Raw genomic sequence first — 55,599 nt, 5'->3', positions numbered from 1 at the left:
CGTCTCCAAGGAGATCGACGCCGCGAGCTACTACGAGCAGATCGGCAAGCTCGACAACCCGTTCGACATCTACATCACCGGCTGGGGCCAGGACTGGCCGTCCGCCGCGACGGTCGTGACGCCGATCTACGACGGTGACCAGGTCGCCGACGGTGCGCCGAACTACTCCCACATCGACGACCCGAAGGTCCAGGAGCTGATCAAGAAGGCCCTGACCGAGCAGCCGGAGAAGGCCGCCAAGACCTGGGAAGACGCTCACAAGTACATCCTCGAGGAGGTCAACCCGGCCGCCCCGCTCTGGTACACCAAGCAGTTCCAGCTCTACGGCTCGAACGTCGGCGGTGCCCGCTACAGCACTGAGTCCAGCTACCTGGACGTGACCCGAGTGTTCCTGAAGTCGTAGCTCTCTACGGCTGTTCGCGGGGGCGCGCACCAGGCGGAGCGCGTCCCCGCGGTTCCGTGAACCCGTCCACCGTCTCCGCAGAGAGCAGCCCCCCGCCATGCTTCAGTTCATCCTCCGGCGCTCGGTCGGTGCCGTCGTCACCTTGTTCCTGATCGGCGCCGCAACCTTCTTCCTCTTCGTCGCCGCGCCGTCCGACTACGCCTCCCTGGCCTGTGGCAAGGACTGCTCGCCCGAGCGACTGGAGGACATCCGGCAGGCCCTCGGCCTCAACCAGCCGCTTGCCACGCAGTTCTGGGAGTTCATGTCCGGCATCGTGGCCGGCCGTGACTTCCCGCAGGGTGACTGCCCCGCCCCGTGCCTGGGCCGGTCGTTCTTCTACAACGACAACGTCACCGCCATCATCATGGACCGCCTCCCGCTGACCCTGTCCCTGACGGCCGGCGCCCTGGTCGTCTTCCTCGTCGTCGGAATCGGCGCGGGCATGGTGGCCGCCTACCGGCGCGGCACGATGATCGACAAGGCCGCCACCGGCGCGTCCATGGTGCTCAGCTCGTTCCAGATCTACTTCCTCGGCCCGATCGTGCTGCTGATCTTCGTGTACAGCACCGGCTGGGTGGAGAACCCGAAGTACGTCCCGTTCACCGACGACCCGTTCGGCTGGCTCGCCGGTCTGTGGATCCCCATGGCCGTCATGGCGACGATCTTCACCGGCCAGTACACCCGTATGGCGCGCTCCTCGATGATCGAGCAGCTCCAGGAGGAGCACGTGCGCACCGCCCGGGCCAAGGGCATGGGCAAGAAGTACGTGTTCTTCCGCTACGCCTGGCGCGGTTCGCTCATCCCGATCGTGACCATCCTCGGCATCGACCTCAGCTCGCTGCTCGGCGGCGGTGTCGTCACGGAACTCACCTTTGACCTTCAGGGGATCGGCCGCCTCGCCGTGGATGGAGCGGTCACGAAGGACCTCCCGCTGACGATGGGCGTCATGCTGGTAGGAGCCTTCTTCATCCTGCTCCTCAACATCCTCGTCGACATCGCGTACGCCTGGATCGACCCGCGCGTCCGACTCTCCTAAGGAAGAACGAACCACCGTGACCACACTGACCAAAACCGAGGACGTCCCGGCCCCGACCGGGCCCGAGAGCTTCCTCTCGGTCCGTGACCTGCGGGTGCAGTTCTCCACCGAGGACGGCATCGTCAAGGCGGTCGACGGCCTTTCCTTCGATGTCGAACGCGGCAAGACCCTGGGCATCGTCGGCGAGTCGGGCTCCGGCAAGTCCGTCACCAACCTGACCGTCCTGGGCCTGCACAACCCCCGGACCACCACCATCGACGGCGAGATCGTCCTGGACGGCCAGGAGCTCGTCACCGCCAAGGAGAAGGAGCTGGAGAAGCTCCGCGGCAACAAGATGGCGATGATCTTCCAGGACCCGCTGACGGCGCTGTCGCCGTACTACACGGTGGGACGGCAGCTCTCCGAGCCGTACATGAAGCACATGGGGGCCTCCAGGAAGGAGGCCAAGGACCGGGCGATCCAGATGCTGGAGAAGGTCGGCATTCCGCAGCCCAAGGTGCGCTTCGACGACTACCCGCACCAGTTCTCCGGCGGTATGCGTCAGCGCGCGATGATCGCCATGGCCCTGATGTGCGACCCCGAACTGCTGATCGCCGACGAGCCGACCACCGCGCTCGACGTGACCGTGCAGGCGCAGATCCTCGATCTGCTGAAGGACCTGCAGCAGGAGTTCGGCTCCGCGATCGTCTTCATCACCCACGACCTCGGCGTCATCGCCAACATGGCCGACGACCTGCTGGTGATGTACGCGGGCCGGGCCGTCGAGCGCGGCTCCGTCAAGGAAGTGCTGCGCACCCCGAGGCACCCCTACACCTGGGGCCTGCTCAGCTCCATGCCGCGCCTGGACGGCGACATCGAGCAGGAACTGAATCCGATCCCGGGCAGCCCGCCGTCGCTGCTGAACCCGCCGACCGGATGCCCCTTCCACCCGCGCTGCGCCTTCCGTGACAAGGTGCCCGGCAATCTGTGCAGCGAATCCCGGCCGCCCCTGGGCGAGGGCCGCGCCTCCGCCTGCCACCTCTCGGTGGAGCAGAAGCAGACCATCTTCATCGACGAGATCCAGCCCCGGCTGCGCTAGGGAGAACCGAGATCATGAGCGAGAACCTCACCCTCCCCGCACAGCAGGGCTCCACCACCTCCTCGGAGCCGCTCCTGGAGGTCAAGGGCCTGACCAAGCACTTCCCCATCTACGGAGGCTTCCCGATCAAACGCAGGGTCGGCGCCGTTCAGGCCGTCGACGGCGTCGATCTGAGCGTCGGCGTGGGCGAGAGCCTGGGCCTGGTCGGCGAGTCGGGCTGTGGCAAGTCCACCACCGGGCGCCTGATCACCCGGCTCCTGGAGCCGACCGCGGGCCGGATCACGTACGCCGGTCAGGACATCACGCGTGCCAAGCGCAAGCAGCTGGCGCCGGTGCGGTCCGAGATCCAGATGATCTTCCAGGACCCGTACTCGTCGCTGAACCCGCGGCAGACCGTCGGCTCCATCATCAAGTCCCCGATGGAGGTCAACGGGATCAAACCCGAGGGCGGCCGGGAGAAGCGCGTCCAGGAGCTGCTGGAGCTGGTCGGCCTCAACCCCGAGCACTACAACCGCTTCCCGCACGAGTTCTCCGGCGGTCAGCGTCAGCGCATCGGTGTCGCCCGGGCGCTCGCGCTGAACCCCAAGCTGATCGTGGCCGACGAGCCGGTCTCGGCGCTGGACGTGTCCATCCAGGCGCAGGTGGTGAACCTGCTCCAGAAGGTCCAGGACGAGCTGGGTATCGCCTTCGTCTTCATCGCCCACGACCTCGCGATCGTGCGGCACTTCTCGCAGCGCGTGGCCGTCATGTATCTCGGCAAGGTGGTCGAGGTCGGCGACCGGGACTCCATCTACAACCGGCCCCGGCACCCCTACACCCACGCTCTGCTCTCCGCGGTGCCCGAGGTGCAGGTGGACGACGAGGTCGAGCAGCGGGAGCGGATCCGGCTCTACGGTGACGTCCCCTCGCCGATCTTCCCGCCGTCCGGCTGCCGGTTCCGCACCCGCTGCTGGAAGGCGCAGGACAAGTGCGCCACGGAGGAGCCCCCGCTCGTCCAGATCTCCGGCAACCGCGGCGGTCACCTGACGGCGTGCCACTTCCCGGAGGAGCCGACCACCGTGGCCCGCGACGAGGACGTCGTCATGGACCCGGCGCTCATCGCTCTCGAGGCCGACCAGAACTGACTCCGCTCCCCCTCTTCCGGGCCTGTCCCCCGGAGCAGGTCGCACCCCGGCCGGGTGCGACCTGCTCCGGGGGCAGGCCCGTCGCGTTTGTAGCCCATAGGGCTGCAAGAGTGTGCGTTGTGTGGCATATCGGCAGATATTTGCCGGTAGTAGCCCAGCGTCCAGGCGCTGCAAACACAGGCAAGCACAGCGCAGTCATGAGGAGGACTCCATGCGTGGAGCCACGCACGCCACATGGGCCGCATGCGCGGCGGCGGTAGCCCTCGCGGCGACGGCCTGCGGAGGCGGGGGCGGCGACAGCGGTGGGGACACCGGCGCGGTGCTGAGCTCCTCCTGGGGCGACCCGCAGAACCCGCTGGAGCCCGCCAACACCAATGAGGTGCAGGGCGGCAAGGTCCTCGACATGATCTTCCGCGGCCTCAAGCGGTACGACCCGGAGACCGGCGAGGCGACGGACATGCTCGCCGAGAAGATCGAGACGACCGACTCGCAGAACTTCACCGTCACCATCAAGGACTGGAGCTTCAGCAACGGCGAGAAGGTCACCGCCAAGTCCTTCGTGGACGCCTGGAACTACGGCGCCAGCCTGAAGAACAACCAGAAGAACGCCTACTTCTTCAGCTACATCGAGGGCTACGACAAGACCCACCCCGAGGACGGCGGCAAGCAGAGCGCCGACACCCTCTCCGGGCTGAAGGTCGTCGACGACAAGACCTTCACCGTCAAGCTCAGCCAGAAGTTCTCCACGTTCCCCGAGACCCTCGGCTACCCGGCCTTCGCCCCGCTGCCGCAGGCGTTCTTCGACGACCGCGACGCCTGGCTGAGCAAGCCCGTCGGCAACGGCCCGTACACCGTCGACTCCTACGCCAAGGGCTCCCAGATGTCCCTGCGCACCTGGGACGCCTACCCCGGCGAGGACAAGGCGCAGAACGGCGGCGTCGACCTGAAGGTCTACACCGACAACAACACCGCCTACACCGACCTGATGGCCGGCAACCTCGACCTGGTCGACGACGTCCCCGCCGCCCAGCTCAAGAACGTCCAGGCCGACCTCGGCGACCGCTACCTCAACACCCCCGCCGGCATCATCCAGACGCTCGCCTTCCCCTACTACGACGACAAGTGGAACAAGGCCGGCATGGAGAAGGTCCGCACGGGCCTGTCCCGGGCCATCGACCGCGACCAGATCACCGAGACCATCTTCCAGAAGACCCGCACCCCGGCCACCGACTGGACCTCCCCGGTGCTCGGCGAGGACGGCGGCTTCAAGGAAGGGCTCTGCGGGGACGCCTGCGAGTACGACCCCGACGCGGCCAAGCAGCTCATCGAGGAGGGCGGCGGGCTCCCCGGCGGCCAGGTCAAGATCACGTACAACGCGGACACCGGCTCGCACAAGGACTGGGTGGACGCCGTCTGCAACTCCATCAACAACGCGCTCGACAACGAACGCGCCTGCGTCGGCAACCCGGTCGGCACCTTCGCCGACTTCCGCAGCCAGATCACCGACCTGAAGATGAGCGGCCCGTTCCGCGCGGGCTGGCAGATGGACTACCCGCTCATCCAGAACTTCCTCCAGCCGCTCTACTACACGAACGCCTCCTCCAACGACGGCAAGTGGTCCAACAAGGAGTTCGACGACCTCGTCGACCGGGCCAACGCCGAGACCGACACCGCCAAGGCGGTCGGCCTCTTCCAGGACGCCGAGGAGGTCGTACGGGACAACATGGCCGCCATCCCGCTCTGGTACCAGAACGGCAGCGCGGGCTACTCGGAGCGGCTGTCCGACGTGAAGCTCAACCCGTTCAGCGTCCCCGTCTACGACGAGATCAAGGTCGGCTGAGCGCCCATGGGACGGTACGTCGTCCGGCGTCTGCTCCAGATGATCCCCGTCTTCGTCGGGGCGACCCTGCTGATCTTCCTCATGGTGAACGTGATGGGCGACCCCATCGCGGGACTCTGCGGCGACCGGCAGTGCGATCCGGCGACGGCCGCCCAGCTGAAGAAGGAGTTCGGCCTCGACAAGCCGGTCTGGCAGCAATACCTGACGTACATGGGGAACGTCTTCACCGGCGACTTCGGCACCGCGTTCAACGGGCAGGAGGTCACCGAGCTGATGGCGACGGCGTTCCCGGTGACCATCCGGCTGACGATCGTCGCGATCCTCTTCGAGATCGTCATCGGCATCACGCTCGGCGTCATCACCGGGCTGCGCCGCGGCCGGCCCGTCGACACCGGGGTCCTGCTGGTCACGCTCGTGGTGATCTCCGTGCCGACCTTCGTCACCGGTCTGCTGCTGCAGCTGCTGCTCGGCGTGGAGTGGGGCTGGATCAGGCCCTCCGTGTCCACCGACGCCACCTTCGGCGAGCTGATCGTGCCGGGCCTGGTCCTCGCCTCGGTCTCCCTCGCCTATGTCACCCGGCTGACCCGGACCTCCATCGCGGAGAACAAACGCTCCGACTACGTCCGTACGGCCGTCGCCAAGGGCCTGCCCCGGCGCCGGGTGATCACCAGGCATCTGCTGCGCAACTCGCTGATCCCGGTGGTCACCTTCATCGGCACCGACATCGGCGCGCTGATGGGCGGCGCGATCGTCACCGAGCGGATCTTCAACATCCACGGCGTGGGCTACCAGCTCTACCAGGGCATCCTGCGGCAGAACACCCAGACGGTGGTCGGCTTCGTGACCGTCCTCGTCCTGGTCTTCCTGGTCGCCAATCTGCTCGTCGACCTGCTCTACGCCGTACTCGATCCGAGGATCCGCTATGCCTGAACCCCGCGAACCCGAGGGTGCCATCGCCTCGACCGGCATGGGCGGCGCCATGGATCTGGCGACGTCGGAGGGGGAGAGCCTGGAGAAGACGCCGGGCGGCCCGGCCGGCGCGGGCCCGCAGGACAGGCCCCGTTCGCTGTGGTCCGACGCCTGGCGCGACCTGCGGCGCAACCCGGTCTTCCTCATCGCCGGGCTGGTCATCCTCTTCCTGGTCTTCGTCTCCCTGTGGCCGGGTGCCATCACCTGGACGAGCCCCCTCAAGTGCGACCTCGCCAAGGCCCAGCAGGGGTCCCAGTCCGGACATCCCTTCGGCTTCAACGGCCAGGGCTGCGACGTGTACACCCGTACGGTCTACGGCGCCCGTACGTCCGTCACGGTCGGCGTCTGCGCCACGCTCGGGGTGGCGATCCTCGGCAGCGTGCTCGGCGGGCTCGCGGGGTTCTTCGGCGGGACGTGGGACTCGGTGCTCTCCCGGATCACGGACGTCTTCTTCGCGATCCCCGTCGTGCTCGGCGGGCTCGTGCTGCTGTCGGTGGTCACCAGCAACAGCATCTGGCCGGTCATCGGGTTCATGGTGCTGCTGGGGTGGCCGCAGATCTCCCGTATCGCCCGCGGCTCGGTCATCACCGTCAAACAGAACGACTACGTGCAGGCCGCCCGTGCGCTCGGCGCCACCAACTCCCGCATGCTGCTGCGGCACATCACGCCCAACGCGGTCGCCCCGGTGATCGTCGTGGCGACCATCGCGCTCGGCACGTACATCGCCCTGGAGGCGACCCTGTCCTACCTCGGCGTCGGCCTGAAACCGCCGAGCGTCTCCTGGGGCATCGACATCTCGGCCGCCTCCCCCTACATCCGCAACGCCCCGCACGCCCTGCTCTGGCCCTCGGGCGCCCTGGCGATCACCGTCCTGGCCTTCATCATGCTCGGCGACGCAGTCCGCGACGCCCTCGACCCCAAGCTGAGGTGACGCCGCCCATGCGCCCCGCTCCGACAGACGCACTGCGCGCCCCCGTCGGCCGAGAGCCGAGACCGGGCGGCACGCCCCGCGCACCAGCCGCCCCCGGCATCCGGCCAGGCCCCCAACCGGCAGGCACGCTGCGCGAGGCCGTCACCCGGAGGCCGAGTCCCGGTCTCACGCCCGGCCGCGGCGTCCACCCCTGCCCCGCTGTGCGGCCCCGGTGCCCGGCCACTGCGCGCCCCTGTCGAGCGAGAGCCGAGTCCTGGCCTCACGCCCGGCCGCGGCGTCCACCCCTGCCCCGCTGTGCGGCCCCGGTGCCCGGCCACTGCGCGCCCCTGTCGAGCGAGAGCCGAGTTCCGGCCTCACGCCCGGCCGCGGCGTCCACCCCTGCCCCGCTGTGCGGCCCCGGTGCCCGGCCACTGCGCGCCCCCGTCGACCGAGAGCCGAGTCCCGGCCTCACGCCCCGCGCAACCCCCGCCCCTGGCCCGCCGTTCGGCCCCTGCCCCCGGCCAGGTCCCGTACCGGCAGGTGCGTTTCATGACGCCCTTTACCGGAGGCCGTGGCCCGGGATCGCGCCTCGGAACATGCACGACGCACCCCACGCGTCGGCCGCCCCCGGCCCCCGGCCAGGTGCCGTGGCGGTCCGTGTCGTCCCCGATGCCCTGCAACGCGAAGCCGAGGTGAGACGTGCTGCTCGAAGTGCGTGATCTGCACGTGGAGTTCCGGACCCGGGACGGGGTCGCCAAGGCGGTCAACGGCGTCACCTACGGAGTGGACGCGGGCGAGACCCTCGCCGTGCTCGGGGAGTCGGGTTCCGGCAAGTCGGTCACCGCGCAGACCGTCATGGGCATCCTCGACACGCCGCCGGGGCGGATCACCGCGGGCGAGGTCCTCTTCCAGGGCAGGGACCTGCTGAAGCTGAAGGAGGAGGAGCGCCGGAAGATCCGGGGCGCCGAGATGGCGATGATCTTCCAGGACGCGCTGTCGTCCCTGAACCCCGTGCTCAGCGTCGGCGACCAGCTCGGCGAGATGTTCGTCGTGCACCGGGGCATGTCGAAGAAGGACGCGCGGGCCAAGGCCGTGGAGCTGATGGACCGGGTCCGCATCCCCGCCGCCCGGGAACGGGTCAAGCAGTACCCCCACCAGTTCTCCGGCGGTATGCGCCAGCGCATCATGATCGCCATGGCGCTGGCCCTGGAGCCCGCCCTGATCATCGCCGACGAGCCGACCACCGCCCTGGACGTCACGGTCCAGGCCCAGGTCATGGAACTGCTCGCGGAGCTGCAGCGCGAGTACAACATGGGCCTGATCCTCATCACCCACGACCTCGGCGTGGTCGCGGACGTCGCCGACCGGATCGCCGTGATGTACGCGGGCCGCATCGTGGAGTCGGCCCCCGTCCACGACATCTACAAGGCACCGGCCCACCCCTACACCCGGGGCCTGCTCGACTCCATCCCGCGCCTGGACCAGAAGGGCCAGGAGCTCTACGCCATCAAGGGACTGCCGCCGAACCTCATGCACATCCCGCCCGGCTGCGCCTTCCACCCGCGCTGCCCCATGGCCCAGGACGTGTGCCGCACCGACGAACCGCCGCTGTACGAGGTGACCACCTCGGACGAGGACCGGGGCAGCGCCTGCCACTTCTGGCGGGAGTGCCTCCATGGCTGAACCGCTCCTCCAGGTCCGCGGCCTGGTCAAGCACTACCCGCTGACCACGGGCATCCTCTTCAGGAAGCAGGTCGGCGCGGTGAAGGCCGTGGACGGCGTGGACTTCGAGCTGGACCAGGGCGAAACCCTCGGCATCGTCGGGGAGTCCGGCTGCGGCAAGTCGACGGTCGCCAAGCTGCTGGTCAACCTGGAACGGCCGACGGCGGGTTCGATCCGGTACAAGGGCGAGGACATCACCAAGCTCTCCGGCAGGGCCCTCAGAACCGTCCGCCGCAACATCCAGATGGTCTTCCAGGACCCCTACACCTCCCTCAACCCCCGGATGACGGTCGGCGACATCATCGGCGAGCCCTACGACATCCACCCCGAGGTGGCCCCGAAGGGCGACCGGCGCCGCAAGGTGCAGGACCTGCTGGACGTCGTCGGCCTCAACCCCGAGTACATCAACCGCTATCCGCACCAGTTCTCCGGCGGCCAGCGCCAGCGCATCGGCATCGCCCGCGGTCTCGCGCTGCGCCCCGAGGTCATCGTCGCCGACGAACCGGTCTCCGCCCTGGACGTCTCGGTCCAGGCCCAGGTCATCAACCTGATGGACCGCCTGCAGAACGAGTTCGACCTCTCCTACGTCTTCATCGCCCACGACCTGTCGATCGTCCGGCACATCTCCGACCGGGTCGGCGTCATGTACCTCGGCCGCATCGTGGAGACCGGCAAGGACACCGAGATCTACGACCATCCGACGCACCCCTACACCCAGGCACTCCTGTCCGCCGTCCCCGTCCCCGACCCCGAGGCCCGGGAACACCGCGACCGGATCATCCTGACCGGCGACGTCCCGTCCCCGACGAACATCCCCTCCGGCTGCCGCTTCCGCACCCGCTGCTGGAAGGCCCAGGAACGCTGCGCCCAGGAGGTCCCCCTCCTCGCGGTCCCCTCCCACCTCAGTCTCCTGGAGGGCCCCGCCGCACACGACTCGGCCTGCCACTTCGCGGAGGAGAAGCACGTCGTACCGTCGCAGGAGGCGGGGTAACACAGCGGCAACTCCCCTGACCCGGTTCCGATATACGGACGCGTCAGGCTGGACAGCGTACGGCCGTGCGGGTGCCGTAAACGGACCGGGGCACGCCATGTCGCCCCGGTCCGTTGCCGTTCCTACAGCCCCAGCGAGCGCTTCAGGAAGTCCACCTGGAGCAGCAGCAGATTCTCCGCGACCTGTTCCTGGGGCGTCATGTGCGTCACGCCCGACAGGGGCAGGACCTCGTGCGGGCGGCCCGCCGAGAGCAGGGCCGAGGACAGCCTCAGGGCGTGCGCGAACACCACGTTGTCGTCGGCCGTGCCGTGCACGATCATCAGCGGGCGGTGGCCATCGGCCGGGGCGGACAGGCCCTCGTCCGTCACCAGGGAACTCTTCGCGTACGACTCCGGATGCGCGGCCGGGCCGCCCAGGTACCGCTCGGTGTAGTGGGTGTCGTACAGCCGCCAGTCCGTGACCGGCGCGCCCGCGATGCCGGCGTGGAAGACGTCCGGGCGGCGCAGCACCGCGAGCCCCGCCAGCCAGCCGCCGAAGGACCAGCCGCGGATCGCCACCCGGGACAGATCGAGCGGGTGCGTTGTCGCGAGGTCCTGGAGGGCATCGATCTGGTCGTCGAGGGCAACCGTCAGATCGTGGTGGATCGCCTTCTCCCACGCGGGCGAGCGACCCGGCGTGCCCCGGCCGTCGGCCACGACCACGGCGAACCCCTGGTCGGCGAACCACTGCGAGGTGAGCAGCGCGTTGTGCGCGGCGACCACCCGTGGGCCGTGCGGACCGCCGTAGGGGTCCAGCAGCACCGGCAGGGAGGCGTCACCGCGGTAGTCCGTTGGCATAAGCAGGGCGCACGGGACACGGCGTGCGCCCCCTTGGATGAACGTCACGCGCGGGGACAGACCGGGATCTTCCGCGTGCGAGGGGATGACCGCCACCGGCTTCCCGTCCCGGCAGACCCGCACCCGCGACCCCGGCCGGTCCGGCGACGCGGACACCCATACGGTCACGCCCCCGGCGCGCACCGCCGAGTGCACCCCGGGCTCCTGCGACAGGCGCTCCACCCCGAGTTCGTTCACCCGATAGACATGTACCTCACCGATCTCCGGATCCGCCGCGGCCTCCCCGGCGGACGCCGAGACCAGCACGTCGTCGTCCGAGACGTCCAGCACCGCGCGGATGTGCAACTGCGCTCCCGTCAACGGGCGTTCACCCACCGCGAGGACCCGCGCGCCACCCTCGTCGATGATCCGCACCAGCTGCCCGGAAGGGGTCCAGCACGGCACCCCGGGGAAAAGTTCCAGCCAAGTTGGATCTTCGTCCGCGTGCACCATCCGGGTCACCCCCGACTCCGGGTCCACGGCCAGGAACAGCTGGCTGCGCTGGTCGCGCGCCTGGACGAGCAGCAGCGGAGCACCCGCCGCTGACCAGTGCACATGCGCCAGATACGGATAGCGGGCCCGGTCCCACAACACCTCCGTGCGCCCCCCGTCGAGGCCGATCACGAACAGCCGTACGTCCGCGTTGGCGGTCCCCGCCGCCGGGTACGCCACCTTCTGCGGCGCACGTTCCGGATGGGCCGGATCGGCGATCCACCACCGGCTCACCGGCGTGTCGTCCACCCGTGCCACCAGCAGCCGGTCGGAGTCCGGACCCCACCAGAAGCCCCGCGAACGCCCCATCTCCTCGGCCGCGATGAACTCCGCCAGACCGTAGGAGACCTGCTCCGGCTCCTCCTCGGCCAGCGTCCGGTCCCCCTCGCCCTCGGCGCCGACCACGTGCAGGGCGCCCCGGGCGACGTAGGCGACATGGCGGCCGTCGGGGGAGGGGCGCGGGTCGATCACCGGTCCGCGGACGGGGAGTTCGCGTGCCGTCCCGGCCCGCAGCTCGGCCACGAAAAGGCGGCCTGACAAGGCGAAAGACGCCAGCTCCAGGGCCGCGTCGGTGGCGTACCCGACGATGCCGGCGCCCCCCTCGCGGCTGCGTTCGCGCCGGGCGCGCTCCTGCGGGGAGAGGCGTTCCGCCGTACCGCCGAGGAGGGCGCGCGGGTCCGCCGCCACGCGCTCCCCGCCGTCCCGGCAGTCGAGCACCCACAGCGCGTTCGCCCGGTCCGTACCGGAGGAGGAGCGCAGGAAGGCGACCCGGGAGCCGTCGGGCGCCACGGTGAACGCGCGCGGCGCGCCGAGCGTGAACCGCTGGGTGCGGGCGTGCCGTCGGGGAAAGGAGTCGGACCTCGTCGTCATGGACCGACCATATTGGCCATGCGCCCCCTTGTGCGGCCGTGCGCCATCCGATGCGCGCGTACGGATAGTTATGATCACTAGCGCATAGTGGGTATGAACCCGCTGGCTGCTAGATGGATTTATCTGCCCCCCAAGTCCGACCCCCCGCGCTCCTGGGAACTTTGGAGGTGAGCCGCCGTGGCACTCTCGATTTCGGCGGTGGTGCTGCTGGCGATCATCGTCTTCTTGCTCATCAAGAAGTCGGGACTGAAGGGCGGGCATGCGGTCGTCTGCATCCTGCTCGGCTTCTATCTCGCCTCCTCGACCATGGCGCCCACGATCAGCGACCTGACCACGAGCGTGGCCAGCATGATCGGCAGCATCAAGTTCTGATCACCCCGGGGCCGCCCCCTTAGGGTGGGGACCATGACGGAACTGCCCTCCCGGCGTCTGCTGCTGGTGCACGCGCACCCGGACGACGAGTCGATCAACAACGGCGCGACGATGGCCGCGTACGCCGCCGAGGGTGCCCATGTGACCCTGGTCACCTGCACACTCGGCGAGCGCGGCGAGGTCATCCCGCCCGGCCTCGCCCAGCTGTCCGGCACCGCCCTCGGTGAGCACCGCCTGGGCGAGCTGGCCGCCGCCATGCGCGCGCTCGGCGTCGACGACTTCCGTCAGCTCGGCGGCACCGGCCGCTACCGCGACTCCGGGATGATGGGCCTGCCCGACAACGACGACCCCGACTGCTTCTGGCAGGCCGATGTCGACGAGGCCGCCGGCCACCTCCTGGAGGTGATCCGCGAGGTACGTCCCCAGGTCCTCGTCACCTACGACGAGAACGGCGGCTACGGCCACCCGGACCACATCCAGGCCCACCGCGTCGCCATGCGCGCCGCGGAGCTCGCGGCCGAGGCGGGCTGCCCGGTCGCCAAGGTCTACTGGAACCGGGTCCCGCGCACCGTCGGCGAACAGGCGTTCGCCCGTCTGGCGGCCGCCCTGCCGAAGCTGCCGTTCACCAAGGCTGCCACCCTCGACGACGTTCCCGGAGTGGTCGAAGACGAGCGGATCACCACCGTCGTCGACGGCACCGCCCACACTGCGGCCAAGACCGCCGCGATGGCCGCGCACGCCACCCAGATCGAGGTGGCGGGGGAGTACTTCGTCCTCTCCAACGACCTCGCCCAGCCCGTCTTCACCACCGAGTACTACGAGTTGGCGCGCGGCGAGCGGCCCGCGACGCCGGAGACCGACCTGTTCGCGGGGATCGAGGACGCCTGATGAAGAACGACCGGACGCCCATGCTCGCCCAGCCCCTGGGGCCGCCCTCCTTCACCCGGTTCGCCCTGCTCCTCGGCCTGTTCGTGCTCGGCGCGCTCGTCGCGGCCGCCGGCGCGCTGATCCAGGGGGCCTGGTTCCCGGTCGGGCTGCTGCTCGCGCTCGCCGGTGAGATCGGGCTCTGCCTCGGCGGGGCGCTGATCACCCGCGGCCGGGCCGGGGCCGTCGCGCCGGCCGGCGGCTGGATGCTCGCGGTCATCCTGCTCACCGCCAGCCGCCCCGAGGGCGACTTCGTCTTCGCCTCGGACGGCGGCTCCTACCTCTTCCTGCTCGGCGGCATGGCCACGGCTGTGATGTGTGCCACGCTCGCCCCCACGCGGCAACCGGACGACGACGGCGTCCGACTTGGGAAGTGACGTACCACTTCTCCGCGCCGCGCACGTGCGAGTCCCGTGGGGGTTTCCCCGGCGGTCGTGGGATACGGGCCAGAAGCGGCCAGTATGGTGGTGGCGCCGCCGAGCCGCCCGGAGCAGTGAGGACGAGTCGGGCGGCGGAGCCAACCGGGAGAACCTGCCTTGAGTCGTGAAACTGACAGTCCGTCCTCCGGGCCCAACGGGCGCGGCGGAGCCGCTTACCCTTCGGGCACGCCGCCTTACGGGACGCCTGCGGTTCCCGACGGCGGTCCGGATGCGGGCCGTTCGGCCGCGCGGCCGGAGGAACGCAAGACCGAGACCACGCTGACCACCCGGATCCGGATCAACATCCCCGGATCGCGGCCCATTCCGCCGGTCGTCGTGCGCAAACCCGTCGGGGACGGCGAGAACTCCGACGCGGGCGCCGGGACCGAGCCGCCCGCGCCGGGAGCCGCCGCGTCCGCGCGCCCGCCCGAGCCTCCCGCCGAGCCCGCGGCTGCGGCCGAGGACAAGGCGAGCGAGTGGTTCGTACCGCGCAAGTCCGGGGCCCCGAAGGGCGGTACCGGCGGCGGCCAGAGCAACGGCGCCGGTGCGCCCGGCGGTTCGGCGCCCTCGGCTCCGCGCCCCGGCGCGGGTGCGCCGGGTACGGCCGGTGGCGCGGGCGCGCCGCGGCCCGGTGGGGTCGTCGGCTCCATGAACACGCAGGGCGGGGCCCGTCCCGGCGCCCCCCACGGCGCGACCGGCGGACCGGTGGCGCCCGGACACGGCGGCGGCACCGGCTCCTTCGACGTCACCGAGGCGCTGGCGGCCGGCCCGCGGGGCCCCGGCGCCCGCCCCGGCGACGAGGCGCACCGCGACGACCTGCCGTACGTCTCCGGCAACGGCGGCCAGAACGGCAACGGCGGCTACGGCGGCCAGAACGGCTACGGCGCCCAGGGCATGCCCGGCGGCCCGGGCGGCGGCCCCGCCGGTCCCGGCGGCCCCAGCGGCTTCAACGGACCCGGTGGTCCCGGCGGCCGGGGTGGACCGCAGGGCCCCGCGGGCCCGACGACCGGCCCCGTGACCGGCGACGGCCCGCTGGTGCCCCCCATGGGCGGCGGCCCCGGCACCATGGGCGGCGCCCCCGGCATGCACACCCCCGGCGGCGGCCTGAGCGACGACACCGCGATCCTCACCCCGCAGAAGCCGGCCCCCGAGCCCGGCACCCCGGGCTACGGCAACCCCGCCGACAACGTCTCCGGGCACACCGTCACCAGCGGTATCCCGGTGGTCCCGCCCGCCGTCCAGCACCCGTTCGGGCCGGGCGGGCCCACCGACGGACCGCTGCCGCACACGCCCCCGAAGCTGCCCGAGCCGGTCTCCCCGAACGTGCCCTCGGCGCCCACGCCGAAGAAGAGGAAGGGCCGCGGCAAGCTGGGCCTGCTCACCGGCGGCGTGATCGTCCTGGCCGGCGGCCTCTACGGCGCCGGGCTGCTGATGAACCACTCCGACGTGCCCAAGGGCACCACCGTGCTCGGTGTCGACATCGGCGGCGGCACCCGTGACGACGCGGTCAAGAAGCTCGACGACGCCTTCGAGGGCCGGGTGAACAAGGAGCTGAAGCTGACGGTCGGGGGCAAGACCGTCGCCCTGGAGCCGGACCAGGCGGGGCTCCAGTTCGATGCCGTGGCCACCGTCAGCGAGGCCGCGCACAGCGACTACAACCCGGTCTCCGTGGTCGGCTCGCTCTTCGGCCAGGAGCGCGTGGTCGAGCCGGTCATGCCGGTCGACGAGGAGAAGCTCCAGGCCGCGCTGGAGAACGCCGCCGGCGGTTCGGGATCGGTGGCCGACGGCACCATCACATTCGAGTCGGGCAAGGCCGTCGCCGTGTACGGCAAGGCGGGCCAGGGCATCGACGTCGCGAAGTCGACCGACGCGGTCGAGGAGGCGTACCGCACCCAGGTGGAGACCGGCACGGCTCCCGCGGTGCCGGTCGCGACGACCGCCAAGGAGCCGACGGTCGACAAGGCCGAGGTCGACCGGATGATGAAGGAGTTCGCCGAGCCCGCGATGTCGGCCAACGTCATCGTGCGCACGGACGCCACCCGCTTCATCGAGTTCAGCCCGGAGAACTCCCTGTGGAAGTTCCTCCGCGTCAAGGCCGTCGACGGCAAGCTCGTCGACAGCCCCGACCTGAAGGCGCTCGAGGAGCTCTACGGCCAGACCTTCGACGGGGTGCAGATCACCCGGGGCACCGGCAAGAAGACGGCCGTCACCCCGCAGGACGTGTACGCCGCCCTGCGCCAGGCCCTGCTGAGCACGTCCGACCGGGACGTCACCATCGAGACGAACCCGAGCTGACCGGGCCCGGAGTGCCGCACGACCCGCGTCGTGCGGCACTCCGGGACACCCGTGGCGGCCGTCAGTTGAGCATGGCCCGCGCGGCGTGCGCCTGCTGCTTGACGCGGGCCGAGGCACCCGGATCCACCGCCGCCACCACGTCCGCGTACGCCTCCAGCTCCACCGCCCCCTCGACGAAGTCCCCCCGCTGCACCAGCAACTGGGCCCGCTCGTACCGCAGCCTGGCCGGATGCGAGGGCAGCAGCAGCGCCAACTCCACGGCCCACAGCGCCACGTCCGACCGCTCGGGCCGGGCCGCGGCCCACGCCCGGACGTTGTTCAGGATCCGCGCGACGACCTCGAGCGGCGCCGCGGGCACCAGCATCGACGGATGCAGGGACGCCCCCGTGGCCCCGGCCACCAGCAGCTCCGCATCCGCCCCCGTCATGGCCCGGCCCCCGTCGAACGGATCGGCCAGCACCTGCTCGTCCGGCTCCCCGAACCCCACGACGAAGTGCCCCGGCAGGGCGAGGCCGTACACCGGCGCCCCGGCCCTGCGCGCCACCTCCAGCCACACCACCGACAGCAGGATCGGCAGCCCGCGCCTGCGGCGCAGCACCTCGTGCAGCAGCGAGGACTCCAGCCGCTGGTAGTCCCCGGGGGCGCCCCGGAAGCCGAGCCGGTCGCCGAGCAGCTCGCGCAGGGACACGGCCCAGGAGCGCGGGCCGCCCGGCCGGAACGGCAGCTGCCCGGCCAGCCGGTCCAGTTCCATCTGGGCCGCGTCCAGGCCGTCCTCGTCCAGCGTGCCGTCCGCCTCGGCGCCCACCAGCAGACACAGCGTCGACAGATCGGGCCGCTCGCAGCGGGCCTCCTCGGCGAACCGCCGGCGCAGCTCGATCGAGCGTTCGGGAGGCGGGGGGTTGGGGGGAGGGGGATTGGGGGGAGGCATAGCAGGCTCGTGCCCTCTCGCGGCGATCGGTTACCGGCCGGAGCCGGAGTTCCCCGGCTCGCGGTAGTGGTGGTACGCGTGATGCGCCGAGAAGCCCGTCCCGGCGTACAGCGCGCGGGCCGCCGTGTTGTCCGTCTCGACCTGCAGCCAGGCCGCCGACGCCCCCTCGTCCAGGGCCCGTCCGGCCAGCGCGGCCAGCACGGCGGAGGCGAGCCCCCGGCGCCGCAGCGCCGGATCGACCTCGACGGCGGCGAAGCCCGCCCACCGCCCGTCGACCACGCACCGCCCGATGGCGGCGGGGACGCCGTCCGCACCGGGAACGGTCGCGAACCACACCGAGGGACCACTGCCCAGCACCTTCAGCGCGACCTCGCTCAGGCCCCTGCGCTGATAGCGCGCCAGCCATGCCCCGTCCGCCGACCGGGACAGCACGACCTCGGCCGGCTCCTCCCGGTCCGCGAGCGGGGCCAGCGCCCCGGTCCACAGCTCGGCGGTCACCTCACGCGTCCAGCCCCGCCGCTCCAGCTCCGCGCACAGCAGCTCCTGGGTGCCCTCGGCGCCGGTCGCGGTCTGGACGTAGGCGGGCAGCCCGCGCTCGCCGTACCAGCGCCGTACGACGGACAGCGCCTCGTCCAGGGGCAGGCCCGGGTCGCCCAGCGGGAGCACGGAGTTGGCGCGGCGGGTGAAGCCGGCAGCGGCCCGCAGCTCCCACGCGCCGAGCCGGTCGCTCTCCACCGGGCGCCACGCGCGCGCCGAGACGTGCGCGAGCTCCTCGTACGAGGCGGCGGGGCCCCGGCGGCGGGCCGGAGCGCTCGGCACCACTTTCCCCGCGACCAGCGACGATTCCGCGATGCGGACGGTTTCGCCGCTCTTCCGTGTGATCAGCAGCACACCGTCGTCCCATGATGCGAGAACACCCACCGTGTCGGTGAACTTCTCACCCGCCCGCGCATGATCGTTCAGGCGCCGTACGGACACCCGTTTACCCACGTCAGCAGCGGTGATACGGACCTCAAGGCGCCCGGTCGCAGAGATTTCCACAGGTCTGTTCACCCCTCCTGTTCGGATCGTGCCCCGGAACGGAGATACTAGGGGCGGGCATCGACGACGCCGCGCTCCCGCGCGCCAGGCGGCGGAGCCTGTGGAGGCCCGCCAGCGCCCTATCGAGGAGGAACGACAGCGTGACCTACGTCATCGCGCAGCCTTGTGTCGACGTCAAGGACAAGGCGTGCATCGAGGAGTGCCCGGTCGACTGCATCTACGAGGGCTCCCGGTCCTTGTACATCCACCCGGACGAATGCGTCGACTGCGGAGCCTGTGAGCCGGTGTGCCCGGTCGAGGCGATCTTCTACGAGGACGACACTCCGGAGGAGTGGAAGGACTACTACAAGGCGAACGTCGAGTTCTTCGACGAACTCGGCTCCCCCGGCGGTGCCAGCAAGCTCGGTCTGATCGAGCGGGACCACCCCTTCATCGCCGCGCTGCCGCCGCAGAACGGCTGAGAGCGGCCCGCATCACCGCGCCGCCTCGGTCCCGCACGGCCTGATCGCCTCCGATCGCCTGCGGGGCCGAGGCGTTTGCCGTACGGACGAGAAAGTGAGCCAGATCCCCGTGTCCGCAGTCTCCGACCGTCTCCCCGCCTTTCCCTGGGACAAGCTGACGCCGTACAAGGCGACGGCCGCAGCGCATCCGGGCGGCATCGTCGACCTGTCCGTCGGCACCCCGGTCGACCCGGTCCCCGAGCTGGTCCAGAAAGCGCTGATCGAGGCGGCCGACTCGCCGGGCTATCCGACGGTCTGGGGCACCCCGGAGCTGCGCGACGCGATCACCGGCTGGGTGGAGCGCCGGCTCGGCGCCCGCGAGGTGACCCACCGGCACGTGCTGCCGGTCGTCGGCTCCAAGGAACTCGTCGCCTGGCTCCCCACCCAGCTGGGCCTCGGCCCCGGCGACCGCGTCGCCTACCCCCGGCTGGCCTACCCGACCTACGAGGTCGGCGCCCGCCTCGCCCGCGCCGAGTACGAGGTCTACGACGACCCGACCGCGCTGGACCCCGAGGGGCTGAAGCTGCTGTGGCTCAACTCCCCCTCCAACCCGACGGGCAAGGTCCTGCCGAAGGAGGAGCTGACCCGGATCGTCGCCTGGGCCCGGTCGCACGGCATCCTGATCTTCTCCGACGAGTGCTACCTGGAGCTGGGCTGGGAGGCCGACCCGGTCTCGGTGCTGCATCCGGACGTGAACGGCGGTTCGTACGAGGGCATCGTGGCCGTCCACTCCCTCTCCAAGCGCTCCAACCTGGCCGGTTACCGTGCCGCCTTCCTGGCCGGTGACCCGGAGGTCCTCGCCCCGCTGCTGGAGATCCGCAAGCACGGCGGCATGATGACGTCGGCGCCGACCCAGGCGGCCGTGGTCGCGGCCCTGGGCGACGACGACCACGTCCGTGTCCAGCGCGACCGCTACGCCGCCCGCCGCGAGGCGCTCCGGACGGCCCTCGTGCACCACGGCTTCCGCATCGAGCACAGCGAGGCCAGCCTCTACCTGTGGGCCACCCGCGGGGAGTCCTGCTGGGACACGGTGGCCCATCTGGCCGAGCGGGGCATCCTGGTGGCGCCGGGCGACTTCTACGGCGAGGCCGGCGCGACGTACGTCCGTGTGGCGTTCACGGCGACGGACGAAAGGGTCCGGGAAGCCGTGCGGCGGCTGTCCTGAGGCATACGCCGAAGGGGTCCAGGAGAAGACTCCTGGACCCCTTCGGCGTTCGGCCGGGAGGATCAGCCTCCGAGCGGCAGGCTGCCGACCGGCAGGGAGCCGGCCGGCGGCAGGCCCCCGCCCTTGGTCAGGGAGTCCGTCGGCAGACCGTCCTTGGTCGCCGTGGACGCCGTGTCGCCGAGGACGTCCCCGGCCGACCCGGCCGCGTCACCCGCGGTCTTCTGCGCGACGGGCGTCGCCTTCTTGACCGCCTTGCCGCCGGTCTTGCCCGCAGCCGGCACCGCCTTCTCGACCGCCTGGGCGCCGGCTTCGCCCGCGAGCCCGGTGGCGCTCTGCGCCGCGGCGTCGGCCGTGTTGCCGACGCTCGCCGCGTCCAGGGCGGTCAGGCCGCCGAGGTTCTTGGCGGCGGGCAGTTCCGGGGCCGCGCTGGCGGAGCCGGCCGTACCGACCCCGGCGGCCGCTCCCGCAGCGACGAGCAGCGCGGCACGGGCGATGCGGCGGGTCAGGGGGAGGGTCATGATGCTCCTTCGACGGGTCTGTCTGGTGAGAACGGTGATGTCCTCGGCCGGACGTGATCTCCGGCCTCGGACGCAGTGACTACCGCTCGAAGTCCGCGAAGGTTGCGGCGGAGTAACGTAAAGACTTGGTAATGCGTCGCATTATCGGCTGTGGATAAAAACGGGCAAAGAGTCCGCGCCCGGAAAGTCTGCCGAATGCTTACAGCCCTTTGTTCTCAAGGGTTTTCCGGGATTCACGGATACCCGCGCCAAAACCCGCGCACCCCGGGAACCCCCGGCCCGCGCGGTAACCCGCACGGGTGACGTCCCGCACTACTGCGCGGTCACGATCCGGACCGGCGCCGTGTTCTTCTCGGCGCCCGCGGCCCCGTCGGTCTCGGTCGCGCGCCACTGGCTGTCCGTGTTCCCGGCGGTCCACTCACGCCCGGCGTACGAGACCTTTTCGATGCGCAGGGCGGAGGCGTTGGCCACGGCCCAGTGCGCGAGCTGCCAGCCGCGCTGCGTCACCCCGCGCCCGCCGCTGCCCTCGGTCACCGGCAGCGTGAGGGTCCGCCCGTCGCGCCCGGCGCCGGGGGATACAGCTGGAGTGGGGTCCCCGTCGCCGACCACGGCACCGGCGGGCTCCAGCACGTCCCGCCCGAAGTCCCGGGCGAGCGCGGTCCGTACCGCGTCGGTCCCCGCCACCCGCGTGGCGTCCGGGCGCCCGTCGCAGGTCAGCGTGGCGGCCGAGTGGCCGGTCAGGGCGGCGGCGAGCAGGGCGGCGTCCGGCTCGTGCTTGGCGTACGCGTCCGGGAAGCCGCTGCGCTGCACGCGCTGCGCGGCGACGGTGAGCGGCAGCTCCGTGTAGCCGTCCACCTTGACCAGGTGGTCGTAGAAGATCCCGGCCGAGTAGGTCGGGTCCATGACCTCCCGCTCGGTGCCCCAGCCCTGCGAGGGCCGCTGCTGGAACAGGCCGAGCGAGTCCCGGTCGCCGTGGTCGATGTTGCGCAGCGCCGACTCCTGCAGCGCGGTGGCGAGCGCTATGGTCACCGCCCGCTCGGGGAGGTTCCGCCCGGTGCCCACGGCGGCGATCGTCGCCGCGTTCACCGCCTGCTCGGGCGTGAACTCGTACGTCGCCCCGTCCCCGTCGGCCGAGACGACCTTGCAGCCGGGCGCTCCGGCGCCTCCGGTGACGTACTGGACCACGAGATAACCCGCGACGGCGAGCAGGACCACGAAGGCCGCCCCGCAACGGTAGAGGCGGCCGCGGCGGCGTCGGGGAGTAGCGGACGGCTCTGGCACGCGTACAAGGTACTGGAGAGTAGAGCGGCGCCGGAGTCCGGTGGGCAAAGTGCCCGGGAGACGGGGGCGCTAGGGTCGAGGACATGCCCGAGACCCCGCTTGACCTCACGCTGGACGCCGCGCGGCTGACCGCGCAGCTCGTCGACTTCCCCTCCGAGAGCGGCACCGAGCAGCCCCTCGCGGACGCGATCGAGACCGCGCTGCGGGCCCTGCCCCACCTGACGGTCGACCGGTACGGGAACAACGTCGTGGCGCGCACGGACCTCGGCCGCCCGGAGCGCGTGATCCTCGCCGGGCACATCGACACCGTGCCGATCGCGGAGAACGTCCCCTCCCGGCTGGACGACGACGGCGTCCTGTGGGGCTGCGGCACCTGCGACATGAAGTCCGGGGTGGCGGTGCAGCTGCGCATCGCGGCGACGGTCCCCGCCCCCAACCGCGACCTGACCTTCGTCTTCTACGACAACGAAGAGGTCGCCGCCCACCTCAACGGTCTGCGCCATGTGGCCGAGGCACACCCCGAGTGGCTGGCCGGCGACTTCGCGGTGCTGCTGGAGCCGTCCGACGGCCAGGTGGAGGGCGGCTGCCAGGGCACCCTGCGGGTGCTGCTGCGGACGAAGGGCGAGCGGGCGCACTCGGCGCGCGGCTGGATGGGCGCCAACGCGATCCACGCCGCCGCCCCGATCCTGGCCCGCCTCGCCTCCTACGAGCCCCGGCGGCCGGTGATCGACGGCCTGGAGTACCGGGAGGGCCTGAACGCGGTCGGCATCTCGGGCGGGGTGGCCGGCAACGTCATCCCCGACGAGTGCGTGGTCACGGTCAACTTCCGCTACGCCCCCGACCGTACCGAGGAGGAGGCGCTGGCCCACGTCCACGAGGTGTTCGCGGACTGCGGGGTCGAGGAGTTCGTGGTGGACGACCACAGCCCCGGGGCGCTGCCGGGCCTGTCCCATCCGGCGGCGGCGGCCTTCATCACGGCGGTCGGCGGGACGCCCCTGCCGAAGTACGGCTGGACGGACGTGTCCCGCTTCTCCGCCCTCGGCATCCCGGCGGTCAACTACGGCCCCGGGAACCCGCACCTGGCGCACAAGCGCGACGAGCGGGTGGAGACGGCGAGGATCCTCGCGGGCGAGGAACGCCTGCGGACCTGGCTGACCGCGTGAGGACGCGGGGATCGGCGGACGCCGGACATGCCGATGTCCCCCCTCCGTAACCCGCGTAGATCTACGCTGAGGTGGAACGACGGCAAGTGGAGGGAGCGCACATGGCTACCGGGAACCCCGCGGGCAGGAAGCAGCCGCCGGAGGAGCAGCGCCTGGGACCCGTCCTCCGGAGGCGCGGTCAGGTGCAGTCGAGCACGACGGACCAGAGACTGCTGGACGAGCGCGCACCCTCGGACTGGGTCCACACCGACCCCTGGCGCGTCCTGCGCATCCAGTCGGAGTTCATCGAGGGCTTCGGAACCCTCGCCGAACTGCCGCCCGCGATCAGCGTCTTCGGCTCCGCCCGGACCCCGCAGGGCTCGCCCGACTACGAGGCGGGGGTACGGCTGGGGCGCGCCCTGGTCGAGGCCGGCTGGGCGGTCATCACCGGCGGCGGACCCGGCGCCATGGAGGCGGCCAACAAGGGCGCCTGCGAGGCGGACGGCGTCTCGGTCGGCCTCGGCATCGAACTGCCCTTCGAGCAGGGGCTGAACCCTTACGTCGACATCGGTCTGAACTTCCGGTACTTCTTCGTACGGAAAATGATGTTCGTCAAGTACGCGCAGGGGTTCGTCGTGCTTCCCGGCGGCCTCGGCACGCTGGACGAGCTGTTCGAGGCGCTGACCCTCGTCCAGACGCAGAAGGTCACCCAGTTCCCGATCGTCCTCTTCGGCACGGAGTACTGGGGCGGCCTGGTGGACTGGCTGCGCAACACCCTGGTGGCCCAGGGCAAGGCGTCGGAGAAGGACCTGCTGCTCTTCCACGTCACGGACGACGTGGACGAGGCGGTGGCCCTGGTGTCGAAGGAGGCGGGCCGCTAGCGCGGCACGCGCGGGGGTGAGGGAGTCCTACGCCAGCCCCCGCCGGGCCACCGCCGGTGCGCGGTGGCCCGCGATCGACGCCACCATGTCCACCACCTGGCGCGTCTCCGCGACCTCGTGCACCCGGTACACCTGCGCCCCCAGCCACGCCGACACCGCCGTCGTGGCGAGGGTCCCCACGACCCGCTCCTTCACCGGCCTGTCCAGCGTCTCCCCGACGAAGTCCTTGTTGGACAGGGACACCAGCACCGGCCACCCGGTGGCCACCATCTCCGCCAGCCGCCGCGTCGCCTCCAGGCTGTGCCGGGTGTTCTTCCCGAAGTCGTGCCCGGGATCGATCATCACCGACTCCCGGGGCACCCCCAGCGCCACCGCCCGCTCGGCCAGCCCCACGGTCACCCGGAGGATGTCGGCCATGACGTCGTCGTACGTCACCCGGTGCGGCCGCGTACGCGGCTCGGCGCCTCCGGCGTGCGTGCACACCAGCCCCACCCGGTACCGGGCGGCCACCTCCGCCAGCCGGGGATCCACCCCGCCCCAGGCGTCGTTCAGCACATCCGCCCCGGCCTCGCAGACCGCTTCGCCGACCTCGGCCCGCCAGGTGTCCACCGAGATCACCACATCGGGGAACCGCCGCCGCACCTCCGCCACGAAACCCACGGTCCGCCGCGCCTCTTCCGCCGCGGACACCTCGTCGCCCGGCCCGGCCTTCACCCCACCGATGTCGATGATGGCCGCGCCCTCCGCCACGGCCTGCTCCACGCGCGCGAGGGCAGGCTCGTCGCGGAACGTGGCCCCCTGGTCGTAGAAGGAGTCCGGGGTCCGGTTCACGATCGCCATGATCACCGGCTCATGCGCGTCGAACTCACGCCTGCCCAGCCTGAGCATCCCCTGTGAACCTCTCCGTACGTCCTGATCAACAGCCGTCTGCGACCCTAACTGTCAGAGTCGCATGGCACGATCGGACCCTGACACACTCGACCGCACACTTGCACCGACCGTGGGGGCCCCAGCGATGGTTATGTTCTTGTTCCTGGTCGTCGCGCTCGCCGTCGTGGTCGCCGCCGTGACCCTCGCGGTGGTGGGCGGCGGCGAGGGCGGCGGCCCGCTGCCGGAGGCCGCCCCGGAGCGCCTCCAGGACCCGCTCCCGCTCGACCGTCCGGTCCATCGCGCCGACGTCGACAGCCTCCGCTTCCCCCTCGCCGCCCGCGGCTACCGCATGGCGGACGTCGACGACGCCCTCAGCCGGCTCGGCGCCGAACTCGCCGAGCGCGACGCCCGTATCGCCGATCTGGAGTCCGCCCTGGCCGGTGCCCGGTCCGGCGCCCGCCTCTCCATGGAGAAGCCGGCCGAGGAGGACCGGTGACCGCGGCCCTCGCCGGTCCCGACGGCGCGCTGCGCTGCCCCTGGGCCCTGTCCACCCCGGACTACGTGACCTACCACGACGAGGAGTGGGGCCGCCCGGTCCACGGCGACGACGCCCTCTTCGAGCGCCTCTGCCTGGAGGCCTTCCAGTCCGGCCTGTCCTGGCTCACGATCCTGCGCCGCCGCCCCGGCTTCCGCGCCGCCTTCGCCGACTTCAGGATCGAGAAGGTGGCGGCCTTCACGGAGGAGGACCGCGACCGGCTGCTGGCCGACGCGGGCATCATCCGCAACAGAGCCAAGATCGACGCCACCCTGGCCAACGCGCGCGCCCTGGCCGGCTGGGCCCCGGGTGACCTGGACGCCCTGATCTGGTCCCACGCCCCGGACCCGGGCCCGGCCCCGAGAACCCTTGCGGACGTCCCGGCGGTGACTCCGGAATCGACGGCCCTGTCGAAGGCCCTGAAGAAGCGGGGACTGAGGTTCGTGGGGCCCACGACGGCGTACGCCCTGATGCAGGCGTGCGGCTTGGTCAACGACCATTTGGAAACCTGCGTGGCGAGGAGCGCTCGTCAGGGGCGCGGGGAACTGCGCGCCCAGCCCGAGCGGCCCCGCAGCCCCGAACGGTGAATTCGTCCCGCCCCTAGCGGCCCAGATACTTCGGCTGCTCCTTGTTCACAAAGGCCCGCACGGCAATCGCATGGTCCTCCGACGCCCCCGCCCGAGCCTGCAGCTCGTCCTCCTTCTCCAGCGTCTCCGCCAGAGAGTGCGAGAACCCGAAAGCCACGGCCTCCTTGATCGCCGCGTACGCGACCGTCGGCCCCGAGGCCAACGCCCGAGCCACCTTCTCCGCCTCCTCGCGGAGCGACCCCGCAGGGACCACCCGGTTCGCGATCCCCAGCTCGTACGCCTCCTGAGCCTTCACGCTCCGAGGGAAGAGCAGCAGGTCAGCAGCCCGTCCCGGCCCCACCACCCGAGGCAGCGTCCAGGAGATCCCGGAATCCGCGGTCAAGGCCACCCCGGCGAACGACGTGTTGAAGGCAGCCGAGTCGGCCACGACCCGATAGTCCGCGGCGAGGGCGAAGCCGAACCCCGCTCCCGCCGCGACGCCGTTCACCCCCGCCACCACGGGCTTGGCCATCGACGTCAGCGCCAGGGCGATCGGGTTGTAGTGCTCGCGCACCGTGCTCATCACCCGCCCGGACCCCTCGGCCAGCAGCCCGATGTGCTCCTTCAGGTCCTGCCCCACACAGAAGGCCCGGTCACCGGCGGCGGTCAGCAGCACGGCCCGCACGGCGGAGTCCGCACCCGCCTCGGTCACCGCCTCCCGCAGGGCGACCTTGGTCTCGATGTTCAGCGCGTTCATCGCCTCGGGGCGGTTCAGCGTGATCGTCGCGAGTCCGTCGCTCACCTCGTAGAGCACGGTGTCGGCCATGACGTATCCCCTCCGGTGTTCGCGGCTCCTGTCTGAGGACAGCATGGCGGAGATCGCCGGGGACGCAGGTGTGACCTGTGTCAAAGAATTCGGACCCGTTTTCGTTCGGCGGATGGGCTCGCGGCGGCGCAGTATCGCAGCCACATCGCCGAATTGAGTGGTTTTGCTCGCGCGCGTTGCCCAAGCGATGCCGACCGATGTTGGTCATCGGGTCCTGCGATGCGGGATAATGGCTGGGAAGCAATGTGTTCGATGCCGGTGTCGCGAGTCCCGCCAGGACCGCGCATGCCCTCATGGGGTCGTCGGCTTTGACGATTGAGCTGGTTTCAGGAAGGGGAACGAGCATGGCGGCCATGAAGCCGCGGACGGGCGATGGCCCGCTCGAGGTGACCAAGGAGGGGCGGGGCATCGTCATGCGCGTTCCGCTCGAAGGCGGCGGTCGGCTCGTCGTCGAGCTGACCCCGGACGAGGCCGACGCACTGGGCGACGCCCTCAAGAAGGTCGTCGGCTGACGCGCAAGCGACCATACCCTTTCAGCTGCCCCGGCATCTCATGAGGTGCCGGGGCAGTTCTCTGCCCGGCCCTGCCCCGTGCTGCCTCAGCGTTTGACCGCGCACAGCAGGCCGTCGCCCACCGGCAGCAGCGACGGCACCAGGTCCTGGCTCTCGCGCACCGCGCGCAGCAGCTCGCGCAGCCGCAGCACCTCCGTCGGCTGCGGGCCCGAGTCGACCGTACGGCCGTTCGCGAAGACGCCCTCGAAGACCACCAGGCCACCCGGACGCAGCAGGCGCAACGATTCAGCGAGGTAGTCGAGGAACTCGAGCCGGTCACCGTCGCAGAAGACCAGGTCGTAGCCGGCGTCCGCGAGCCGGGGCAGCACCTCCAGCGCGCGGCCGGGGATGAACCGCGCCCGGTTGCTGGCGAAGCCGGAGGCCCGGAAGGCCTGCCGGGCGAACTGCTGGTGCTCCGGCTCGGTGTCCACGGTGGTCAGCACGCCGTCGGGGCGCATGCCGTGCAGCAGATGGATACCGGAGACGCCGGTCCCGGTGCCGATCTCCGCGACCGCTTTCGCGTCCACGGTGGCGGCGAGCAACCGCAGCGCCGCGCCCGTGCCGGGCGACACCGTGCGCAGGCCGGCCTCGCGGGCCCGGTCGCGGGCCCAGCGCAGCGCGTCGTCCTCGGCGACATAGGCGTCGGCGAACGCCCAGCTCGTCTGCCGGTTGCCGGTAATGACCCTCTCCTGTCCCCGTGGTTGCCTGGGCGTGACTGTATCCGTTGCGGCCGGGAACCCGCAGATGGGACCAGGCGTTTAGAAGGGTGCGAGACGACAGGGGGGACACGGTTGGATCACGACGGCGGGGCGGGGATCGAGCACATGCTGACGCAGTCGCATGAGCCGTGCCAGCCCAGATCAAATTCTCGTAAAACCGCTTATCCGGAGCTAACGGGCGAGGTGGCTATGGTAGGGGCTCCACTGGACACCACCAGAGCCGACAGGGGAGGTGCGGCCGCACCTGTGGATCGCGCAGGAGTGCTCCGGCGCCTCCTCGGATCGGCGGGCAGGCCGAAATCCGTGAACGACAACGCTGCTGACCCCAGCCACGCCGACGACTACGCCCAGACCGCGACCTTCTCCACCGACGCGGACGGGCAGGCGTGGACTCCGCCCACGTGGGAGGAGATCGTCAGCACGCACAGCGGCCGCGTCTACCGCCTCGCGTACCGGCTCACCGGCAACCAGCACGACGCCGAGGACCTCACCCAGGAGGTCTTCGTCCGCGTCTTCCGCTCGCTGTCGACCTACACGCCGGGCACCTTCGAGGGCTGGCTGCACCGCATCACCACCAACCTCTTCCTGGACATGGTCCGCCGAAAGCAGCGCATCCGCTTCGACGCCCTCGGCGAGGACGCGGCCGAGCGCCTGCCCAGCCGCGAGCCGTCCCCGCAGCAGGTCTTCAACGACGCGCACTTCGACGCCGACGTCCAGCAGGCCCTCGACACCCTCGCGCCCGAGTTCCGGGCCGCGGTCGTCCTGTGCGACATCGAGGGGCTCTCCTACGAGGAGATCGCCGCGACCCTGGGCGTCAAGCTCGGCACCGTCCGCTCCCGTATCCACCGGGGGCGCTCGCAGCTCCGCAAGGCCCTCGCGCACCGCTCCCCGGAGGCCCGGGCGGGGCGCCGGTCCTTCGTGCCGCGGGTGCCCGCCCTCGGAGGGGGCGCGACCGCGTGAGTGGAACCCGGCCCGGTCCCGGCGAGCGACGCCTCGCCGAGCAGCACCTTGGAGACCGACTCTCCGCCCTGGTGGACGGGGAACTCGGTCATGACTCGCGCGAGCGGGTCCTCGCCCACCTGGCCACCTGTGCCAAGTGCAAGGCGGAGGCCGACGCCCAGCGCCGGCTGAAGAACGTCTTCGCGGAGGCGGCCCCGCCGCCCCCCTCCGAGAGCTTCCTGGCCCGGCTCCAGGGCCTGCCGGGAGGCGACCCGGGCAGCGGTGGCTCACCGCTGGGCGGAGGAGCCTTCGGCGGTTTCGCCGAGCCGCCCGCCACCGGCGCCTTCGGCGTCCGGCGAGGCGAGCGCTTCGAGTTCGGCTATGTCCCCGCCCGGCCGCACGGCTCCGCGCTCACCGGCCCTTCGGCGGGCGGCTTCCGGCTGCACCCCGTGGGGCGTCCCGACGCCGACCGGCCGTCCTCGCGCGGGCTGCGGTTCGCCTTCGTCGCCGCCGGAGCGGTGTCGCTGGCCGCCATCGCGCTCGGCGGGGTCACCACCGGCGTCCCGGCCGAGACGGACACCCGCGGTTCGGGCTCCGGCAGCAATGTGACCCCGGCACGAAGCCAGGGCACCGGAGCGGCGACGACACCCGACAACCAGCGCCGCCGCGGCGTCGGGCCGCTGCTCGTCCAGGGCCAGGGCCCGCGGACGTTCGGCGACACCCCGGTCGCCCCGACCGCGGTGTCCGCGCCGCTGCTGCCCGGCGTCTCCGCGCCGGGCGCCGGTCAGCTCCAGGGCGCCGGGGACCCGCTGGCCACCCCGGTCGCGGGCGCGGCCGTCATGTCCCCGCTCATACGTCCGCTCGGCACCGCCACGCCGCTCACCCTGACCACCTGGCACCCCGCCCCGGAGGTCGCCACTCCGGGACTGCTCGCCGCGCTCGTCCCCGACCCGACCTCCTCCCCGTCCGTCTCGGTCACCTCCGCCGCCTCCGACCGCTGACCGGCCTCTGCGCGGCGGCCCGCGAACCTGGTTGAATCCGGGGTGGGCCGCGCTCACGGCAGGCAGCCGGGTGCGGAGGCGGAGTTCGAGGAGCCGCGGCGAGTGCCGACGAGCGTGCCGCGGCCGGCGGTGGGGAGAGCATGAACGAGGGGAAGCCCACGAAGGCGAAATGGTGGAGCCGTCCTCGGTTCCAGGGGCCTTCGGACCAGACGGACGGCGCGGCCGAGCCGTCGCCGTCCGGACCGGCCCCGGTGCCGAACGCGGACGGTGACTACGAACTGAGCCGACCCACCACGGAACCGTTCCCGGCGGCCGGAGCCGCGGCGCCGGCCGACCCTGGAGCCCTGGACGCCGTCACGGGTGCCGACACGGCCGTAACGCCTGCGGACACCGCCCTGGCGCCGGACGGCACGGCTGTAGCGCCTGCGGACACCACCATGGCGCCGGACGCCGTCCCGGTGGCTGCCCCCGACGCGCGTCCCCGCCCCCTGCACGACCCCGACCCCTACAGCACCCCGCCCTACGGCGAGCCGGGCCCCTGGGCGCCCGCTCCTCCCGTGCAGCACCCGGCGACGACTCCGGCGCACGGCACGGCCGTACCGGCGCACACGGCCCCCCTTCCGGCCCCGGCCCCGGTCCCGGCGCAGGCCACTGCCGCTCCCGCCCCCTGGCAGAACTACGACCCCTGGGCGGCGGCACCCTTCCCCAGCCCTCTCCAGCACAACGGCGCCGCCGCCCCCGCCAAGGACCAGCGCCGCCAGAAGGGCAAGCGGCGGCTGCTCACCGGCGCCCTGCTGCTCGCCCTCGTCTCCGGGGGCGTCGGCGGCGCCGTAGGGGCCCATCTGGAGCGGAACGGCGGTATGAGCGACGTGGAGCTGCCGCAGGCCGCCGCCGAGCCCAGCGGGCGGGCCCCGGACAGCGTGGCCGGGATCGCGGCGCGGGCGCTGCCGAGCGTGGTGACCCTGCATGTGTCCGGTGCCGAGGAGCAGGGCACCGGCACCGGGTTCGTGCTCGACGACCGGGGTCACATCCTCACCAACAACCATGTCGTGGAGCCCGCCGGGACCGGCGGCGAGATCACCGTGACCTTCCACAGCGGCGACACCGCCGAGGCCACCGTGGTCGGGCGGGACAGCGGGTACGACCTGGCCGTGGTGAAGGTGACCGGCGTCAGCGGGCTGACCCCGATGCCCCTCGGCAACTCCGACAACGTCCAGGTCGGCGACCCGGTCGTGGCCATCGGCGCCCCCTTCGACCTGGCGGGCACCGTCACCTCCGGCATCATCAGCGCCAAGGAACGGCCCATCACGGCCGGCGGCGAGGGCGGTGACGCCGGCGACGTGTCCTACGTCGACGCGCTGCAGACCGACGCGCCCATCAACCCCGGCAACTCCGGCGGGCCCCTGCTCGACGCCAGGGCCCGGGTCATCGGCATCAACTCCGCCATCCGCTCCGCCGGCAGCGGCGCCGAGCCGGACGGCGGCCAGGCCGGTTCGATAGGGCTCGGCTTCGCCATCCCGATCAACCAGGGCAAGCGCGTGGCCGAGGAGCTGATCAACACCGGCCGGGCCACCCACCCGGTCATCGGCGTCACCCTCGACATGGACTACTCCGGCGACGGCGCCCGCGTCGGCACCAAGGGCAGTGACGGCGGCCCCGCGGTCACCACCGGCGGTCCCGGCGACCGGGCCGGCATCGAACCCGGCGACATCATCACCGAGGTCGACGGCCGGCGCGTGCACTCCGGCGAGGAACTGATCGTGAAGACCCGCGCGCACCGCCCGGGCGACCGCCTCGAACTCACCCTGGAGCGGGATGGCGAGGAGCGGACCGTTTCGCTGGTGCTCGGTTCCTCCGGCGGCAACTGACAGGAACCTCACAGGTGTGGGCGCCTGCCGTCCCCCACAAGGCAAACAACCGGAAAACCCTCCGTCCGCGCACACACGGAGCCGACGGGACAGTACCGGTCGTACGGGAACGACAGGTACCGTGGACCCGGCCCGGATCGCAAGGAGCTTCAGGTGTTCAATGACATAGGACCGCTCGAGCTGGTGACGCTCATCGTCCTTGCCGTGCTCGTCTTCGGTCCGGACAAGCTCCCCAAGGTCATCCAGGACGTCATGCGGACGGTCCGTAAGATCCGTGAGTTCTCGGAGAGCGCCAAGCAGGACATCCGGCAGGAGCTCGGCCCGGAGTTCAAGGACTTCGAGTTCGAGGACCTCAACCCCAAGACGTTCATCCGCAAGCAGATGGACAATGACGAGCTGGGGCTCAAGGAGATCCGCAACGGCTTCGACCTGAAGAAGGAGATGGCCGAGGTCACGGACGCGGTCCACGGCCGCGACGCGGACGCTTCCGCGCCGGCCGCCTCGCCCTCCTCCGCCCCCGGCGAGCGTGTCGACATGACGAAGAAGCCCGAGGAGCGCGCGCCCTACGACGCGGACGCCACCTGAGCCGTCCGGGCGCGTACGTGATGCGTTTCATACCTTTGGCAGACGTCCGCACGGCCTGAACACGCCGCCCGGGCGCCCCGCGCGCCGGGCGGTTTCCCGGCTGCTCACACCAGTGTGGCTATGCTGCCGAGTTGTTGTGCGGGCCGTACGCCAAAAAGCGAGGCCGCCCGAAGGGGGGCGGGCCGCCCCGGTCCGCCGAGAACGAGGAGGCGTCCGGGCACATGGAGACGACGAGTCGGGCAGTCGCGCAGACGTCGGCCGCGGAGGACGGACAACAGGTCCCCTCCGCCCGGCGCACGGTCGACGGCTACCTGGAGGCGCCCTTCCCGTGGTACGGCCTCGACGAGGCGTTCACGGGACCGCGCTGGCTGATGCAGGTGGGTACGGCGGCCGACGGGACGGTCGAGCACGGGTCGATCGGACACGGCGACGAGCCCTCGGTGCGCAATGAGGCCACGGAGGACCGGGAGAAGTTCGCGGTGGTCGTCACGGTGGCCGCGAATCCGTCCCGCAGGAGCGCCGACGGCACCGGGCTGCTGGAGGCCACCACGGTCTCCTCGGCGGCCTGGCTGGCCGGTGTGGGGCTGCTGTCGTTCACCTGGCCCGGGCAGATGGACCACTCGCTGCGGGACCACTGGCTGGAGCAGCAGACGGAGACCGCGTGGGCCCTCGCCGACGACCTGGAAGGCGAGGAGTGGTCGACCCTCTCCCTGCCGGTCGACGGGGTCCCCACGCCCTTCCACTACCGCGAGTCCGAGTTCGGCTGGGTCCTCGCGGGGTCCACGCAGCAGGGCGTGCACGTGGGCGCGTACGGCAGAGGGATGAGTGCGTACGGGCTCGGCTTCGCCATGATCAAGGACATCGGCGAGTACGCATGACGAAGGGGGCGCCGAACTCCACGGCGCCCCCCGGGTCCGGCTCTCTAGAACTTGTTCCTGGGCGTGATCCCCAGGGACAGGCCCGAAAGGCCCCGCTGCCGCCCTCCCAGCTTTCCGGCGATGGCGCGCAGCGCGCTGCCCGCCGGGCTGTCCGGGTCCGTCAGGACCACCGGCTTGCCCTCGTCGCCGCCCTCGCGCAGGCGGACGTCGATCGGGATGGCGCCGAGCACCGGGACCGTGGCACCCGTCGTACGGGTCAGGCCCTCGGCGACCGTCTGGCCGCCGCCGGTGCCGAAGACGTCGACCATCTCGTCGCAGTGCGGGCAGGGCAGCCCCGACATGTTCTCGACCACGCCGACGATCTTCTGGTGGGTCTGGACGGCGATGGAGCCGGCCCGCTCGGCGACCTCGGCGGCGGCCTGCTGCGGGGTCGTCACCACCAGGATCTCGGCGTTCGGGACCAGCTGGGCGACCGAGATCGCGATGTCACCGGTGCCGGGCGGCAGGTCCAGCAGCAGGACGTCCAGGTCGCCCCAGTACACGTCCGCCAGGAACTGCTGGAGCGCCCGGTGCAGCATCGGGCCGCGCCACACCACGGGCGCGTTGCCCGGCGTGAACATGCCGATGGAGATCACCTTCACGCCGTGCGCGGACGGCGGCATGATCATGTTCTCGACCTGGGTCGGACGGCCGTCGGCGCCCAGCATGCGCGGCACGCTGTGGCCGTAGATGTCGGCGTCCACGACACCGACCTTCAGCCCGTCCGCCGCCATCGCCGCCGCCAGGTTCACCGTCACCGACGACTTGCCGACGCCGCCCTTGCCGGAGGCGACCGCGTACACCCGGGTCAGCGAGCCCGGCTTGGCGAAGGGGACCTCGCGCTCGGTCTGGCCGCCGCGCAGCGCGGTCGCCAGTTCCTTGCGCTGCTCGTCGCTCATGACGTCCAGCGTCACGTCGACGTGGGTGACGCCCTCGACCCCGGACACCGCCTCCGTGACGCGCTGCGTGATCGTCTCCCGCATCGGGCAGCCGGAGACCGTCAGGTACACGGTGACCGCGACCGTTCCGTCCGCACCGATCTCCACCGACTTGACCATCCCGAGTTCGGTGATGGGGCGGTTGATCTCGGGGTCGTTCACCGTCGACAGTGCTTCACGCACCGCGTCTTCCGTAGCCATAAAGACGATGGTACGGCGCCCCGCGGGGGCCCCGGGATGCCCGTCACCGGTCGTCTACGTCACGTCCGTGCGGCCGTTCTGCCGGGAATACGACCGGACCTGCGGCGCGATGGCCGTCCAGCTCCCTGAGCACGTCCTGGAGCTCGGAGCGGATCCAGTCCCGGGTGGCGACCTCGCCGAGCCCGATCCGCAGTGCGGCGATCTCCCGGGTCAGGTACTCGGTGTCCGCGATCGACCGTTCGTTCTGCTTGCGGTCCTGTTCCAGATTGACCCGGTCACGGTCGTCCTGCCGGTTCTGCGCGAGCAGGATCAGCGGGGCCGCGTAGGAGGCCTGGAGCGAGAGCATCAGGGTGAGGAAGATGAACGGGTACTCGTCGAACTTCAGGTCCTGGGGCGCGAAGATGTTCCACAGTACCCACGCGATGATGACGACCGTCATCCAGACGAGGAACCGCCCGGTGCCGATGAAGCGGGCGATGCGCTCGGAGAACCGCCCGAAGGCATCCGGGTCGTACTCGGGCAGGATCCGGCGGCGCGGCGCCCGGGGCTGGTCCAGCCGGGCGCGCGGCCGGGTGGACGCGGTCGCCCCGGACAGTGTGCGCTCCCGGCCGCCGTCGCGCTCAGGAGCCATGCGCCGCCGCCTCCTCGTCGTCCTCGTCCTCGTCGAGGTGGAACTCGGTCTCCCGCCAGTCCTCGGGCAGCATGTGGTCCAGCACGTCGTCCACGGTGATCGCGCCCAGCAGCGAGCCCGACTCGTCGACGACCGGCGCCGCGACCATGTCGTACGTGGCGAAGAACCCGGCGACGACGGGCAGCGCGGCGTCCGGGTCCAGCGGCTGCAGATCGTCGTCGAGCAGTGAGCTGACGAGCGTGTACGGCGGATCGCGCAGCAGGCGCTGGAAGTGGACCGTGCCGAGGTACTTGCCGGTCGGGGTCTCGTCGGGCGGGCGGCAGACGTAGACCTGGGCGGCCAGCGCGGGGGAGAGGTCGGCGTTGCGGACCCGGGCCAGCGCGTCGGCGACGGTGGCGTCGGGCCGCAGCACGATCGGCTCGGTCGTCATCAGACCGCCGGCCGTGTGCTCCTCGTACGCCATCAGCCGCCGCATGTCGGCCGCGTCGGCGGGCTCCATCAGGCTCAGCAGCCGTTCCTTGTCCGCCTCCGGGAGTTCGGAGAGCAGGTCGGCCGCGTCGTCGGGGTCCATGGCCTCCAGGACGTCCGCGGCCCGCTCCTCCTTCAGCTTGCCGAGGATCTCGATCTGGTCGTCCTCCGGCAGCTCTTCGAGCACGTCGGCCAGCCGGTCGTCGTCGAGGGCGGCGGCGACCTCGGCGCGGCGCTTGGGGGACAGGTGGTGCAGCACGTTGGCGAGGTCGGCGGGGCGCAGCTGCTCGAAGGTGGCGAGCAGGCTCTCGGCGCCCTGGCCCTTCTCCTCCGCCGAGAACCCGGTGACGGCGGACCACTCGACGGTCAGCGACTCGCCCCTGGCCCGCCGCAGCGGCCCGCTCTTGCCGCCCTTGCGCACGAACACCCGGTCGATCTCCCAGTCCCGCCGGGCCGGCAGCTGCTGCACCGACAGATCCAGCACCGTGACCTCCTCGCCGGTCTCGACGAGGGTGACCCGGCGGTCCAGCAGCTCACCGAAGACCAGCCGCTCGGTCGGCCGCTGCTCGAAGCGGCGGACGTTGAGCACCCCGGTGGTGATGACCTGGCCGGACTCGATGCTGGTCACCCGGGTCATGGGCAGGAAGATGCGGCGCCGGGTGGACAGTTCGACGACGAGACCGAGCAGCCGGGGCGGGCGCCGGCCGACGCGCAGCATGACCACCAGGTCGCGGACCCGGCCGACCTGGTCGCCGTTCGGGTCGAAGACGGCGATGCCGGAGAGGTGCGACACGAAGACCCGGGGAGTGCCCGCCGCCATTTCCGCACCTCCTCGACCGATTCCGTCGGTCATGCCCGCTCGGATGGGCTTCAGGCTAGCCCGTCCCGTTCGGATACGCCCTGGTGAGCGGTCCGGCCGGACTGGCTCCGTCCGGCTTCCGGGACCCCGGTACGCTGCCGTACGCCGATCAGGATCCCGTCAGAAAGGCAGCCCACCTGTGACTGCGATTCCCCAGGGCCGCATCCGCCGGGCCGCGCTGCTGAGCGCGCTGAGTGCCCTGGCCGTGACGGGTCTGACGGGGTGCGGCAGTGAGGATCCCGACGCGGGGACGAACGGCCTCGGCAAGCTGCCCGCCGACCAGATCCAGCGCAAGACCCTCGCCGCCGCCAAGTCCGCCGACTCGGTACGGCTGGCCGGGAACGTGGTCACCAGCGGGCGCACGTACACCCTCGACATGCGGCTGAAGGCCGACGGGGGCGTGGGCTCGGTCACCGCCGAGGGGGCGACCTTCCGGCTGCTCAGGATCGACGAACAGCTGTTCCTGAAGGCCGACGCCGACTTCTGGAGCGACGGCGACGCGGACGCGGCGGCGAGCGCCAAGCTCAACGGCAAGTACGTCAAGGTGCCGCAGGGCGATCCCTCGTACAAGAAGTTCAGCGGCTTCACCGATCCGGACGTGCTGCTGGAGGGCCTGCTGACGCTGCACGGCAAGGTCGAGACCGACGGCCGCCACGAGCAGTCCGGCATCCGCACGATCCGCATCACCGGCGACGGCGGCTCCGGCGGCACCCTGGACGTCTCGCTGGAGGGCACGCCGTATCCGCTGCGCCTGGTGCGCGGCGGCGGCGCGGGCACGCTGACCTTCTCCTCCTGGGGCGAGAACTTCACCCTGGAGGAGCCGGACAAGACCGAGACGGTGGACTACGGCCAGCAGCTGCCGACGTCGTAGGGGCGCTAGGTGTGTTAGGTGCGCTTGCGGCGCCGCATGAGCAGCTTCGGCAGCCCGGCGGGGATCGGCTCCCGCGTGGTCGCCGGTGAGGGCAGCGGGGCCGAGGACAGGTCGCCGTCCGGCAGCGGCGCGGTCGAGCCCGTGGGCTCCAGGCGCAGCACGCGGCACTCCCGCTTCCAGCGCTCCGGCATCGCCTCGCCGTCCGGGGCGTTCAGCCGCTTGCCCTTGAGCTCGGCGACCGCCGCTTCCCACCGCTCGGACCCCGAGGCCAGCTCCACGACCTTCGCCGTCCAGGAGACCAGCCGGCCGCCCTTGTCCTTGCTGCGGACCGTGACCTCGGCCTCGCCCCCGTCGGCGAGTCCCGGCAGCGGCTGCTCGCCGGGCCCGTCGCCGACCACACACGCCGCGCCCTCGTGCCACACGTGCCACAGCGTCCGGGCCGGGACACCGGGCCCCTTGACCCAGATCAGCCCGGATTTCTTCGTGGCCTCCTCGACGAGGGCCTGATCGAGCAGCTCACTTGTCATGAGCCCAGCCTAGTCAGCCCCGCCGGACGCACCCTAGAGCCAGCCGTTGCGCTTGAGCGTGCGGTGGATGCCGAGACAGATCATCACCGTGACCCCGAGGACCAGCGGGTAGCCGAACTTCCAGTGGGTCTCGGGCATGTAGTCGAAGTTCATGCCGTACACCCCGCAGACCATCGTCGGTACGGCGATGATCGCGGCCCACGAGGTGATCTTCCGCATGTCCTCGTTCTGCGCCACGGACGCCTGCGCGAGGTTGGCCTGGAGGATGGAGTTGAGCAGCTCGTCGAAGCCGACGACCTGCTCCTGCACCCGGGCGAGGTGGTCGGCGACATCCCGGAAGTACTTCTGGATGTCCGGGTCGATCAGCCGCATCGGCCGCTCGCTCAGCAGCTGCATCGGCCGCAGCAGCGGCGACACCGCCCGCTTGAACTCCAGGATCTCGCGCTTGAGTTGGTAGATCCGGCCGGCGTCCGTGCCGCGCGGGGTGCCCTTGCGGCCCGGCGAGAAGACGTCCGTCTCCACGTCGTCGATGTCGTCCTGGAGCGAGTCGGCCACGGCGATGTACCCGTCGACGACATGGTCGGCGATGGCGTGCAGCACCGCGGACGGGCCCCTGGCGAGCAGCTCCGGGTCGTCCTGGAGCCGGTGCCGCAGCGCCCGCAGCGAGCCCTGCCCGCCGTGCCGGACGGTGATGAAGAAGTCCCGGCCGGTGAAGCACATGACCTCGCCGGTCTCCACCACCTCGCTGGTGGCGGTGAGTTCGTCGTGCTCGACGTAGTGGACCGTCTTGAAGACGGTGAACAGGGAGTCGTCGTAGCGCTCCAGCTTGGGCCGCTGATGGGCCTGGACGGCGTCCTCAACGGCCAGCGGGTGCAGCCCGAACTCCGAGGCGATACCGGCGAATTCGGCCTCGGTCGGCTCGTGCAGCCCGATCCACACGAACCCGCCGTCGCGCCGCACCTGGCGCATCGCCTCGTGCGGGCTGGGCTGCCGTCCGCTCTCGACGCGCGCGCCGTCACGGTAGACGGCGCAGTCGACGACGGCGGAGGGCGTGCCGGGGTCGCGGGTGGTGTCGTACGCGCCGCCGTCCATGCGCATGGCCTTGCTCAGGGAGGGACGGGACGGACGGACCGCGGCACGCAGGTCACGGATCATCGACATGGCAGGCTCCTTCGCGAGCAGGCAGCGAAAGGCCGCTTCGACGGATGGAACTGCCCGGAATGGGGACGTCCTGACTGCGGATGTTTGGCACGTCCACAAAGCGGGGAGCACCGCACCGTCGCGGTGGCGTACTTCGCTGCTGATTCAGCTACTGCTGCTGACTGACAGATCAGGCAAAACGAAACGAAGGCTCTTCCGCGGTGAAAGGCAGGCGAGAGGTGGCAGCCGGCTAGAAGCAGAGCAGCTACGTCAGCGGCGGGAAGAGCGGGTGCTACTGCACGGTCGACTTCGATCCATTGCAGCCCCACCTCCTCCGGCCGGTCCCTCGTAAGGGAGTGTCGTCGGCGTCCGGGGCCTGACCGCGACGCTTCTGCGTGCTGCCCCGAACCACCGGGCCAGAGTAGCAGCCGGCCGAAGTGTCAAGGCGCTGCTTTGCCCGGTACTGACGAGTTCTATGCTCGCCGCATGGCTGATGTTCTCCCTCTGGTCGAGGCTCGCTTGCGCTCCGCGCTGGGCGAACCGGACGCCCGTGCCGCGGTCACCTTCCTCGGTACGGACCGCATCGAGGTGCTGCGTTTCCACGAGGACGACATCGTCCGCTACGCCACCCTCGGCATGTCCGCGCACCCCATGGCGGACCCCACCGCGATGGTCGCCGACCCCGTCAAGGGCCCCCGCGCGGAGCTGGTCCTCTCGGTCCGGGCGGGCCTCGCCGACACCGACAAGGTCCTCCGCCCGCTCGCCGTGCTGGCCGCGTCCCCGCAGGTCGAGGGCGTGGTCGTGGCGCCCGGCGCCTCCCTGGACGTCGGTGAACCGCTGTGGCCCGGCGCCCCGTTCAGCTCGGTCCTGGTCGCCGAGCCGGGCGGTCTGGTCGAGGACCTGGACCTGGACGACCCGCTGGACCCCGTCCACTTCCTGCCCCTGCTCCCGATGACCCCGAACGAGGCCGCGTGGAAGCGCGTGCACGGCGCCGGGGCCCTCCAGGAGCGCTGGCTGGCGAACGGGACGGACCTCAGGGACCCGTCCCGCGCCTCGGTCCCGCTGGCGTGAGCAAGCTCACCAACCAGCCATCGGCACCGGTCAGTTGGCGAGCACGCTGACACCGTCCTCGGCGGCGCGCCGCGTCTCCGGCTCCTCCGCCGGCGCCACCCTGGTGAGCTAGCCGCCCTAATGGATGCGGGCTGCATCTAAATCGGGTCGGTCAGTTGCTTCCGCCCGGACGGGTGATCGTCCTTGACGTGGCGCGGAAGGGGTAGGACCGTGGAGCCCTATGAGGGGCGAACCCAGTTGCCCGAAGTGTGGTGGCCGGGTCAGGGCTCCCGGACTCTTCGCCGATTCCTGGCAGTGCGATGTCCACGGCACCGTGCATCCACTGCAGCCCGTGATCCCGCCCAGCGTCGAGGCTCTCAGCGTCGTCGTGCATCGCACCCAGGTGCCGGTGTGGATGCCGTGGCCCTTGCCGGTCGGATGGCTGTTCACGGGTGTGGCCTGCGCGGGGGACGACCGCAGCGGCGGACGCGCGACGGCTGTCGCCTGCTCCGGTCCCGGACCCCTGGGCGGCCTGGGGGAGCTGATCCTGGTCGCCGAGGAGCTGGGGGTCGGGCTCGGGGCGCGGTACGCGGGGATCGACGGGCCGGACCCGGGGCCGTACATGAACGTCGACAAGCCGGCCCAGGCCAAGGTGCTGGCCGCCGGGCGGCCGACTCCGCTGTGGCATGTCACCAAGACGCCGGACGACCGGGCCGTGTTCGCCGGTGAGGCCCGGGGGCTGTGGCTGTGGGCTGTGGTCTGGCCCGAGCAGACGGGTCTGCTGATGTACGACGAGCTGGTGCTGACGGATCTGCGGGACGCGGGGGCCGAGGTGGACCTGGTGCCGTGCGGGGCGTTGTCGCCGCGCTTGCTGGAGCCGTAGGGCGCCTCAGGGGGTACGGGTTGGTGGGCGGCTGCGGGAGTGTTCCTGGGTGGTCGCGCAGTCCCCCGTTTAGGGGCGTCGCACAGCGTGTTCGTAAGAAGTGAACCTGGGTGGCGGGTGTGACATGAGCGGTTGATTGTGCCGCTATCCTTGGCGTGTCCCCTGTCCGTCCCGGCCCGTTGGAGCTCGCGCGTGCGTATCGATCTGCACACTCACTCCACCGCTTCCGACGGCACGGACGCGCCCGCCGAGCTGGTGCGCAACGCCGCCGCTGCCGGGCTCGACGTCGTGGCGCTCACCGATCACGACACCACCCGTGGGCACGCCGAGGCCGTCGCGGCGCTCCCCGAGGGGCTGACGCTGGTCACCGGTGCCGAACTGTCCTGCCGCCTCGACGGGATCAGCATGCACATGCTGGCCTACCTCTTCGATCCCGAGGAGCCGGCGCTGCTCGCCGAACGGGAGCTGGTGCGGGACGACCGGGTGCCGCGCGCCCAGGGGATGGTCGCCAGGCTGAACGAGCTGGGTGTGCCGGTGACCTGGGAGCAGGTCCTGCGGATCGCCGGGGACGGCTCCGTCGGGCGCCCGCACGTCGCCTCCGCGCTCGTCGAGCTGGGGGTCGTGCCGACCGTGGGTGACGCCTTCACGCAGGACTGGCTGGCCGACGGCGGGCGGGCCTTCGTGGCCAAGCACGAGACGGATCCCTTCGAGGCGATCCGGCTGATCAAGGGCGCGGGCGGGGTCGCCGTGTTCGCGCACCCGGCGGCCGCCAAGCGGGGCCGTACGGTCCCCGAGTCGGCCATCGCACAGCTCGCCGCGGCCGGGCTCGACGGCATCGAGGTCGACCACATGGACCACGACCCGGACACCCGGGCGCGGCTGCGCGGCCTCGGCAAGGAGCTCGGCCTGCTGATGACCGGCTCCAGCGACTACCACGGCAGCCGCAAGACCTGTGTGCTCGGCGAGTACACCACCGACCCCGAGGTCTACGGCGAGATCACGCGGCGCGCGACGGGGGCGTTCCCGGTTCCGGGGACCGGCGGAGCCTGAGACACCTCCCGCCCGCCCATTACGTTCGCTACTTCGCAAGGCCTCTTCACTGATGTTCGACGTTGCCGTCTTCGGCTCACTCTTTCTGACCCTTTTTGTCATCATGGATCCCCCCGGGATCACCCCGATCTTCCTCGCGCTGACCTCGGGCCGTCCGGCCAAGGTGCAGCGGCGGATGGCGTTCCAGGCCGTCTGCGTGGCCGGCGGCGTGATCACCGTCTTCGGGGTGCTCGGTCACCAGATCCTCGACTATCTGCATGTGTCCGTGCCCGCGCTGATGATCGCGGGCGGGCTGCTGCTCCTGCTCATCGCCCTGGACCTGCTCACCGGCAAGACGGACGAGCCGAAGCAGACCAAGGACGTCAACGTCGCCCTCGTGCCGCTCGGCATGCCGCTGCTGGCGGGCCCCGGTGCGATCGTGTCCGTCATCCTGGCCGTGCAGAAGGCCGACAGCGTGACCATGCAGGTCTCGGTGTGGACGGCGATCCTCGCCATCCATGTCGTGCTGTGGCTGGTGATGCGGTACTCGCTGCTGATCATCCGGGTCATCAAGGACGGTGGCGTGGTGCTGGTGACCCGGCTCGCGGGGATGATGCTCTCCGCGATCGCCGTACAGCAGATCATCAACGGCGTCACGCAGGTGATCCAGGGCTCCTGAACCCCTCGGCGCAGCGCAGAGCCCCCGTACGGCATCGGTGCCGTGCGGGGGCTCTGAAGCTTCGGCGGTGATCCGCGTCTGTTACGAGGCCGTGGTGTCGGCCGGGCGGATCCACAGGCGCTGCCCGATGGCGGCTGCCTGCTGCACGATCCGGTTGACGGAGGCGGCGTCCACGACGGTGCTGTCCACGGTCGTGCCGTCGACCTCGTCGAGTCGCATGATTTCGAAGCGCATGGCTTCTCCCTTCGTCTGGTCATCCTCCTGAGGAGAATTGCTGTGTACGTAGGTAGTCAACGGCTTGCTTGTTACAAACATTCCCTACGCTAAAGAAATTTTTCGAACGGCTAACTACTGACCGGTAAGCGGCACGGCCGGGACCGAGCGGGACCGGTTGTGTTCGCTGCGTGACCGCCGGGACAATGGAGGTGATGAACGACGACCTCACGGCGCTCGGCGCCCGTATCGACCGCACCAACGAGTTGCTCCAGCGCATGCTCGCCGAGGTGGCGAAGACACCCTCGACGCATGCGATCTTCGTCGACGCGGGCTATCTGTACGCCGCCGCGGGCCGGCTCGTCGCCGGAACCGAGGACCGGCGCGCCTTCGACCTGGACGCCGAGGGGCTGATCGAGGCGCTCATCGACCGGGCCCGGACGATCTTCGCGGACAGCAGACTGCTCCGCGTCTACTGGTACGACGGCGCCCGGCGCCGCATCCACACCGCCGAGCAGCAGTCGATCGCCGAACTGCCGGACGTCAAGGTGCGCCTCGGCAACCTCAACTCCAGCAACCAGCAGAAGGGCGTCGACTCCCTGATCCGCACCGACCTGGAGTCCCTCGCCCGGCACCGCGCCATCAGCGACGCCGCCCTCCTCGGCGGCGACGAGGACCTGGTCTCCGCGGTGGAGGCGGCGCAGGGGTACGGCGCCCGGGTCCATCTGTGGGGCATCGAGGCGCCGGAGGGACGCAACCAGGCCGAGCCGCTGCTCTGGGAGGTCGACAGCCAGCGCACCCTCGACCTCGACTTCTTCAAGCCGTACGTCTCCCGGCGCACGGCCGCCTCCGAGGGGACCGCGGCCCGGCCCACCCGTGAGGACGTCCGTTTCGTGGGCGCCCAGATCGCGGCGAAGTGGCTGGCGGCACGGGGCAGGGAGGCCCTGGTGGAACTGCTCCCCGGGCACCCCTATCTGCCGGGCTCCGTCGACCAGGACCTGCTGGTGGAGGCGGAGGGGATGCTCCAGTACTCCCTGCGCGGCCAGGCGGACCTGCGGCGGGCGCTGCGGGACGGGTTCTGGGGGCATCTTCAGGCGCAGTACTAGCCAGGCCCTCTCGTCCTGGATCATCCCGGCGGCGCGGGGCCTGGCACGCGGCTATCCCTCACCGTCCCAGAAGTCGGCGAGGGCCTGAGCGGTGGCGAAGGGCTGTTCGGCGTTGGGGGAGTGCTCGGCGCCGGGGACGACGGTGCGGCGGGCGTGCAGCCGTAGCGCCATGTCGTCGAGGAGCGGGACCGGCCAGGTGTCGTCCTTCTCGCCCGACAGCACATGGAACGGCAGCGGTACGGCGGCGAGTTCGGCGACCCTGTCCGGCTCGGTGCACAACTGGTGCCCGGTGGCGGCGAGTTGGGCGGGCTTGGTGCCGAGCCAGCGGCGGCGCAGATGCTCGGGCCCGCCGATCCCGCGGGCCGGTCCGCCGACCTCCTCGGGCGGCCCCATGGCCAGGATCGCCTCCCACACCTCCGGCATCGCCATCACGGCGAGCGCGTCGCGGAGCAGCTTGACGCGCTGCTGCTGGGAGAAGGAGATCTGGGCGGGGCCCGACGCGACGAGCGTCAACGACCGGAAGGGTGAGGGGTCGAGGAGCACGGCGGCACGGGCGATCTGGCCGCCGAGGGAGTGCCCGAGCAGATGGACGGGGGCGCCGACGGCTTCCGCCTGCGCGAGGACGTCCTGCGCCAACTCCTCTTGCGCGTAAGCGGATTCGTCGTCCGCGGGGCCGTCCGACTCGTACTGTCCCCTACCGTCCACGGCCACGCTCCGGTATCCGCGTGCGGCGAGCGGCGCGTGCAGGAGGGTGAAGTCCTCCTTGCTGCCGGTGAAGCCGGGGAGCAGGAGAGCGACACCGTGCGTTTCCACTCCGGGGGGTACGGGGGAGTCGATTACGGCGAAGTCTCCGCGGGGGGTGCGTAGGGGGTAGACGCGGGGGGCGGGGGGAGGGGCGGGGGTTGTCACGGGGGCGAGGGTAGCGGGGGGCTCCTGCCCGGGTGGGGCTGAGCCCCGATGCGGGTGGGGGGCGAAGGCTGTCGGGGGTGGGTTGGGCCGACCGGCACTGGGCAAAGCGAACGGCCCGGTCCCACCTCAGGTGGGGCCGGGCCGTTCTGGTCGGAGATCAGCTCTCCGTGGGCTCTGCGGCGACCGTCGCCTTGCGGGTGCGGCGGGCCCTGGGCTTCGCCTCGGCGACCTCCGCGGTCTCCGTGGCCTGGGCCGGGATGACGGCCGTCTCGGCTGCCTTGCGGGTGCGGCGCGGCTTGGCTTCGGCGGCTGCCTCCGGCTCGGGCGCCGTTTCGGCGGCCTTGCGGGTGCGGCGGACCTTGGGCTTGGCCTCGGTGGCCTCCGCGGTGTCGACCGCCGCTTCCGCCGCCTTGCGGGTCCGGCGGCGCGGGGCCGCCGGCTCCTCGGTGGTGTCGACCGCCGTCTCCGCCGTCTTGCGGGTGCGGCGGGGCTTGGCTTCGGCGGCTGCCTCCGGCTCGGGCGCCGTTTCGGCGGCCTTGCGGGTGCGGCGGACCTTCGGCTTTGCCTCGGTCGCTTCGGCGGTGTCGACCGCCGTCTCCGCCGTCTCCGCCGCCTTGCGGGTCCGGCGGCGCGGGGCCGTCGGCTCCTCGGCGGCCTGGGCCGGGATCTCGGCCGGCTCGGCGGCCTTGCGGGTGCGGCGAGCCTTGGGCTTGGCCTCGGCGGCTTCGGCGGTGTCGACCACGGTCTCCGCCGCAGCCGTCGCCTTGCGGGTCCGGCGGGGCTTGGCTTCGGTGGCCTCCGCCGTGTCGACCGCCGTCTCCGCGGCCTTGCGGGTGCGGCGGCGCGGGGCCGTCGGCTCCTCGGCGGTGTCGACCGCCGTCTCGACCGCGGTCGTCGCCTTGCGGGTCCGGCGGGGCTTCGTCTCGGTCGCCTCGGCGGTGTCAACTGCGGCCTCTGCCGCAGCCGTTGCCTTGCGGGTGCGGCGGGGCTTCGGCTCGGTGGCCTCCGCCGTGTCGACCGCGGCCTCGGCGGCCGGCTCGGCCGTCTTGCGGGTGCGGCGGCGCGGCTTGGTGGCCTCCGCCTCGGGCGCCGTGGTCTCGGCGAGCGGTGCGGGGGTCTCCACGACCGTCTGCTCCGCCGAAGTCACCGTCGGCTGCGCGGACTTGCGGGTGCGGCGGCGACGCGGCTCGGCCGGGGCCTCGGTGGTCGCCTCCGCCGTGTCGAGCACGGCTTCCGCCGGCTCCGCCACGGCGGACGTGGCCGGCACCGACTCCGGTGCTGCCCCGCCGCGGGTGCGGCGACGGCGGCGCGGGGTGCGGGCCGCGGCCTCGTCGGCGGCCGGGACCGCCTCGGGAGCCTCCGTGGCGGACGGGGCGGGAGTCGCGGCCGGGTCCAGGGCCGTTCCGCCGCGGGTACGGCGGCGACGGCGCGGCGTACGGGCCGGACGCTCGCGCTCGGCGGAACGGGACTCGCCCCGGCCGTCACCGCGTCCACCTCGGCCACCCCTGTCACCCCGGTCACGCGCACCGCGACCGCCGGTCTCGCCGAGGTCCTCGACCTCCTCCGCCGCGAGCCCGGCGCGCGTACGCTCCGAGCGCGGCAGGACACCCTTGGTGCCGGCGGGGATGCTCAGCTCCTCGAAGAGGTGCGGGGACGTGGAGTACGTCTCCGGCGGGTCGTTGAACCCGAGGTCCAGCGCCTTGTTGATGAGCTGCCAGCGCGGGATGTCGTCCCAGTCGACGAGGGTGATCGCGATGCCCTTGGCGCCCGCGCGGCCGGTACGGCCGATGCGGTGCAGGTACGTCTTCTCGTCCTCGGGGGACTGGTAGTTGATGACGTGCGTGACGCCCTCGACGTCGATGCCGCGAGCGGCGACGTCGGTGCAGACGAGCACGTCCACCTTGCCGTTGCGGAAGGCGCGCAGCGCCTGCTCGCGGGCGCCCTGGCCGAGGTCGCCGTGGACCGCGCCGGAGGCGAAGCCACGCTGCTGCAACTGGTCGGCGAGGTCCGCCGCGGTCCGCTTCGTACGGCAGAAGACCATGGCCAGACCGCGACCGTCGGCCTGCAGTATGCGCGCGACCATCTCGGGCTTGTCCATGTTGTGCGCGCGGTAGATGTACTGCGCGGTGTTCGCGACGGTCGCGCCCTCGTCGTCCGGTGCCGTGGCACGGATGTGGGTGGGCTGCGACATGTAGCGGCGCGCGAGGCCGATGACCGCGCCCGGCATGGTCGCCGAGAACAGCATGGTCTGGCGGCGGGCCGGCAGCATGTTGATGATCTTCTCGACGTCGGGCAGGAAGCCCAGGTCGAGCATCTCGTCGGCCTCGTCGAGGACGAGCGCCTTGACGTGCTTGAGGTTGAGCTTCTTCTGGCCCGCGAGGTCCAGCAGGCGGCCCGGGGTGCCGACGATGACGTCGACGCCCTTCTTCAGGGCCTCCACCTGAGGCTCGTAGGCGCGGCCGCCGTAGATCGCGAGGACGCGGACGTTACGCACCTTGCCGGCGGTCAGCAGGTCGTTGGTGACCTGCGTGCACAGCTCGCGGGTGGGGACGACGACGAGCGCCTGCGGGGCGTCGGTGAGGTCCTCGGGCTTGGCGCGCCCGGCCTCCACGTCGGCGGGAACGGTGACGCGCTCCAGCAGCGGGAGGCCGAAGCCCAGCGTCTTGCCGGTGCCGGTCTTGGCCTGGCCGATGACGTCGGAGCCCGAGAGGGCGACGGGGAGCGTCATTTCCTGGATGGGGAAGGGGTTGATGATGCCGACGGCTTCGAGGGCCTCGGCCGTCTCGGTGAGAATCCCGAGATCGCGGAAAGTCGTAGTCAGGGTGCTGCCTCTTCTGTGTGCGCGGTGCGAGGCGAGCGCGGGGGTCTTTGACGGACCGTGCCGGGGACGTCGGCTGCCATACGGTCGGGCCGTAAGGCACGGGACCACTGCCGACGCTCTAGCGCTCGTACCGCTGAGGGTGTCCCCCCGGGAATCCGTACGCACTGTGCCGTACGGACGAGGGGCTGTCGGGTCGGAGCCGATCGGGCCACCGACCGGGCATCCTCATACGTGCGGCCTGTAGAGACAGCGTCGAACTGCGTCGACGTACTCAGCAGGCGCATTACCACCATACCCCGGAATCGCGCACATGCGATGGCCGAATTGGTCACGTAGTCGTCGTCACAGTGATTGACCAGGGACTTCCCCCGTGCGACGAGCCAGCTATTGTGCGCTGCATGACCACCTCTGACAAGCCTGACCCCGCCACGGACAGCTCGGAAGCCCCCGTCGAACACACCGGCGTCGCCGCCCAGGACTGGGCGACGGCTTCCGCCGACCCGCAGTACCGCGCCGCGGTCGTCGACCTGCTCGGCGCGCTCGCGTACGGGGAGCTGGCGGCGTTCGAGCGGCTCGCGGAGGACGCCAAGCTGGCGCCGACGCTGGCGGACAAGGCGGAGCTGGCCAAGATGGCGTCGGCCGAGTTCCACCACTTCGAGCGGTTGCGCGACCGGCTGACGTCGATCGGTGAGGAGCCGACCCGGGCGATGGAGCCGTTCGTCGCCGCGCTGGACGGCTTCCACAAGCAGACGGCGCCGTCGGACTGGCTGGAGGGGCTCGTCAAGGCCTACGTCGGTGACTCGATCGCCAGTGACTTCTACCGGGAGGTCGCGGCCCGGCTCGACTCGGACACCCGGGAGCTGGTCCTCGGCGTGCTGGACGACACGGGGCACGCCGGGTTCGCGGTGGAGAAGGTGCGGGCCGCCATCGACGCCGAACCCCGCGTGGGCGGACGGCTCGCCCTGTGGGCGCGGCGTCTGATGGGCGAGGCGCTGTCGCAGTCCCAGCGGGTGGTCGCCGACCGGGACGCGCTGTCGACGATGCTGGTCGGCGGAGTGGCGGACGGGTTCGACCTCGCCGAGGTCGGCCGGATGTTCTCCCGGATCACCGAGGCGCACACGAAGCGGATGGCCGCGCTGGGCCTGGCGGCGTAGCGCTCCGGGGGCCGGTGGTCGCGCGGCTCGGCCGGGGGGCTTGCCGCGCGGATCCCCGCGCCCCTAGAGCTCGTTCACGCCGTCGCCCTGCGGCCCAGTCTTCCCCCGGACGGGCGCAGGAGCAGCGACAGGGATGCCGTGGACACCGCGGCCGCACCCGCCAGGATCGGCAGCAGATTCCCCAGATCCAGTGCCGTGTCCGTGACGAACGCGCCGAAGAGGGCCCCGGCCACTCCGGTCGGCAGGACCAGGGTGCGGGCGGGCAGACGGTGGGGCAGGCGGTGCGCCGCCGCCCATGCCAGGGCCAGGCCGAGGATGGCGGAGCTCAGCGCTTCCAAGAGCATGTTGGGGTCCCTCCCACATGGCCGGCCTGCTCGAAACGGTCGTAGCCCCTCATTACCCCTGACCTGCGGAATCCAATCCTCCCCTGTGTGCGGTCTGTGCACCATTCGTGAAGGAGAGCGGGTGGGGGAGCGGTGGAGGAACGACGGAGGGCCCGGCGGTTTCGACACCGCCGGGCCCTCCTGTGCAGCTGCTTACAGCGCGCCGAAGCCCACCTTGCGGGGGGCCGGCTCGCCGAGCTCGACGTACGCGAGACGGTCGGCCGGGACGAGGACCTTGCGGCCGTGCTCGTCCACGAGGCTCAGCAGCGCCGACTTGCCGGCCAGCGCCTCGGACACCGCCTGCTCGACCTCCTCGGCGGTCTGACCGCTCTCCAGAACGATCTCGCGGGGCGCGTGCTGCACGCCGATCTTGACCTCCACGGCTATGTCCCTCCGACGGTCAGTGAAGTGCGCGACCTTCCGCGCTGTACCCAGCACACATTAGCCCGGTGAGGGGACGTCCACGCTCCGCGCAAGAACGCCAGGAGCGAACAGCGGCCGGGAACATCCGGTCCCTCAGTGGTGCTGGTCGGTGCCGTGCAGCGGGAACCCCGCGATGCCCCGCCAGGCGAGCGAGGTCAGCAGCTGCACCGCCTGGTCGCGCGGGACACTGCGGTCGCTGTGCAGCCAGGAGCGGGCCACCACCTGGGCGAGGCCGCCGAGCCCGGAGGCCAGCAGCATCGACTCGGCGCGCGAGAGGCCCGTGTCCTCGGCGATGACGTCGCAGATCGCCTCCGCGCACTCGTTGGTGACCTTGTCGACGCGCTCGCGGACCGCGGGTTCGTTGGTCAGGTCCGACTCGAACACCAGTCGGAAGGCGCCGCCGTCGTCCTCGACATAGGCGAAGTACGCGTCCATCGTCGCCCGTACGCGCTGCTTGTTGTCGGTCGTCGACGCGAGCGCGTGGCGCACGGACTGGATCAGGGACTCGCAGTGCTGGTCCAGCAGGGCGAGATAGAGATCCAGCTTGCCCGGGAAGTGCTGGTAGAGCACCGGCTTGCTGACCCCGGCGCGCTCGGCGATGTCGTCCATGGCGGCCGCGTGGTAGCCCTGCGCCACGAAGACCTCCTGCGCGGCGCCCAGCAGCTGATTCCGACGGGCACGGCGCGGCAGGCGCGTACCTCGTGGGCGTGCCGCCTCTGTTTGCTCGATGGCTGTCACGCCGCCTCCCAATGTCGTCCACATGCGGTGTGCGCCGCGCCGCCATCGTACTTTTCGGTAACCCTGCTGTGCGCGGTGCGAGCGCAGAATTTCACGGACCGGACGGTGACGAAAGCCGTGCGGAAGGTTTCGAACTGGGGTGAGCGGGGCAAAAATTTGCCTCCCTCCTGCTCAGCGGCCCCTCGGGACATCGTCCGTCACCGGTAGTCGTCCTCGTCGAGCGAGACGACGCGGGCCTGTTCCGCCAGGTCGGCGACGTTGGCGCGGTCCTGGGCCGCGTCGTCGAGCGGATCGTCGCGCTCGGGGGCGATGGCGGCCTGCTGCTCGGCCGCGTCGGCCGCGGGGGCCTCGACGTCGAACTCCTGGCGTTCCTGGGCGTCCTCGTCCTCGAAGGTCTCGGGATCGCTGGGGTCTACGGCCATGGTGGGCTCCCTTCCTATGAACGTCCCTGAGAGAAGCAGGGGCCACACGGGTGCCCTCTGTACGAGCCTAGGAGACACCCGATTCGGACGCTATGCGATCCGCGTCCGGGCGGGAGGGTGGGCGGCGCGGGCGGAACACTGCTGCACTCTTGTGATGGCGAACACATGAACCAGTGCGTGATCGTCTCGTAACATTGCCGCATGTCTTCGACCGAGCTGCCGTCCGCCAGTCCGGCGGCCAACGTACTGCCGAAGGTGTCGCCCGTCAGGGTCGCGGAGGGCGAACGGCTGCGATCGGTCGGGCTGCCGGGCATCACGCTCACGGTGCGGTCCAGACCACCGGCGCGGACGGGACTGCCGCCCGCGTTGTTCGTGCACGGGCTCGGCGGCTCCTCCCAGAACTGGTCGGAGCTGATGCAGGTGCTGGAGGCGGACGTCGACGGCGAGGCCGTGGACCTGCCCGGCTTCGGCGACTCCCCACCGCCGGACGACGGCGACTACTCGATCACCGCCCACGCGCGGGCGGTCATCCGCTACCTCGACGCCTCGGGGCGCGGGCCCGTGCACCTCTTCGGAAACTCGCTCGGCGGCGCGATCGCCACGCGCGTCTCCGCCGTACGGCCCGATCTCGTCCGTACGCTGACGCTCGTGTCCCCCGCCCTCCCGGAGCTCCGAGTCCAGCGCACCGCGGTGCCCACCGCGCTGCTCGCGCTGCCGGGCGTGGTCACCCTCTTCACCCGGCTCACCAAGGAGTGGTCCGCGGAGCAGCGGGTGCGCGGGGTCATGGGCCTTTGCTACGGCGATCCCGCGCGCGTGACCGAGGAGGGGTTCCGCAACGCCGTCCAGGAGATGGAGCGGCGGCTGCAACTGCCGTACTTCTGGGACGCGATGTCGCGCTCCGCGCGCGGGATCGTCAACGCCTACACACTCGGCGGCCAGCACGCCCTGTGGCGCCAGGCCGAGCGCGTCCTCGCCCCGACGCTCCTCATCTACGGCGGCCGGGACCAGCTCGTCGGCTACCGCATGGCCCAGCGGGCGGCCCGCGCCTTCCGCCGCTCCCGGCTGCTGACCCTGCCGGAGGCGGGGCACGTGGCGATGATGGAGTACCCGGAGCTGGTGGCCCGGGCCTTCCGCGAACTTCGCGCCGACGCGGCGTCGGGGCATGTGGCGTCGAGCGAGCCGGACGAGGGCCGTGTGGCTTCGGGCGCACCGGCTCCGGCCGCACCCGCCTCGGACGAACCGGCCTCGCACGGTGGCGGGGCCCTGACCGAGACCTCGGGGAGCTGAGGCGCGGGTGGGACGCCACAGTCGGCGGGGGCCCGCGCCCAAGGGCGACGCGGCGGACAGAGCGGGACGGCGGGGGGCTCCCCGGGGGGCCGAGGGGACGCCGGCTCACGGGACTCCGGTGCGTGGGACTCCGGCTCACGGGACGCCGGCTCACGGGGTGCCGCGGTTCCCTGAGGGGACCCCTGCGCATGGTTTTCCGCGGCTTCCCGACGGGACCCCGGCTCATGGCGTGCCGCGCCATCCCGACGGCACGCCCGCGCACGGCGCCCCTCAGGTCCGCGGCGGGCATCCCGAGCAGCGTGAAGCCGGGGGTGGCTGGGGGGAGGTGCGGAGCGGCTCCGTCCCGGGCGAGGCCGGCATACCACAGCAGCGCCCCCCGCACCTGCGGCGTGGGCCCCGCCAGGACTACGTCGACGCCTTCGACGAGGACACCGACGTCTTCACGCCCCGGACCTCCGCCGACCCGTACGCCTCGGTCACCGACTGGTCCGCCGACGTCGGCGTGCGGAGCGAGCCGGACGTCGCGCACCCGCCGCCGACCGGCGAACCCGCGTCCGGCAAGGGCTCCAAGGGGCGTGCCTTCGCCGGTATCGCGGCCGCCGCCGTCACCACCGTGCTCGCGGTCGTGGTCGCCGGGCAGGTCATGGACCGGCGTCAGGACCCCGACGTGAAGGCGCAGTCCGCCACCGACCAGGCGCGGCACGCGCGGGACTCCGCCTCGCGAGGGGACGGACGGCCGACGCCGAAGGAACCGGCTGCGGCGCCGCCGCTGACGTACGAGCAGCGGATGGGCAAGACGTACCCGCTCAGCGCCACGCTCGACGGGTCGGGGGAGTTCGTCGCCGTCAAGGGCATCGACAAGGCGCCCGGCATCGGGCAGAAGTTCACCTACCGCGTGGACGTGGAGAAAGGGCTCGGCCTGGACGGCGAGCTGTTCGCGCAGGCCGTGCAGAAGACGCTGAACGACGACCGGAGCTGGGCGCACAACGGCGCGCGCACCTTCGAGCGCGTCCACTCCGGCGAGCCCGACTTCGTGATCACGCTCGCCAGCCCGGGCACGACCGCGGACTGGTGTGCCAAGTCGGGCCTGGACACGACCGTGGACAACGTCTCCTGCGACTCCGCCGCCACCGAGCGCGTGATGATCAACGCCTATCGGTGGGCGCAGGGCTCGAAGACCTACGGCGACCGGATCCACGCCTACCGGCAGATGCTGATCAACCACGAGGTCGGCCACCGGCTCGGCTTCCACCACGTGACCTGCGACAAGGACGGCGACCTCGCCCCGGTCATGCAGCAGCAGACCAAGTTCCTGGACCACGACGGCATCAGTTGCCGCCCCAACCCCTGGGCTTACCCCGGCGCCTGACGTTCCGTAACCGTTCGATCTCTTAGCGCGACGGAACGCTACCCGCACGGGAAAGTTACGACCGTTCACCCCTTTTGGTGGCGCGATGGACAACCGTCCGTCGCGCCACCGCCTTGTCCGCTTACGTTCGTCCCGCTGCGAGCCGCCGGGTCAACGGCGGCTCCCCTTAAGGGAGATCGGGGGTGCACTCGTGCGCATCGGACTGCTTACGGAGGGTGGCTATCCGTATGTGAGCGGTGATGCCAGGCTCTGGTGCGACCGGCTCGTGCGCGGGCTCGGGCAGCACGAGTTCGACGTCTACGCGCTCAGCCGCAGCGAGCGCCAGGAGGACGAGGGCTGGGTCCCGCTGCCGCCGCAGGTCAGGCGGGTGCGGACGGCCCCGCTGTGGAGCGCGGAGAGCGACGGGGTGGTGTACGGGCGGCGCGCGCGCCGGCGCTTTGCCGAGCACTACGGTGCGCTGGCCGCGGTGCTGTGTGCCGGAGCCGAGGCTCAGGACGGTGCGTCCGAGGGTCCGTCGTCCGAGGGCCCGTCGGATGATGTGGCGGACCGTTTCGGCAACGCGCTGTACGGGCTCGCCGAACTGGCCCGCGACGAGGGCGGGGGCGGTCTGGCGGGCGCACTCCGCTCCGAGACCGCCGTACGCGCCCTGGAGCGCGCCTGCCGTGCGCCGGGCGCTCTCCGCACGGCGCGCGAGGCGCGCGTCCCCGATCTGCTCACCGTCGCCGCCCACCTGGAGCGCGCACTGCGCCCCCTCTCGCTCGACTGGTACGACGACCAAGGGCTCGGCTCGGTCGACCTGTGCCACGCCGCCTCCGGCGGCCCGGCGGCGCTGCCCGGACTGCTCGCGCGGCACTTCTCGGGCGTACCTCTGCTGGTGACCGAGTACGGCGTGCGCCTGCGTACGCACTACCTCGCCGCCACCGACGCCCCGCCCGCCGTACGAGCGCTGCTCGCCGCCTTCCACGGCCGGCTCGCGGCCGAGATCTACGGCCGGGCCGAGATCGTCACGCCCGGCAACGCGCACGCCCGCCGCTGGCAGGAGCACTGCGGCGCCGACCGCGCCAAACTGCGCACCGTCTACCCCGGCATGGACGCTTCCCGCTTCGCTGAGGCCGGGGAGGCCCCGGAGCGCGCGGACCCGGACACGCTCGTCTGGGTCGGCCGCGTGGAGCCCGCGAAGGACCTGGTCTCCCTGCTCCACGCCTTCGCCGAGATCCGCAAGGAGGAGGCGAAGACGCGGCTGCGGATCGTCGGCGCCCCCGCCGGTGCCGAGGGCGCGGCCTACCTCGGCCACTGCAAGGCGCTGGCCGCGCAGCTCTTCCCCGACGAGGCGGACGGACTGCACGCCGTCGGCGACAACCCCGTCTCCTTCGAGGAGATCGGCGGCCCCGAACTGCCCGCGCTCGCCGACGCGTACGCCGCGGGGGCCGTGACCGTGCTCTCCAGCGTCGTCGAGGGGTTCCCGATCAGTCTCGTCGAGGCCATGTTCTGCGGTCGCGCGACGGTGTCCACGGACGTGGGCGCGGTGACGGAGGTCATCGGTGGCACCGGGCTCGTCGTCCCGCCGCGCAACCCCAGGGCGCTCGCCGAGGCGTGCGTGGCGCTGCTGCGCGAGCCCGAGCGGCGTGAGCGCCTGGGCGCCGCCGCACGCGCGCGTGCCCTCGAGCTGTTCACGGTCGAGCAGAACATCGCGGCATTTCACGGCATTTACCTGGAGATCGTCGCGCGCTGTCCGGTCCGCCGCGTCGTCCTCGACGAGACCGGCGAGCCCTTGCCGTTCGCCGTCCCGGCCGAGGCCCATGTCCCCGGCCGCTGGAACGGCCCCGCCGCACGGCTCGTGGCCCGCGGCGGCCCCGGCTGGGCGGCGGGGCCGCCCGTCCGGGCGACGGCGCGGGTGGCCGCGGAGGGGGCGCGATGACCGGGCTCGGCGGACTGGACCGCCCCGGGAGACCGACCAGCCCGGGGGGCTGGGACGCACGGTCGCGGGACTCGCTGGGGGCGGGGACGGATGTGCGGGGGGTGTCGGAAGCGGGCTTGGCGGGGGCCGGTGTGGCGGGGGCCGGTGTGGTCGGGGCTGGTGTGGCGGGGGCCGGCGTGGCGGGGGCCGGTGTGCCGGGAAGCGGCGTGCGGGGGTCCGATGTACCGGGGTCCGGCGTACCAGGGTCCGGCGTCCCGGGGTTCGATGTGCCGGGGTTCGACGTCCCGCGAACCGGCGTGGCGGGGGCCGGTGTGCCGGGAAGCGGCGTGCGGGGGTCCGATGTACCGGGGTCCGGCGTACCAGGGTCCGGCGTCCCGGGGTTCGATGT

55 protein-coding genes (1 of these 55 cut by a window edge) are annotated in these 55,599 nt (G+C 71.7%); 35 read left to right on the top strand and 20 right to left on the bottom strand.

Annotated features, from left to right (window positions below):
• From ACWD1Z_RS01420 to ACWD1Z_RS01380, 9 genes are all read left to right on the top strand, one after another.
• A protein-coding gene (locus ACWD1Z_RS01420; protein WP_451114559.1) for an ABC transporter substrate-binding protein crosses the window boundary here: on the top strand, positions 1-403 show its final stretch. Its footprint begins 1,388 nt before the window's first position; the window shows 403 of its 1,791 coding nt (coding positions 1,389-1,791); its start codon lies off the left edge, out of view; the stop codon is at positions 401-403.
• A gap of 97 nt (positions 404-500) precedes the next feature.
• Positions 501-1,478 (top strand): ABC transporter permease, encoded by a 978-nt coding sequence (locus tag ACWD1Z_RS01415; RefSeq protein ID WP_389415106.1) that lies wholly within the window; start codon positions 501-503, stop codon positions 1,476-1,478.
• Between the two features lie 16 nt (positions 1,479-1,494).
• Positions 1,495-2,556, top strand: coding sequence for an ABC transporter ATP-binding protein (locus ACWD1Z_RS01410; RefSeq protein ID WP_451114557.1), 1,062 nt, complete (start codon positions 1,495-1,497; stop codon positions 2,554-2,556).
• A 14-nt stretch (positions 2,557-2,570) separates the two neighbouring features.
• Positions 2,571-3,680 carry an ABC transporter ATP-binding protein gene (locus ACWD1Z_RS01405; RefSeq protein ID WP_451114555.1) on the top strand — a complete coding sequence of 370 codons (1,110 nt, stop codon included), beginning with the start codon at positions 2,571-2,573 and terminating at the stop codon, positions 3,678-3,680.
• A gap of 211 nt (positions 3,681-3,891) precedes the next feature.
• Positions 3,892-5,520, top strand: coding sequence for a peptide ABC transporter substrate-binding protein (locus ACWD1Z_RS01400; protein WP_451114554.1), 1,629 nt, complete (start codon positions 3,892-3,894; stop codon positions 5,518-5,520).
• A 6-nt stretch (positions 5,521-5,526) separates the two neighbouring features.
• Positions 5,527-6,450, top strand: a complete 924-nt coding sequence (locus ACWD1Z_RS01395; RefSeq protein ID WP_451114552.1) for an ABC transporter permease — start codon at positions 5,527-5,529, stop codon at positions 6,448-6,450.
• Positions 6,443-7,420 carry an ABC transporter permease gene (locus ACWD1Z_RS01390; protein WP_451114551.1) on the top strand — a complete coding sequence of 326 codons (978 nt, stop codon included), beginning with the start codon at positions 6,443-6,445 and terminating at the stop codon, positions 7,418-7,420. Before ACWD1Z_RS01395 ends, ACWD1Z_RS01390 begins: the two co-directional genes overlap by 8 nt.
• Positions 7,421-8,098: 678 nt before the next feature.
• On the top strand, positions 8,099-9,082 hold the full coding sequence (locus ACWD1Z_RS01385; RefSeq protein ID WP_451114549.1) for an ABC transporter ATP-binding protein: 984 nt from the start codon (positions 8,099-8,101) through the stop codon (positions 9,080-9,082).
• Positions 9,075-10,112 (top strand): ABC transporter ATP-binding protein, encoded by a 1,038-nt coding sequence (locus ACWD1Z_RS01380; protein ID WP_451114547.1) that lies wholly within the window; start codon positions 9,075-9,077, stop codon positions 10,110-10,112. Before ACWD1Z_RS01385 ends, ACWD1Z_RS01380 begins: the two co-directional genes overlap by 8 nt.
• Positions 10,113-10,234: 122 nt before the next feature.
• Here the strand turns inward: ACWD1Z_RS01380 and ACWD1Z_RS01375 are convergent, their stop codons facing one another.
• Entirely contained in the window at positions 10,235-12,349 is a 2,115-nt protein-coding gene (locus ACWD1Z_RS01375; protein WP_451114545.1) for a prolyl oligopeptidase family serine peptidase, read from the bottom strand.
• Positions 12,350-12,526: 177 nt separating this feature from the next.
• On the opposite strand from ACWD1Z_RS01375, the gene ACWD1Z_RS01370 reads away from it, so the two are divergent.
• The 4 genes from ACWD1Z_RS01370 (at position 12,527) to ACWD1Z_RS01355 (ending at position 16,359) form a co-directional block, all read left to right on the top strand.
• On the top strand, positions 12,527-12,721 hold the full coding sequence (locus tag ACWD1Z_RS01370; protein ID WP_186280602.1) for a hypothetical protein: 195 nt from the start codon (positions 12,527-12,529) through the stop codon (positions 12,719-12,721).
• A 33-nt stretch (positions 12,722-12,754) separates the two neighbouring features.
• Entirely contained in the window at positions 12,755-13,609 is an 855-nt protein-coding gene (gene mshB, locus ACWD1Z_RS01365) for an N-acetyl-1-D-myo-inositol-2-amino-2-deoxy-alpha-D-glucopyranoside deacetylase (RefSeq protein WP_451114541.1), read from the top strand.
• The gene (locus tag ACWD1Z_RS01360; RefSeq protein ID WP_451114540.1) at positions 13,609-14,022 is read left to right on the top strand and encodes a DUF6113 family protein; all 414 of its coding nucleotides are present in this window, start codon (positions 13,609-13,611) and stop codon (positions 14,020-14,022) included. The genes mshB and ACWD1Z_RS01360 overlap by 1 nt, the downstream gene beginning before the upstream one ends.
• Before the next feature lie 159 nt (positions 14,023-14,181).
• On the top strand, positions 14,182-16,359 hold the full coding sequence (locus ACWD1Z_RS01355) for a hypothetical protein (protein WP_451114538.1): 2,178 nt from the start codon (positions 14,182-14,184) through the stop codon (positions 16,357-16,359).
• A 61-nt stretch (positions 16,360-16,420) separates the two neighbouring features.
• On the opposite strand, the gene ACWD1Z_RS01350 is transcribed toward ACWD1Z_RS01355, so the two are convergent.
• Complete coding sequence (locus tag ACWD1Z_RS01350) at positions 16,421-17,287, bottom strand: transglutaminase family protein (protein WP_451114536.1); 867 nt, start codon at positions 17,285-17,287, stop codon at positions 16,421-16,423.
• 30 nt (positions 17,288-17,317) lie between these two features.
• Positions 17,318-18,328 carry a GNAT family N-acetyltransferase gene (locus ACWD1Z_RS01345; protein ID WP_451114534.1) on the bottom strand — a complete coding sequence of 337 codons (1,011 nt, stop codon included), beginning with the start codon at positions 18,326-18,328 and terminating at the stop codon, positions 17,318-17,320.
• A 140-nt stretch (positions 18,329-18,468) separates the two neighbouring features.
• On the opposite strand from ACWD1Z_RS01345, the gene fdxA reads away from it, so the two are divergent.
• Positions 18,469-18,789, top strand: coding sequence for a ferredoxin (gene fdxA / locus ACWD1Z_RS01340; protein ID WP_003985062.1), 321 nt, complete (start codon positions 18,469-18,471; stop codon positions 18,787-18,789).
• A gap of 109 nt (positions 18,790-18,898) precedes the next feature.
• On the top strand, positions 18,899-19,993 hold the full coding sequence (locus ACWD1Z_RS01335) for a bifunctional succinyldiaminopimelate transaminase/glutamate-prephenate aminotransferase (RefSeq protein ID WP_451114532.1): 1,095 nt from the start codon (positions 18,899-18,901) through the stop codon (positions 19,991-19,993).
• 62 nt (positions 19,994-20,055) lie between these two features.
• On the opposite strand, the gene ACWD1Z_RS01330 is transcribed toward ACWD1Z_RS01335, so the two are convergent.
• Both ACWD1Z_RS01330 and ACWD1Z_RS01325 read right to left on the bottom strand, forming a co-directional pair.
• Positions 20,056-20,511 (bottom strand): ATP-binding protein, encoded by a 456-nt coding sequence (locus ACWD1Z_RS01330; protein ID WP_451114530.1) that lies wholly within the window; start codon positions 20,509-20,511, stop codon positions 20,056-20,058.
• Positions 20,512-20,823: 312 nt separating this feature from the next.
• Positions 20,824-21,792, bottom strand: coding sequence for a heavy metal transporter (locus ACWD1Z_RS01325; RefSeq protein ID WP_451114529.1), 969 nt, complete (start codon positions 21,790-21,792; stop codon positions 20,824-20,826).
• A gap of 83 nt (positions 21,793-21,875) precedes the next feature.
• Here ACWD1Z_RS01325 and dapE point away from each other — a divergent pair, with 83 nt between their 5' ends.
• Both dapE and ACWD1Z_RS01315 read left to right on the top strand, forming a co-directional pair.
• A complete protein-coding gene (dapE, locus tag ACWD1Z_RS01320) occupies positions 21,876-22,955 on the top strand; it encodes a succinyl-diaminopimelate desuccinylase (RefSeq protein ID WP_451114527.1) in 1,080 nt (359 codons plus the stop codon).
• A 101-nt stretch (positions 22,956-23,056) separates the two neighbouring features.
• Positions 23,057-23,815 (top strand): LOG family protein, encoded by a 759-nt coding sequence (locus ACWD1Z_RS01315; RefSeq protein ID WP_451114525.1) that lies wholly within the window; start codon positions 23,057-23,059, stop codon positions 23,813-23,815.
• Between the two features lie 27 nt (positions 23,816-23,842).
• Here the strand turns inward: ACWD1Z_RS01315 and folP are convergent, their stop codons facing one another.
• Positions 23,843-24,703 carry a dihydropteroate synthase gene (gene folP, locus ACWD1Z_RS01310; protein ID WP_451114523.1) on the bottom strand — a complete coding sequence of 287 codons (861 nt, stop codon included), beginning with the start codon at positions 24,701-24,703 and terminating at the stop codon, positions 23,843-23,845.
• Positions 24,704-24,836: 133 nt separating this feature from the next.
• Here folP and ACWD1Z_RS01305 point away from each other — a divergent pair, with 133 nt between their 5' ends.
• The gene (locus ACWD1Z_RS01305; protein WP_389415620.1) at positions 24,837-25,181 is read left to right on the top strand and encodes a DivIVA domain-containing protein; all 345 of its coding nucleotides are present in this window, start codon (positions 24,837-24,839) and stop codon (positions 25,179-25,181) included.
• On the top strand, positions 25,178-25,807 hold the full coding sequence (locus ACWD1Z_RS01300; protein ID WP_451114522.1) for a DNA-3-methyladenine glycosylase I: 630 nt from the start codon (positions 25,178-25,180) through the stop codon (positions 25,805-25,807). Before ACWD1Z_RS01305 ends, ACWD1Z_RS01300 begins: the two co-directional genes overlap by 4 nt.
• 13 nt (positions 25,808-25,820) lie before the next feature.
• On the opposite strand, the gene chcB is transcribed toward ACWD1Z_RS01300, so the two are convergent.
• On the bottom strand, positions 25,821-26,612 hold the full coding sequence (gene chcB / locus ACWD1Z_RS01295; RefSeq protein WP_451114520.1) for a 2-cyclohexenylcarbonyl CoA isomerase: 792 nt from the start codon (positions 26,610-26,612) through the stop codon (positions 25,821-25,823).
• Between the two features lie 344 nt (positions 26,613-26,956).
• On the opposite strand from chcB, the gene ACWD1Z_RS01290 reads away from it, so the two are divergent.
• Positions 26,957-27,124 (top strand): DUF3117 domain-containing protein, encoded by a 168-nt coding sequence (locus ACWD1Z_RS01290; RefSeq protein WP_003966491.1) that lies wholly within the window; start codon positions 26,957-26,959, stop codon positions 27,122-27,124.
• An 86-nt stretch (positions 27,125-27,210) separates the two neighbouring features.
• Here the strand turns inward: ACWD1Z_RS01290 and ACWD1Z_RS01285 are convergent, their stop codons facing one another.
• On the bottom strand, positions 27,211-27,909 hold the full coding sequence (locus ACWD1Z_RS01285) for an O-methyltransferase (RefSeq protein ID WP_383312304.1): 699 nt from the start codon (positions 27,907-27,909) through the stop codon (positions 27,211-27,213).
• Positions 27,910-28,071: 162 nt separating this feature from the next.
• On the opposite strand from ACWD1Z_RS01285, the gene sigE reads away from it, so the two are divergent.
• The 5 genes from sigE to ACWD1Z_RS01260 all read left to right on the top strand — a co-directional run bounded on the left by sigE (position 28,072) and on the right by ACWD1Z_RS01260 (position 33,153).
• Positions 28,072-28,842 (top strand): RNA polymerase sigma factor SigE, encoded by a 771-nt coding sequence (sigE, locus tag ACWD1Z_RS01280; protein ID WP_451114518.1) that lies wholly within the window; start codon positions 28,072-28,074, stop codon positions 28,840-28,842.
• On the top strand, positions 28,839-29,822 hold the full coding sequence (locus ACWD1Z_RS01275; RefSeq protein ID WP_451114517.1) for an anti-sigma factor family protein: 984 nt from the start codon (positions 28,839-28,841) through the stop codon (positions 29,820-29,822). The genes sigE and ACWD1Z_RS01275 overlap by 4 nt, the downstream gene beginning before the upstream one ends.
• 140 nt (positions 29,823-29,962) lie before the next feature.
• Complete coding sequence (locus ACWD1Z_RS01270; RefSeq protein ID WP_451114515.1) at positions 29,963-31,690, top strand: trypsin-like peptidase domain-containing protein; 1,728 nt, start codon at positions 29,963-29,965, stop codon at positions 31,688-31,690.
• Between the two features lie 153 nt (positions 31,691-31,843).
• A complete protein-coding gene (locus tag ACWD1Z_RS01265; RefSeq protein ID WP_451114513.1) occupies positions 31,844-32,275 on the top strand; it encodes a sec-independent translocase in 432 nt (143 codons plus the stop codon).
• Between the two features lie 221 nt (positions 32,276-32,496).
• On the top strand, positions 32,497-33,153 hold the full coding sequence (locus ACWD1Z_RS01260) for a hypothetical protein (protein ID WP_451114511.1): 657 nt from the start codon (positions 32,497-32,499) through the stop codon (positions 33,151-33,153).
• A 44-nt stretch (positions 33,154-33,197) separates the two neighbouring features.
• Here the strand turns inward: ACWD1Z_RS01260 and ACWD1Z_RS01255 are convergent, their stop codons facing one another.
• From ACWD1Z_RS01255 to ACWD1Z_RS01245, 3 genes are read right to left on the bottom strand one after another with little or no spacing between them, the layout of a single operon-like run.
• On the bottom strand, positions 33,198-34,331 hold the full coding sequence (locus ACWD1Z_RS01255; RefSeq protein ID WP_451114509.1) for an Mrp/NBP35 family ATP-binding protein: 1,134 nt from the start codon (positions 34,329-34,331) through the stop codon (positions 33,198-33,200).
• 43 nt (positions 34,332-34,374) lie between these two features.
• Positions 34,375-34,962, bottom strand: coding sequence for a DUF1003 domain-containing protein (locus tag ACWD1Z_RS01250; RefSeq protein WP_451114508.1), 588 nt, complete (start codon positions 34,960-34,962; stop codon positions 34,375-34,377).
• A complete protein-coding gene (locus tag ACWD1Z_RS01245; RefSeq protein ID WP_389415076.1) occupies positions 34,952-36,250 on the bottom strand; it encodes a magnesium transporter MgtE N-terminal domain-containing protein in 1,299 nt (432 codons plus the stop codon). Before ACWD1Z_RS01245 ends, ACWD1Z_RS01250 begins: the two co-directional genes overlap by 11 nt.
• 178 nt (positions 36,251-36,428) lie before the next feature.
• Between ACWD1Z_RS01245 and ACWD1Z_RS01240 the strand changes: the two genes are divergently transcribed.
• Positions 36,429-37,160 carry a hypothetical protein gene (locus ACWD1Z_RS01240; protein WP_451114506.1) on the top strand — a complete coding sequence of 244 codons (732 nt, stop codon included), beginning with the start codon at positions 36,429-36,431 and terminating at the stop codon, positions 37,158-37,160.
• 14 nt (positions 37,161-37,174) lie between these two features.
• On the opposite strand, the gene ACWD1Z_RS01235 is transcribed toward ACWD1Z_RS01240, so the two are convergent.
• Positions 37,175-37,687 (bottom strand): hypothetical protein, encoded by a 513-nt coding sequence (locus tag ACWD1Z_RS01235; RefSeq protein ID WP_451114504.1) that lies wholly within the window; start codon positions 37,685-37,687, stop codon positions 37,175-37,177.
• 33 nt (positions 37,688-37,720) lie between these two features.
• Positions 37,721-38,848, bottom strand: coding sequence for a magnesium and cobalt transport protein CorA (locus ACWD1Z_RS01230; protein ID WP_451114503.1), 1,128 nt, complete (start codon positions 38,846-38,848; stop codon positions 37,721-37,723).
• 465 nt (positions 38,849-39,313) lie between these two features.
• Here ACWD1Z_RS01230 and ACWD1Z_RS01225 point away from each other — a divergent pair, with 465 nt between their 5' ends.
• From ACWD1Z_RS01225 to ACWD1Z_RS01210, 4 genes are all read left to right on the top strand, one after another.
• Positions 39,314-39,898 (top strand): suppressor of fused domain protein, encoded by a 585-nt coding sequence (locus tag ACWD1Z_RS01225; RefSeq protein ID WP_451114501.1) that lies wholly within the window; start codon positions 39,314-39,316, stop codon positions 39,896-39,898.
• A gap of 220 nt (positions 39,899-40,118) precedes the next feature.
• The gene (locus ACWD1Z_RS01220) at positions 40,119-40,760 is read left to right on the top strand and encodes a DUF6758 family protein (RefSeq protein WP_451114499.1); all 642 of its coding nucleotides are present in this window, start codon (positions 40,119-40,121) and stop codon (positions 40,758-40,760) included.
• Positions 40,761-40,952: 192 nt separating this feature from the next.
• Positions 40,953-41,810 (top strand): PHP domain-containing protein, encoded by an 858-nt coding sequence (locus ACWD1Z_RS01215; RefSeq protein ID WP_451114497.1) that lies wholly within the window; start codon positions 40,953-40,955, stop codon positions 41,808-41,810.
• 52 nt (positions 41,811-41,862) lie between these two features.
• Positions 41,863-42,468: a MarC family protein gene (locus tag ACWD1Z_RS01210; RefSeq protein WP_451114495.1), complete on the top strand. Its 606-nt coding sequence runs from the start codon at positions 41,863-41,865 to the stop codon at positions 42,466-42,468.
• Between the two features lie 81 nt (positions 42,469-42,549).
• On the opposite strand, the gene ACWD1Z_RS01205 is transcribed toward ACWD1Z_RS01210, so the two are convergent.
• Positions 42,550-42,702, bottom strand: coding sequence for a hypothetical protein (locus ACWD1Z_RS01205; RefSeq protein ID WP_202485837.1), 153 nt, complete (start codon positions 42,700-42,702; stop codon positions 42,550-42,552).
• Between the two features lie 194 nt (positions 42,703-42,896).
• Here ACWD1Z_RS01205 and ACWD1Z_RS01200 point away from each other — a divergent pair, with 194 nt between their 5' ends.
• Entirely contained in the window at positions 42,897-43,787 is an 891-nt protein-coding gene (locus tag ACWD1Z_RS01200) for an NYN domain-containing protein (RefSeq protein WP_451114493.1), read from the top strand.
• A gap of 51 nt (positions 43,788-43,838) precedes the next feature.
• Here the strand turns inward: ACWD1Z_RS01200 and ACWD1Z_RS01195 are convergent, their stop codons facing one another.
• Both ACWD1Z_RS01195 and ACWD1Z_RS01190 read right to left on the bottom strand, forming a co-directional pair.
• Positions 43,839-44,696: an alpha/beta fold hydrolase gene (locus tag ACWD1Z_RS01195; protein ID WP_451114491.1), complete on the bottom strand. Its 858-nt coding sequence runs from the start codon at positions 44,694-44,696 to the stop codon at positions 43,839-43,841.
• A gap of 157 nt (positions 44,697-44,853) precedes the next feature.
• Positions 44,854-47,424, bottom strand: coding sequence for a DEAD/DEAH box helicase (locus ACWD1Z_RS01190; protein WP_451114489.1), 2,571 nt, complete (start codon positions 47,422-47,424; stop codon positions 44,854-44,856).
• 491 nt (positions 47,425-47,915) lie between these two features.
• Between ACWD1Z_RS01190 and ACWD1Z_RS01185 the strand changes: the two genes are divergently transcribed.
• Positions 47,916-48,671 (top strand): ferritin-like fold-containing protein, encoded by a 756-nt coding sequence (locus ACWD1Z_RS01185; RefSeq protein ID WP_389415065.1) that lies wholly within the window; start codon positions 47,916-47,918, stop codon positions 48,669-48,671.
• Positions 48,672-48,745: 74 nt separating this feature from the next.
• Here ACWD1Z_RS01185 and ACWD1Z_RS01180 read toward each other — a convergent pair whose 3' ends face one another.
• The 4 genes from ACWD1Z_RS01180 to ACWD1Z_RS01165 form a co-directional block, all read right to left on the bottom strand.
• Positions 48,746-49,015, bottom strand: coding sequence for a hypothetical protein (locus tag ACWD1Z_RS01180; RefSeq protein WP_451114487.1), 270 nt, complete (start codon positions 49,013-49,015; stop codon positions 48,746-48,748).
• A gap of 192 nt (positions 49,016-49,207) precedes the next feature.
• On the bottom strand, positions 49,208-49,435 hold the full coding sequence (locus ACWD1Z_RS01175; RefSeq protein ID WP_351979974.1) for a DUF3107 domain-containing protein: 228 nt from the start codon (positions 49,433-49,435) through the stop codon (positions 49,208-49,210).
• 135 nt (positions 49,436-49,570) lie between these two features.
• Positions 49,571-50,215, bottom strand: coding sequence for a TetR/AcrR family transcriptional regulator (locus ACWD1Z_RS01170; protein ID WP_328873700.1), 645 nt, complete (start codon positions 50,213-50,215; stop codon positions 49,571-49,573).
• Between the two features lie 197 nt (positions 50,216-50,412).
• Positions 50,413-50,637, bottom strand: coding sequence for a hypothetical protein (locus ACWD1Z_RS01165; protein ID WP_451114485.1), 225 nt, complete (start codon positions 50,635-50,637; stop codon positions 50,413-50,415).
• 201 nt (positions 50,638-50,838) lie between these two features.
• On the opposite strand from ACWD1Z_RS01165, the gene ACWD1Z_RS01160 reads away from it, so the two are divergent.
• From ACWD1Z_RS01160 to ACWD1Z_RS01150, 3 genes are all read left to right on the top strand, one after another.
• Entirely contained in the window at positions 50,839-51,924 is a 1,086-nt protein-coding gene (locus ACWD1Z_RS01160) for an alpha/beta fold hydrolase (protein ID WP_451114484.1), read from the top strand.
• Positions 51,925-51,931: 7 nt separating this feature from the next.
• Positions 51,932-53,293 (top strand): DUF3152 domain-containing protein, encoded by a 1,362-nt coding sequence (locus ACWD1Z_RS01155; RefSeq protein WP_451114482.1) that lies wholly within the window; start codon positions 51,932-51,934, stop codon positions 53,291-53,293.
• 190 nt (positions 53,294-53,483) lie between these two features.
• Positions 53,484-55,211 (top strand): DUF3492 domain-containing protein, encoded by a 1,728-nt coding sequence (locus ACWD1Z_RS01150; protein WP_451114480.1) that lies wholly within the window; start codon positions 53,484-53,486, stop codon positions 55,209-55,211.
• The last annotated feature ends 388 nt before the right edge of the window (positions 55,212-55,599 follow it).

The organism is Streptomyces sp. NPDC002784 (genome assembly GCF_053592135.1).
Note: the sequence above shows the minus strand (reverse complement) of the source record. Positions and strands in the feature narration are given on the sequence as shown.

What these genes read in the sequence shown, in the direction of transcription:
- ACWD1Z_RS01160 (WP_451114484.1), top strand. Translation starts at nt 50,839, where the DNA reads ATGTCTTCGACCGAGCTGCCGTCCGCCAGTCCGGCGGCCAACGTACTG.
- ACWD1Z_RS01220 (WP_451114499.1), top strand. Translation starts at nt 40,119, where the DNA reads ATGAGGGGCGAACCCAGTTGCCCGAAGTGTGGTGGCCGGGTCAGGGCT.
- ACWD1Z_RS01360 (WP_451114540.1), top strand. Translation starts at nt 13,609, where the DNA reads ATGAAGAACGACCGGACGCCCATGCTCGCCCAGCCCCTGGGGCCGCCC.
- dapE (WP_451114527.1), top strand. Translation starts at nt 21,876, where the DNA reads ATGCCCGAGACCCCGCTTGACCTCACGCTGGACGCCGCGCGGCTGACC.
- mshB (WP_451114541.1), top strand. Translation starts at nt 12,755, where the DNA reads ATGACGGAACTGCCCTCCCGGCGTCTGCTGCTGGTGCACGCGCACCCG.
- ACWD1Z_RS01250 (WP_451114508.1), bottom strand. Translation starts at nt 34,962, where the DNA reads ATGGCTCCTGAGCGCGACGGCGGCCGGGAGCGCACACTGTCCGGGGCG.
- ACWD1Z_RS01190 (WP_451114489.1), bottom strand. Translation starts at nt 47,424, where the DNA reads ATGACGCTCCCCGTCGCCCTCTCGGGCTCCGACGTCATCGGCCAGGCC.
- ACWD1Z_RS01330 (WP_451114530.1), bottom strand. Translation starts at nt 20,511, where the DNA reads ATGACCCTCCCCCTGACCCGCCGCATCGCCCGTGCCGCGCTGCTCGTC.
- ACWD1Z_RS01395 (WP_451114552.1), top strand. Translation starts at nt 5,527, where the DNA reads ATGGGACGGTACGTCGTCCGGCGTCTGCTCCAGATGATCCCCGTCTTC.
- ACWD1Z_RS01255 (WP_451114509.1), bottom strand. Translation starts at nt 34,331, where the DNA reads ATGGCTACGGAAGACGCGGTGCGTGAAGCACTGTCGACGGTGAACGAC.
- ACWD1Z_RS01315 (WP_451114525.1), top strand. Translation starts at nt 23,057, where the DNA reads ATGGCTACCGGGAACCCCGCGGGCAGGAAGCAGCCGCCGGAGGAGCAG.
- ACWD1Z_RS01260 (WP_451114511.1), top strand. Translation starts at nt 32,497, where the DNA reads ATGGAGACGACGAGTCGGGCAGTCGCGCAGACGTCGGCCGCGGAGGAC.
- ACWD1Z_RS01405 (WP_451114555.1), top strand. Translation starts at nt 2,571, where the DNA reads ATGAGCGAGAACCTCACCCTCCCCGCACAGCAGGGCTCCACCACCTCC.
- ACWD1Z_RS01165 (WP_451114485.1), bottom strand. Translation starts at nt 50,637, where the DNA reads ATGGCCGTAGACCCCAGCGATCCCGAGACCTTCGAGGACGAGGACGCC.
- ACWD1Z_RS01235 (WP_451114504.1), bottom strand. Translation starts at nt 37,687, where the DNA reads ATGACAAGTGAGCTGCTCGATCAGGCCCTCGTCGAGGAGGCCACGAAG.
- ACWD1Z_RS01305 (WP_389415620.1), top strand. Translation starts at nt 24,837, where the DNA reads ATGTTCTTGTTCCTGGTCGTCGCGCTCGCCGTCGTGGTCGCCGCCGTG.
- ACWD1Z_RS01205 (WP_202485837.1), bottom strand. Translation starts at nt 42,702, where the DNA reads ATGCGCTTCGAAATCATGCGACTCGACGAGGTCGACGGCACGACCGTG.
- ACWD1Z_RS01230 (WP_451114503.1), bottom strand. Translation starts at nt 38,848, where the DNA reads ATGTCGATGATCCGTGACCTGCGTGCCGCGGTCCGTCCGTCCCGTCCC.
- ACWD1Z_RS01400 (WP_451114554.1), top strand. Translation starts at nt 3,892, where the DNA reads ATGCGTGGAGCCACGCACGCCACATGGGCCGCATGCGCGGCGGCGGTA.
- ACWD1Z_RS01185 (WP_389415065.1), top strand. Translation starts at nt 47,916, where the DNA reads ATGACCACCTCTGACAAGCCTGACCCCGCCACGGACAGCTCGGAAGCC.
- ACWD1Z_RS01225 (WP_451114501.1), top strand. Translation starts at nt 39,314, where the DNA reads ATGGCTGATGTTCTCCCTCTGGTCGAGGCTCGCTTGCGCTCCGCGCTG.
- ACWD1Z_RS01200 (WP_451114493.1), top strand. Translation starts at nt 42,897, where the DNA reads ATGAACGACGACCTCACGGCGCTCGGCGCCCGTATCGACCGCACCAAC.
- ACWD1Z_RS01390 (WP_451114551.1), top strand. Translation starts at nt 6,443, where the DNA reads ATGCCTGAACCCCGCGAACCCGAGGGTGCCATCGCCTCGACCGGCATG.
- chcB (WP_451114520.1), bottom strand. Translation starts at nt 26,612, where the DNA reads ATGGCCGACACCGTGCTCTACGAGGTGAGCGACGGACTCGCGACGATC.
- ACWD1Z_RS01350 (WP_451114536.1), bottom strand. Translation starts at nt 17,287, where the DNA reads ATGCCTCCCCCCAATCCCCCTCCCCCCAACCCCCCGCCTCCCGAACGC.
- ACWD1Z_RS01270 (WP_451114515.1), top strand. Translation starts at nt 29,963, where the DNA reads ATGAACGAGGGGAAGCCCACGAAGGCGAAATGGTGGAGCCGTCCTCGG.
- ACWD1Z_RS01245 (WP_389415076.1), bottom strand. Translation starts at nt 36,250, where the DNA reads ATGGCGGCGGGCACTCCCCGGGTCTTCGTGTCGCACCTCTCCGGCATC.
- sigE (WP_451114518.1), top strand. Translation starts at nt 28,072, where the DNA reads ATGGTAGGGGCTCCACTGGACACCACCAGAGCCGACAGGGGAGGTGCG.
- ACWD1Z_RS01180 (WP_451114487.1), bottom strand. Translation starts at nt 49,015, where the DNA reads ATGCTCTTGGAAGCGCTGAGCTCCGCCATCCTCGGCCTGGCCCTGGCA.
- ACWD1Z_RS01415 (WP_389415106.1), top strand. Translation starts at nt 501, where the DNA reads ATGCTTCAGTTCATCCTCCGGCGCTCGGTCGGTGCCGTCGTCACCTTG.
- folP (WP_451114523.1), bottom strand. Translation starts at nt 24,703, where the DNA reads ATGCTCAGGCTGGGCAGGCGTGAGTTCGACGCGCATGAGCCGGTGATC.
- ACWD1Z_RS01380 (WP_451114547.1), top strand. Translation starts at nt 9,075, where the DNA reads ATGGCTGAACCGCTCCTCCAGGTCCGCGGCCTGGTCAAGCACTACCCG.
- ACWD1Z_RS01290 (WP_003966491.1), top strand. Translation starts at nt 26,957, where the DNA reads ATGGCGGCCATGAAGCCGCGGACGGGCGATGGCCCGCTCGAGGTGACC.
- ACWD1Z_RS01375 (WP_451114545.1), bottom strand. Translation starts at nt 12,349, where the DNA reads ATGACGACGAGGTCCGACTCCTTTCCCCGACGGCACGCCCGCACCCAG.
- ACWD1Z_RS01210 (WP_451114495.1), top strand. Translation starts at nt 41,863, where the DNA reads ATGTTCGACGTTGCCGTCTTCGGCTCACTCTTTCTGACCCTTTTTGTC.